The sequence below is a fragment of the [Bacillus] enclensis genome (genome assembly GCF_001456935.1).
GTDB lineage: Bacteria > Bacillota > Bacilli > Bacillales > Bacillaceae_B > Rossellomorea > Rossellomorea enclensis.
Genome location: NZ_KQ758483.1, coordinates 807401 through 865071 on the forward strand (window position 1 = coordinate 807401; position 57671 = coordinate 865071).

The following is a 57671-nucleotide window of genomic DNA, read 5'->3' on the forward strand; positions in this document are numbered from 1 at the left end:
TGGCTGGTGGATCAGTTCCCTTGGAGGAGCTTATTCTATGTCATTCTTCCAATCGTCATCATTGACCTGATTGTCGCCTATTTCATTCTCGTCAATGTTACGAAGCAGACGTTCCCTAAAGTAGATATCCTATCTATCATTTTATCTTCGTTCGGTTTCGGAGGGCTGTTGTATGGTTTCAGTACTGCAGGAACAGAGGGATGGAGCAGTGTGCACGTGATTGTGTCGATGATTATAGGTTCAATTACACTGACCCTGTTCATATTGAGGCAATTTAAATTAAAACAGCCTATTCTTGAGTTCAGGGTATTCAAGATAAAATTATTCACGATTACCACAATACTTGGAATGCTCGTATTTATCGCCATGATCGGGGGTGCGACAATCCTGCCGATATTGATGCAGAACATGCTTGGCTATTCAGCCTTTGAATCAGGTCTGATGCTGCTTCCCGGAGCCCTCATAATGGGCTTCATGAACCCGATTACGGGAAGGATATTTGATAAATTCGGGGCAAAGTGGCTTGCGGTTACGGGATTGATCCTGATTTCAATTACAACATTCATGTTCTCGAATCTTACACCTCAGACTTCCTTCATGTATCTGACTGTCGTAAATGCTTTCAGGATGCTGGGGGTGGCAATGGTGATGATGCCCGTCACCACCGCAGGTTTAAATCAGCTGCCTAACCATTTAATCCCCCACGGTACGGCTATGAACAATACGATGAGGCAAGTTTCCGGTGCTGTCGGTACTGCTTTACTCGTGACGGTCATGACTACCGCGGCACAGCCCGCCAGAGGAGTGGAAGGTCTTGTACATGGGGTCAATGTTTCATTTATTGTTGCAGGAATATCTGCTATCATTGGTCTTTTCTTTGCATTTTTTGTGAAGGATAAGAGTCCTAAAAGAGTAAAAACTACAACTTAATTTGAAATCCTATTCCCATTTTTAAGGAAACAGGCTATTTTTTATAGAGTAAAAAAACCTCGTCATAACCAGACGAGGTTTTTCTACTTTATTCACTCATAGTTTCATTAAAATCAGGGGCAGCTGCTTTTCGAATGAATAAGGAGATGATGACCGCTGATAAAGCCAGAGCAAGGGCGAACCAGTATGCATGGTGGACACCATATGTCATCGCATCATTCATTACATCCTGTGTTACTTTTCCGTTATAGCTGTTCATGAAGTTTTCCCTGCTTTGGGTCATGATGCTCACGAATATTGAAACACCCAAAGCACCGGAAACAGGCTGTAATGTGTTTGCAATAGCTGTACCATGTGGATACAAGTACTTAGGCAGCTCATTCAATGCATTCGTTTGTGCAGGCATCATGATCGCCGAGATCGACAGCATCAATAATACGTATACGACGATGAAAAGCCAAATAGGGGTGGCTTCGTTAATATTGCTGAAGAAAAAGATGACTCCTGACAGCACAATAGTACCGGGAATGATCAATTTTCTAGGCCCGAATTTATCGAATAATGACCCCATGACCGGTGACATCAATCCATTCAACAATGCTCCGGGCAGCAAAAGCAGTCCGGCTATCTTGGCAGAATATCCAAGAGGACCCTGCAGATACATTGGCATGACAATTTCAGAGGCGAACATGGCCATGATTACAATGATGAATAGAATGACACCCCGGGCGTAACTTTTGTATTTGAATACGCGAACATCAAGCAGGGGCTCATCCAATTTCAACTGTCTTAAAACAAACCAGACGAGACTGACTGCACTGATCAGGATGATTAAAATGATTTTGGAAGAGGTGAATCCTTCCCCATTTTCTCCGGCAGAGCTGAAACCATACACGATCCCGGCAATCCCAATAGAAGAAAGGATGATTGACCACACATCCACTCCGGGACGTGTCACTTCACCTACGTTTTGCAAGTATTTCCATGCAAAAAGGATAGAAAAAATTGAAAATGGGATGACCGTGATAAACAACCATCTCCATCCGAGCATATCAACGATTACACCGGATAATGTCGGGCCGATCGCCGGCGCAAACATGATCACGAGTCCAAAGGTCCCCATTATTTTCCCGCGGACTTCCGGCTTATAGATAAGTAACAATGCGTTCATGATGACCGGTATCAACAACCCGGTACCCACTGCCTGAATCATCCGTCCTGCTAAGAGCATCGGAAAATTCATTGCACCTGCAGCGATTGTCGTTCCAATCAAGAATATCGTCATGACACCGATAAACATTTGTCTGGTCGTGAACCATTGAATCAATAAAGCTGATATCGGCATCAATACTCCCATTACAAGCATAAAGCCTGTAGCGAGCCATTGGACTGTGGGGGCATTGACCCCGAATACTTCCATTAATTCAGTCAAAGCTATATTAAGTAAGGTTTCATTGAGAATAGCGAAAAAAGCCCCGATCATGAAAGTAATCAGTATAGCTTTTGAGTTTATTTTTGTTTCCATTAGTTCCCCCTGTTAAAGTTGAATGAAGCATTTCCCTGTTGAGATGCTTATTGTTATGGATTCTTTTTTTCCAAAAGCTCAATAATCCGGTCAAGTTTCTTGTTCAAATCAACCGCAGAATGAGATTGGACCTTTGAATTGATGATCAGCCTGCGAATGAAAAGGGTGAATGAAACCACACCAATAATGATTAAGCTGAATACAATCAGCTGGAATAGAATATCCCCAAGATTATACCCCATATTTTCCTCCCTGAATAAAGTTAATAATGACCATTCTAGTTTATAGGAAGAAATGGTAAACTACAATTATGAAAAATTGAAGAACGTGAAAGGAAGGGCCGTCAAATGTCTGACTCCATTCAACATACATATAATCGATTAGCTGAGACATACCAACATGATATCGATAAAGCAAGTCCATACAATGCTTATTATGAGCGGCCTGCCATGATTGCTGAGCTGCCCGGGAAGTTAGAAGGATATTCCATTTTGGATGCAGGTTGTGCAGCAGGCTGGTACACACAGTATTTTGCCTCCCAAGGAGCAAAGGTCACAGGAATTGATATAAGTCCTGAGATGGTTAAAGCGGCCAAAGTGAGGGTGGGGGACTCGGCACAGGTATTATGCCAAGACCTTCAAAAGCCGCTTCCATTTGAAGCCGACTCATTTGATATCATCGTCAGTTCTCTAACGCTTCACTATTTTGAGAACTGGGATGACACTTTTAAGGAATTTAACCGTGTATTGAAACCGGGCGGTACCTTCCTCTTTTCCATTCATCATCCATTTATGGACTTTACCCGAAATAACTGCGAAGACTATTTTACTTCAGAAACCATCACGGAAACATGGAAAAAGCCGCATATTACAATCGATGTCACTTTTTTCAGAAAGCCATTGGGCAGAGTCCTTAATGACACCACCCATTATTTTCATCTTGAACGGTTTGTCGAACCCCAACCAACAGAAAAAATGAAATCAATTAAAGAAAAATCCTATCGATATCTCATGACACATCCGCATTTTCTCATCGTAAAAGCTAAGTCGAAAAAGGCTAGTACAAAAGAAGTGTTTTAATCTAAGTGAAACCCGAACTGATTTGCACAAGATAAGGCAAATTAGTTCGGGTTTAAATTTGTTCGAATCACATTTAGATTCCAGCCCCTTTCTAGTGGTTTATTGAGTGTACCCCGCAGGGAGGCACGACCGTGGAGGCTCAGGAGTTATCTTTTTAGTCCAACGAGTAATCTCACGAGCATATTTCTTGATAAAAAATTTTGCATGTCTTACAATAATCTCGAATTAATAATATATCTTATTGAGATATGTTGTAATCATTATATATTACTTAAACAAAAAGAAAGGAAGATTTAAGAAATGACCAAGGTATTATACATCACGGCTCATCCGCACGATGACTCACAATCATTCAGCATGGCTGCTGGAAAGGCATTTATTGACAAATACAAGGACGTAAATCCGGCACACGAGGTTGTCGCGATTGATTTATACAAAGAAGATATCCCGCAAATTGATGCTGATGTGTTCAGCGGATGGGGTAAACTCCAGACAGGTAAAGGATTTGAAGAGCTATCAGACAGCGAGAAAGCAAAAGTCGGCCGCTTGACTGAACTCGTCGATCAATTTGTAGAAGCTGATAAATATGTATTTGTCACTCCGTTCTGGAATTTCTCATTCCCGCCAGTAATGAAAGCATATATCGATGCCGTATCAGTTGCAGGAAAAACATTCAAATATACAGAACATGGTCCGATCGGTCTTCTTACCGATAAAAAAGCCCTTCATATCCAAGCACGTGGAGGCGTTTATTCAGAGGGACCTGCAGCACAAATGGAAATGGGGCACCGCTACCTTGACATCATGATGCAATTCTACGGAGTTCCATCCTTCGAAGGACTGTTCATAGAAGGTCATGCCGCCATGCCGGAAAAAGCTCTAGAAATCAAAGAAAACGGCATTGAACGTGCAAAAGATCTTGCACATACATTTTAAGTAATAAAGACCGGCGAGATGCCGGTCTTTTTCAATGACTCCTTTAACAAATTATGGTAGTATTATTCAGAAAAGTTAAACTTCCATTTAAAGGAGCCAGAATTGATGAATGAAAAAACTTGGAAAGAAGTAGACCAATATTTCACTGCTAAATTACATAAAAAAGACCAATTGATGAATGAAGTCATGAAAGCGAACGAAGAAGCTGAAATGCCTTCGATTGATGTGTCTCCCTCTCAAGGAAAGATGCTGCATATGCTGGTTAAGATGAAAGGTGCAAAACGAATCCTTGAAATCGGCACGCTTGGAGGATACAGCAGTATATGGATGGCGAGGGCACTCCCTGAGAATGGTTCTTTAATTACATTAGAGTACAGTGAAAAACATGCTGAAGTGGCACGGGGAAATATTAGAAAAGCAGGCCTTGAAAATAAAGTGAAAATCCTGACAGGTGCCGCTTTGGACACTCTGCCTTCCTTAAAAGGGCAAAAATTCGATTTTATCTTTATTGATGCAGACAAAAAAAATAACCCTCACTATATTAAATGGGCAATTGAGCTTTCGGAGCCGGGAACGGTTATTATTACGGATAATGTGGTCCACGGGGGAAGGGTAATTGACGCCAAGAGTCCTGATGAAAATATTAAAGGGGTGCGGACATTTATAGACATTTTATCAGACAGTGAATTAATCGATTCTACAGCAATTCAAACAGTAGGCACGAAAGGCTACGATGGATTTGTGATCGGTATAGTAAAAGAAGGATAATAAATTAAATCACAAGGATGATAAGAAAGAAGGATCTTGTCCCCGGACATTTATTCAAATTTCCTTGACTCATGCAGATTATTTGTAAAGGATGCGCAAACATGTAATCATTAATTCATACCAATTCAATCGGAAAAGGAGATGGAAATATGAAAGTAGCAGTAGTAGGCGCTAATGGTCAGATAGGCAGACATCTGATTAAATTGCTGGATGACAGTGAGCAATTTAATCCAAACGCCATTGTCAGAAAAGAAGATCAGGCTCGATCTTTTAAGGCAGAAGGCATAGCGGCATCTCTCGTGGATTTAGAAGCGAGCGTTGAGGAAATCTCCGAAGGACTGAGGGGCGCGGATGCGGTAGTGTTCACAGCAGGTTCAGGCGGTGCTACAGATTCAGATAAGACACTGCTTGTCGATTTGGATGGCGCCGTAAAGACGATGGAAGCTGCAAAGCAGGTTGACATTAAACGTTTTATCATCGTAAGTGCACTTCAGGCACATCACCGTGAAAATTGGAATGAATCTTTACTGCCTTATTATGCAGCAAAACATTATGCCGATAAGGAACTGGAAAGAAGTGGACTGACTTACACCATTATCCGTCCGGGAGGGTTATTGAATGAAAACGGGACTGGTAAAGTATCGGCAGCCGAAAATTTATCAAGGGGATCCATCCCGCGGGAGGATGTAGCAAAAGCCATCTATGCTTCTCTTACCGAAGAACATACTTATAATCGAGGATTTGACCTTATTTCCGGAAACAAACCAATTGAAGAGGCTATAAAAGAAATTTAGTATACAGGCGTGATGATTGAATCATCACGCCTATTCATTTTAGTACTTATTCATTAATGGTCCTTATTATCAAATTATAAAGGGATTTTTTTGTGAAATAGTTGTATTTAGCAATTTTTATAATTAATCTATGCTAAAATTAAATATAAGAGATGAATGATTTTGAAATACAGGCATTACGCTGGATCATACATACTAGTTATTCACTAATACAATGAGATACATTTTACAGAGTTATTTATTATTTAGGAGGGGCTGTCGTGCAAACTCAGACCAATATGAATGTAGAAGGAATCAGTTTCGATTGGAATATGGACACGGGGCAATTTTCGTACGAAGGGCAGGATGCAGTACTATTCTGGATTTCCAGTGCAATGAAAATGTTTTTTGATACGATAGAAGAAGTCTCAGGGGTAGAGGCAGCTAACCTGGTGCTTGAGACGACAGGCTACCGCCAGGGTCTTGTAGTTGGAGAATATTTCGAGAACCTGAAGCATGTCGGACCGGAAGAAGCATCAGAATTGATCGGGCATACATATGCTTCAGCCGGCTGGGGACGAATATCCACTGAAAAGCTTGATATTAAGGAAAAGACAGCAACAATCTATTTGAAAGACAGCTGGGAGCATAAAATCAATGTCGCCCAGGAAAAAAATGAGGGAGGTAAATTTCTGCCTGCCCATTTTGCAGGTATTTTTACCGGTTTGTTTAAAACGAATATCTGGTACAATGTCATCCAATACCAGCTTAATGGATATGATTGCTCGAAGGTTGAATATTATCCATCTGACATTACAATAAACAATAACATCCATGAACTCGCACGGAAAAAAGAGACAGAACATATCAGACAATTAGAAGCCGTGGTGGAAGATAAAACAAGAGACCTGAAGGAGCTTGTAAAGGCCCTTTCCTCACCAATCATTCCCGTTCTAGAAGGGGTGGTCGTAGTGCCGCTTCTTGGAAAATATGATGGCGAACGTGCGGAAGAACTGGTTTCCAAGACCTTACATAATCTTCCATCATACAAAGCAAATTATTTAATCCTTGACCTCACGGCACTGGACGAAGACATTGATGACCTTTCAGCCAGCTTGATTGAAAAAATCGGTGCCGCTGCATCATTAATTGGAACAAATACAATACTGGTAGGTATTTCCGCTAAACTTGGTGCTCATATTGCACATACAGGGGTAGATTTTTCAAGATTCGAGTGTTTCAAAACACTGCAGCATGGGATACATTTTGCCTTGGCACAGGCAGGCAGGAAAATCGTATAGACTTCCCACTGTCACTGATAGTAAAAAGGGACAAATCACATATTCTGTGATTTGTCCCTTTTTGATTAACCTCCTGAATTTTATTTTGGTTTTACTTTTTGATGAACATTTGGGTCCAGTAATGCCCGTAAGAACCGCCTTTTACATATCCTACACCTATTTCGGTATAAGACGGAGAAAGAATGTTTTTTCTGTGACCTTCGCTGTTCATCCATGCTTGTACTACTTCAGCCGGCGTTCTTTGACCTGCTGCAATGTTTTCACCTGCAGCTTGGTAAGAGATACCGAAGTCCTTCATCATTTGGAAAGGAGAGCCGTAAGTCGGGGAGGTATGACTGAAGTAATTCTTGTCAATCATATCCTGGGACTTGTAACGAGCGACTCTTGATAGTTCCCAATTCTCTTTAAGTGGCTGCAGTCCTGCTTTTGCCCGTTCTGCATTCACTAATTTAACCACTTCGTATGTATAACTTTGGGCTGTTTGATCTTCGCCCGGTATAGAGATACTTTGCCCGGGATAAATGACATCCGGGTTTTTTAATTGGGGGTTGGCTTCAATCAGTTCGGATATGCCTACCTGATTTTTCACTGCTATCTTCCACATTGTATCTCCATATTTCACAGTGTATGTACCTGCAGCAGATACTTCAGAATCTTTCCCAAATCCAGCGACCAGAGTGACGGACAACATAAGAATAAAGAATAGTTTAATTGTTTTCATAGTTCTATTGAAGTATAATTCTGCAAACGTTTAAACAGGTAGTTGTTACCATGACCTGAGAACTGCTTATTTATCAGCATATAGTAAAATTTACTAGAATTTCATCAATTAAATTAAAGGAATATCCATCCAATATCTGGCTGTTATTGGTATAATAATATTATAGAAGAAATTGGGAGGTTTTCCGGTATGAATGAATTATTTGAACATCATCTACACGATATAGAAGAACATTTCTCAGGTTGGGATTTTTCATATATTACGGAATCAGGAAGGATGGATAACGGGATGCTGAGCTGGTCTTATGGGAGCATCGTCATTCCATACATACGTAAGGTTACATCTATGTTAGATATGGGAACAGGGGGAGGGGAATTGCTCACAAAATTTCAGCCGCTGCCTTCTGTAACTTATGCAACTGAAGGGTATGCTCCGAATTTACCTATAGCGAAACAGCGTCTTCAACCATTAGGGGTCGCAGTAAAAGAGGTTAAAGAAGATAATTTGCTTCCATTTGGAGATGGTGCATTTGACCTTATCATTAATAAACATGAAGAATATTCACCAGCTGAAGTAAGACGGGTACTTACTTCTGACGGGATTTTCGTCACTCAGCAGGTGGGAGGCAACGACTGCGCTCGAATCAATCAAGCACTGGGTGCCCCGGTAAATAAGGAGTACCTTCAATGGAATCTTCAAAATGCAAGTGAGGAATTGAGACGGGAAGGGTTCGATGTATTTGAATGTAAGGAAGAAGAACCATATCAGCGATTTTATGATATCGGTGCGCTCGTTTACTACTTAAAAGCAATTCCTTGGCAAGTCCCGGATTTTTCAATTGAACGTTATAAGGATGCACTTTATTCTATACATGAAACGATTCAGTCAGTTGGCTTTTTCGAAGTGAAAACCCACAGGTTCGTGATGAAGGCGAAATTACAGAAGGATTGTTAATAAATATAAAATCTTCAAGGAGTTCGTTCATTTGCTGAAAGAAAAATACGATGCCTTGTTATTTGATCTTGATGATACATTATTTAATCACTCATACTGTTACAAGCAAGCTATCAGAGATATTGTGAAATGTCATAATGGTCTGGGACATGTTGATGAAGAATCATTTATAAGTACTTTCTTGAAAATTAATCAGGAGCTTTGGAAAGACTTCCAGTCTAACAAAATAAGTTTTAGAGAATTAAGTTTAAAAAGATTAAGAATGACTTTCAATCAATTTTCTGTTAATGCCGGAAAGGAAGAAATTGAAACCATCAATGAAATCTATCATGGGAATTATCTTAAGAATATTGTTCCCGATCTTCAGATTAAGCAGCTTATAGAACAGATTAAAGGTTCATTCAAAGTAGGAATTGTGACGAATGGTACAAGCTATAATGCTTATAAAAAAGTACAGCGGCTTGAATTAAATAACATTTTTAATGACGAGCAAATCATTGTATCTGAAGAAATAGGATACAGCAAACCACAGCCTCAAATATTCCGCCATGCTCTTGAACGGTTCAGGATTTCGCCTGAGAGAACTCTTTTTATAGGTGATAATTATTATACTGATATGTGCGGGGCTAATCGTGCAGGCATGGATACGTTATGGATAAACCCTGATGAATTGAATCCTCCTTTGGATTTTAATCCTGCTTACATAGTGAAAAGTGTTCTTGATATTGAGCGTTTAAAATAAAAAAACGCAGCAAGATTATCTTATTCCTTGCTGCGGCCTGATTAATTACTGATTTTTAACTTTTTCCAGAAACTCATTCATTTTATTCATTGTATCTTCTGTCAAGTTCTTTAGATTTTCGGCATCAGGTGTATCTTTTTTTGCTTCTTCAATTAAAGGGTATAGGCTTTTCTCAATGTTCTCATAATCGTCAGGATAGTTATCTTCTACCTGTTTTTCAATTTGGTCCCACTTTTCTTCTACTTTAGAAACTTGTTCATTTAATTTCTTTGCCTCTTCAGGAGTATTCGTCAGTGTCATCGATAATTCTTCCAGGGAGCCCTTGGTATCCTCCACACCTGCAGTCAGGTTTTTAGTATTGTCATCATTCGTTTTTTCATCACCGGTACCAGGGGTGGCTTCTTCTTTGTCAGGGGCAATCTCTTTCACTTCTTCAGCATTATCGTTTCCGCCGCATCCTCCAAGTAACAGACCAACAATTAACAGACTGCTGAACAGCTTAATGATTTTCATCGCGGGACCTCCTTTGTTGTTTACATCCATATTTCCCATTAAAAGAAAAAACAAACGAGGGAGTTAGGCTCAATATTGAGAGTGAGAGAAAATGACTATTTGTTAACTCGAATAAACCGAGAGGGGATGTTTAAATGAATAAAAATCGAATGGATCCGTGTAAAGCTGCAAAATTGTTCTGCGATAAAAACTTTTTTACTAGTGAAATCGTCTTATTAGGAGGAAGTGTAATCAGAGGGGAAGCGACAGACACTTCAGATCTGGATATTGTAATCATTGATGAAAGTATACATTCTGCTTATCGTGAGTCACTTTTTGCATACGACTGGCCGATAGAAGTTTTCGTCCATAATAAGAAAACGCTGATTGATTTTTTCAAGAGCGATTGCGAAAGGGCTAGGCCATCCCTGCCCAGAATGGTGGCTGAAGCAGTTGTCATAAAAGATAATGGTTACAGCAGCCGTCTGAAAGAACAAGCTGAGGGATTGTTAAATGAGGGGCCCCCTGAATGGGATTCATCTATGATTAGGATGAAAAGATATTTCCTTACCGATCTGCTTGATGACTTTATAGGCAGCACCAATCATGGTGAAACAATTTTCATTGCCGGAACGCTGGCTGAATCCCTGCACGAGTTTGTGTTAAGAACGAACAGGCATTGGATCGGTTCCTCAAAATGGATTATACGGGCATTGACTGCTTATAATCCTGTATTCGCAGAAAAATTCATAGAGAGCTTCTCCGCATTTTATCAAACAGGGGAAAAGGGACAGGTGATATCGCTGGTAGATTCAGTATTGAAGCCATATGGAGGCAGATTGTTCGAAGGATTTTCATTAGGTAAGCATTCCGTAGAAGTTGAATGTGGCGAGAATGAGAGGTGAATACTGTGACCACACTATTAGTTCTTATAGGCTGTATTTTCAGTGTGCTTGCTGTCAGTTTATTTGAGTAGCGACCTTTGTAATATTAATGAAATATTTGTAATATTTAAGGTGTTTTGCTTCCAAAATGATGACTTTAAAAGTCTCTGAAAAGGCGTTGAAGAAGTTTGACGGTAATGACGGGGGTTACTATTCATTTATCCTTTGCCCCAGCCCCAGCCTATGAGAAAGCCCTTCTAACTATCGATTTTATTAAGAATGATCGAAACAATGATGTTTCTAATTAATCCAAATGTAAAGTCGCGGTAACCATAATCTGTAACAATAGAGATAAAATGGGATTATACCAGTGAGGGGAGTGTCATGATGGAAGAAACGGTTTATAATCAAGAGGATTTATTTAAAATGCTTGATTCATTATTAAGAGAACCTGAAGGTTTTTGGACTGATTTTTACAAGGACAGGGATAGAGATATCCCTTTCTTCAAGAATGTTCCGGATGAGAATCTAGTGTCTTATCACATTAATGGAATTCTTAAACCAGGTAAAGCCCTTGAATTGGGATGCGGTCCGGGAAGAAATGCTCTTTACCTTGCAAAGAATGGGTGGGAAGTGGATGCGGTCGATCTCTCAACCACATCGCTGCAGTGGGCAGAGGAACGTGCAGTTGAAAACGGTTTACACATCAACTTTATACATAACAATATCTTTAACCTGGAGATTGCAGAAGGAGCCTATGACTTTGTTTATGATTCAGGGTGTTTTCATCATATTGCACCCCATAGAAGATTGAGTTATACCAATGTAATCAACAAGGCATTGAAGACGGGCGGACACATTGGGCTTACCACTTTTTGCCCGGGCGGCAAATTTGGAGGGGCTGTCATTTCCGATTGGGAGGTTTACAGATTGGGATCCCTCCAAGGAGGGCTTGGGTATGACAAGGCTAGATTAGAACGTATATTTTCATGTTATGAACCTGTGGAAATAAGGAATATGATCGATCAGGATAACACTTCGGAAGTGTTTGGATTATCAGATTTAATGGCAGCTTTATTCAAGAAACTGTAAACAAAAAACCGTTCAGCATGCTGAACGGTTTTTCTGCAGGATTTAAACTGCTAAGCTATTATTCTGAAATCATCGTGGTCTACTTTATTTATGCCATCATCAAAAACGAAGCGGGTGACCAGCTTGTAAGAGATTGCTTCGCTGCTGGGCGGGTATGAATCCGCTAATCTGCATGAAAAACTGATTCTTTTTAGTTCGTTCGCTTTCATGGTGGAAGAACTTAAAATGGTGTTGTAGTGAAGGACTGATGAGCTTTCACTGTTGTGGTCAAACTGCAATAGCTCAGTTTCGATACGCTTCAGCTTCTGTTGGATCCTGCCCCCGATAATTTCATATTCTCCTTGGATCACTTCACCGGGGCGGTAATCTCTTTTAGTCAAAACCAAATCAAATTTTGTTGATCCGATACCGAATCTGCACATCAGTTTATTAAACATCGTTGCAATTCAACCTCTCAATCATCTAGTTACCAAGTCTGCTTGGAGAGTTTTGGCCTCATTATTCTCTGTATCAATTCAAATTCAAATCCTATTGTAAGAGAAAGAAAACGCGCTGTCTACACCCCTTTGTCGACAAATTTTGCGGACGATCAAAATATAATTTTTATGAAAGTTTTTTATAATCACAAAAATGAATAATGTACTTACTTATAATTACAGATATCCACTATTTCAACCATTAATGGAAAAACAAGGTAGATAATAAGCCGGTTTTTCGGTACAATGAAGGCAGGGATTTATAGATTACATACACAGAGGAGTTTGCATATTGAAGGGGAAAAAACAAAAAGATAAAAAAAGAAATCCACTGCCATTCAGAATGAACATTTTGTTCTTTGCTGTGTTTGTGTTATTTACATTATTGATCTTAAGGCTTGGAATCGTACAGATTGTAAACGGTAATGACTATCTGAAAGAAGTTGAGCGCACTGAAAATGTAAAAGCGAATAACGGCAGTCCGCCCCGGGGGAAAATATATGACCGCTATAGAAATGTCATTGTCGACAATGTCCCTATGAATGCGATCACCTATACACGGACTCAGTCGACGAAACCGGATGAAATGCTGAAAGTTGCAAGGAAGCTGGCACAGCTGATAAAGATGAATACAGAAAAAATCACCGATCGTGACAGACAGGATTACTGGCTTCTTACCCACCCTGAAGAAGCTGAAAAACTGGTATCAAAAGAAGAAATTAAGAGATTGGAAGATAACAAAGATTTAACCAAGGATGAAGTGAATAAAAATATCTATCAAATGCAGCTGGATCGAATCACCGAGGAAAATATCCAATCCTTTAACAAAGCCGAACTTGAAGTTCTGGCGATTTTCAGGGAGTTCAACACGGGCTATGCCCTTTCCCCTCAAATAATAAAAAATGAAGGGGTTACCACCGAGGAAATGGCAAGGGTAAGTGAGAATCTCGCTAAAATGCCAGGTGTCAATGTCACAACTGACTGGAAACGCACCTATGCAGTTGGAGATACCCTCCGGTCGATTCTTGGAAAAGTATCTTCTTCCAAAGAAGGCCTTCCAAGCGAATTAGTAAACTCCTACACTGCAAAAGGGTACGCACTGAATGACCGGGTGGGCACAAGCTATGTTGAGTCACAGTATGAAGATGTCTTAAAAGGACAAAAAGAAGAAATTGAATACATCACGAAAAAGGGAAGCGTCCTCGAAGAACAACTTGTCAAAGAAGGCCACAGCGGCAAAGATGTCGTCCTGACGGTCGATATGAAGCTGCAGAAGGAAGTTGAGAAGATCGTTGAGGAGGAGTTGGGGAAGCAGGTAGCTAAATATTGGGAATCCCCTTTTCTGGATCGGGCATTTGTCGTGATGATGGATCCTCATACTGGTGAAATCATGTCAATGGTAGGGAAGAGATATACTGAGAATACAGATGGTCAAAAGGAGATGCAGGATTACGCTCTCGGCACCTTCACTTCAGCGTATGAAGCTGGATCTGCAGTTAAAGGAGCAACGGTTTTGACCGGTTATATGACCGGGAAATTGAGTATCGGGGAAACTCAGTTTGATGCTCCCATGAACATCGGCGGTGAGAAGAAAAGTTCATGGTTTAATGCTTCACAAGGAAGTAAATATTTAAATGACATTCAAGCTTTGGAGATATCATCAAATGTTTACATGTTTAAAACCGCATTAAAAATAGCAAATGCATCTACATCTCATAACCAACCAACTGTAAGATATGATGAGAAAGCTTTTGAGATTATGCGAAACCATTACAGCCAATTTGGGCTAGGTGTCAACACCGGGATTGACTTGCCTGGTGAAACCTATGGTCTCAAGGGACCGGAAAGAAAACCTGGTTTACTTCTGGATTTAGCAATCGGCCAATATGATTTATATACTCCTATGCAGCTGGCACAATATGTTTCTGCTATTGCAAATGGGGGATATCGAATAGAACCACATATCATGAAAGAAATACGCGACCCCAATCGTTCCGAAAACAGAATTGGACCAATCGTTTATGAGAACAAACCAAAGGTCTTAAACAGAATAAACGTTTCTCAAAGGGAGCTTCAACAGGTTCAAAATGGTTTCTACCAAGTTGCTCATGGATCTAGGGGAACTGCAAGAGATCAATTTAGGAATGCTTCATACAATGCGGCAGCCAAATCAGGAACTGCAGAAAAATATATTGGTGAAGTACTGACATATAACACTACACTAATTGGATATGCACCATTTGATAATCCGGAAATAGCCTACTCGGTAGTGGTGCCATGGTCCCATTTGAACAAAGATCCCATTGTCAATAAAACGATAGCAAAACGAATTATGGACAAATACTTCGAACTAAAAAAAGAAGCCGAAGAAAAGGGCCTGCTGGATACATCCATAGAAGGAGAAGTCCGTACAATGGATAATGAGGATGTAGAAACTAATGAAGCAACAGAGTAACATAAGAACCGAGACACAAGTTGTTAGTCTAATTAAAGAGGCTGGAATGAAAATTTTTTAGAATAAATAAGACTTGAACTAATTTGCTTTCTAAGTTAGTTCAGGTTTTTTTATTTATTATGATTGGCTATATCCAGCGATTAAATGGAGTGCAAAAAGAAGACTTCTGCGGGAGAAGCGTGTTAGGTGAGATGTGTCCAGCTCCAGGGCTTAGAGGTACATGTCATAACCGCCAGCGGAAAGCGACGTTTAGCACGGAAATCATTAACCTTTGCACCTTTAGGAGGGTGTCATTGTTTAATCCGAAGTTGTGTTTGAGGGAGCGTATATAATCTGAAATCTCGAAGTTCAAATCATCTTAATTGAAACTTTTCCACCCTCCATCCGTATATAAATAATAAGAAAGCTAAAAATGTACCAAGGGAGGTATTCACATGCTTTGGTTCATCATCGGAATCGCCATATTGTTTGGCGTCTTAAGCTCATTAATAAAACGCAGGACCTCAACCTTCCAAGACGATCCAACTGCCAATGAGCGGCAGATTCAAGAAGAGGAGCGAATAAAGGCAAGCAGCTGGTTCGGGGGCGGCCTATAAGGATAGGGAAGATGCATGTTCTTACTGACATGTATCTTTTTTTAAACTTAAATACATACATAAGAAATCACCTGCAGAAATGAGATACAATTACAAGATTACTTAAGACTTAAGGAGACCACAAATGATCCAATATGAAACGAAGGAATATCTACTACAAGAACTTGAAACAGTGGCTAAATGGGAGAAAGACCAGAAAGGACTATGGTTCTGGGAAAAGATCGGAAGGGTGCCTTTCATGATTCTGGACCGGATAACGCCGAAGATGGTGCATAAAAAACTGGGACAGGCCCTGGATGAAATCGGGAGTTACATTCAAAAAGGAGGAAGTTATCTTACAAGTGAAAAAGAAGTGTTGAATAGAATAAAGAAACAAACCGGAAATGAAGAAATGGGAATTCATGCGGTGAAAGAGATGCCGCTCCAGGTGATGGATGATGTCAGTCAAGCGATTGTCGAAACCCGCAAGAAAGTTGCCATGACGCAAGGCGCTACTACAGGAATCGGAGGGTTTCTTACATTAAGCATTGATATCCCATTTATTTTGGGAATCTCGTTGAAAACTCTGCAGGAAATCGCTCTCAGTTATGGATACGATCCAAATGAGCCGAGTGAGAGGGTATTTATCATTAAATGCCTTCAATTCGTGTCATCCGACGTCGTTGGTAAACAGGCCATTCTACAGGAGCTGTCGGAATTCAACCAGGCTTCACCAAATAAGAGAGACCAGGCCATTTCTCAGCTGCAGGGCTGGAGGGAGGTAATGGTCAGCTTCAGAGATAATTTTGGATGGAAAAAGCTCTTTCAAATGATTCCGATAGCAGGAATCCTATTTGGATCTTTTATTAATAAATCGATGATGCATGATATAGGGGAAGCCGGGCGGATGCTCTATAGAAAACGGCGTATTCTCGAAAAACTTGAAATACAAGTATAACTCAAAGAGGGGGAAGGGCTTTTCAAAGCCCTTCCCCCTTAAAAGGAATCAATCTTCAGACTGATCCTCTTTATCAAACCAAAGCGGAGTATCATTTTCAACTTCCCCGTTATAATTGATAAGAAGTTCTTCACCTGCTTTGATGTCTTTATATGCGTAAAAATCAAATGTATGCTGATCAAAATTTATTTCATAGATTGTGTTTGGTGTGTACGAATGGTTAAACAGCATACCGTAGCCCAGCAAGAGAGCCGTATGATTAATGCCATATTCAAAAACATAATCTGCCAAGAACGTTTTTTCAATATGTTCATGTTCTTCGTTTGGGTACGGGAGCACAGGAGCCTCATGTACGAGCTCACCTTTTGATATATCCCTCTTGGCGAAAACCCCTCTATTCAAGTCCCCGTCACTAATCGAGGATAATTTAACTTCAATCATTATTTCACCTTCTTTATAGAATACTGACCTAGTAAGCTTGTCATGATTCATAGGAGAAAGCAACTGTTTTCTCTTAGACGCTTGATAGATTCAGCTTATTAGAATATATCTTTGAGAAATTCACCAATATTTCTGGCACTTCTTACCAACCAATTTGCTTTTTCAACAGCGGAAGAAGCGTACACATTCACTTTCTGATCTTGTTGGAGCTCATCTAAAATATATTCAGCCTTTTTATCGTTCTTTAGCACCAGCTCTCCAATTTTTTCTCCTTTTTTAACAGGCGCCAGGAGTTTGCCATCTTCACCCATTTTGTCCTCATCCAATTTCAACTCAACGTCTGCCTGCTCAATTTCTTTTTTCATCATGCGGACCTTTATTGGCTTGTCCACACTGATCTTAACCTCAGCATCTTTACCATCTTGAACGGGAAGTGCATCCTTGGTTTCTGTATCCTCAAGGGTGAATTGGGCTGTTTCATATTGAGTGAAACCGTAATCGAGCATCTTTGAAGCTTGTATGAATCGTTCAGCGCTGCTAGGCTGACCATATTGATCCTTGGCATCGAGAATGACGGTGATGTATCTCACTCCATCCCGTTCGGCGGTACCGGTAAATGTCGATCCCGCAAAAGGTGTCGTTCCAGTCTTAAGGCCATCTGCCCCTTTAAAAGAATACGCACGGTCTTTCAGAAGTGCATTTGTATTCTTCATCAAGTACTCTTCATCAGTTCCTTTCCTGAAGTACTTATAATTCGTACCCGATGTTTTCAAAACTTCAGGATAGTCTTTAATCAAACGATACGCAAGTGTCGCCATATCTTCTGCAGATACCATATTTTCATCATCTACATCTGTCCCTTCAGGGTGCATGCCGAGCATGTCATAATTGCTCAATCCACTTGAATTGACAAATTTATAGTGCTCCATTCCAAGCTGAGCCGCTTTGGCATTCATCCTTTTGACAAATTCTCCTTCGCTGCCGGCAACCGCTTCTGACAGTGCAATGGCCGCACCATTTCCGGATTTGATGACCATCGCTTCATATAGTTCTTTTATTGTATAAGCTTCTCCTGCACGTAAAGGCACATTGCTCAAGCCGGGAGCATTGGCAAGCTGATATACTTTATCACTTATCTTATACGTATCCGTCCACTTTATCTTTCCCTTATCGATTGCTTCAAGGACAAGATACTCTGTCATCATCTTTGTCATCGAGGCAATTCCGAGCGGCTGATCTTCATTATATTTATCAACGATTTTTCCGGTTTCTGCATTTACTAAGATTGCCGCATCTGCATTGATCCCTGTTTTGGACTCCCCATGAACGGTTCCCCCAAAAGAGGACAACGCCAAGAGTGAGATCATTGCTGCAGATAAATTCTTTTTCAATGTGACTTTTTTCAAACCAGTACCTCCAAGTGGATTTTTCACAACTAAATTAGTTTACCATAGAATCATGAAATTTAGATGAGATTCAAGAAGTCACAAAATTGTAAAAAAGTATTGCTATATAAAAGTAAAATGTTACCATTATTTAGTGTGGGTAAAAGTCAGGAAGGGGGAGAAAGCTAATGCCCAAAAAAATCATATCTATGGCAGGAGAGGTTTTACTTATCATAACCGGTATCATCTGTGTGAGTGCCTCTTCAGTACTTTTTGAAAACCAATCACTTTCAGTTTTCTCTTATATGAGGCAAATTGGGGAAGTATTCAAAGATTTACTGTCACCAGAAGACCTTGTTTACGTTAACCCGATTTCTGATATCGAGAGAGAGTTATTCCCTATTCTTTTCCTGGCATACTGGAGCAGTGCACGCATTTTCTTTCTATCATTAATACTGGCATTATTTTTTTCTGTCATTCTGTTAACCTTTTATTTCTCTATGAACAGGTTATTTAAAAAGGGTGTAAAAGCATTTTCATTCTTAATTGGATCTTTACCCGATATTTTCATTATCATCTTGACCCAATTGTCAATCATATGGTTTTTCAAGAAGACCGGTCTTCTCCTGATTGATACTGCGGCTGTCGGGGAAAATCAGGTGATATTGCTTCCCGCCGTCACATTGAGTGTACTTCCATCATTCTTCTTCTTCAGCAATATGGTCGGATTTCTCCGCGAAGAAGAGGGAAAGCCATATGTTGAACTGGCAAAGAGCAAAGGGCTTACTCAATTCAGGATCCTGTTTATCCATATGATGAGAAATGTCCTGGTCAGCCTTACATATCACGGCAAGCAGATTGCCTGGATGATGATCTCCAATCTATTGATCCTGGAGTATTTATTCAACGTTTTTGGCATAACGTCTTTCCTGTTCACTTATAATACCCCTTCAATCTTTGCAGTGGCCTCGATCCTGCTTTTTCTTCCGCTTTACCTGTGTTTAAAACTATTACAAGTGTTAATCCTTAATAAGACTGGAAAGGAGATGAGCCTTTGAAAACAGCTGCATTTTACCGGATCGGTTTTATTGTATGTACAAGTTCCATTCTCCTGCTCCTGATCTCCAGTCTTATATACAACCTGCTTCCTGATAACGACATTCCACAAATGCTGCTTCTTCGGAATGATGATGGCAGGATTATAGGGGATGCACCTTTTGCCCCTTCATGGCAATTTCCTTTTGGGACTGACCGCGAAGGGTACGACATCGGATATAAGTTGCTGGAAGGTGCAATTTATACAATCGGGGCTGCAATTATCATTTCTCTCCTAAGTTTCATTGTTGCATTCGGAATTGGTATATTCGGGGGCTTTTCTAAGTTCAGGGTAAAATCTTTTGCCCATAAATTCTTTACAGCATTTTATTTCATCCCTCAGTCCATTATCGCCTATAACATTTTGTACCCGGTCATATGGGAGCCGATGGAAGGATTCACAACTACCCTTTCTGAAAGAATCGTTATAGAAGTACTTGTACTCGCTCTCATTACTGTTCCGACTACATCCATTCTTATATCGAACGAAACGGAACAGATTCTCAGCGAAGAATTTATTGCATCTGCCAGGGTATTGGGGGGGAGCCCATTATTCATTTTTTATAAACATGTGTTCCCTCATTTGAAGATGCGTCTGTTTATCATTTATCCAAAAATCGTCATCCAGATGCTTCTGATCATTGCACACTTAGGTTTTTTCACCCTTTATTTCGGGGGGACTGATGTATGTTACACCCCGTTTTGTCATCCCCCAAAGCCTTTCATTCAAGAATGGTCCGGTATGATGGGAACAAGCTATAAGGAGCTTGGTCTCTCGTGGTGGATATTCATGGGGCCGCTGCTGTGTTTCACCGTGACGATCTTACTGCTCAACGGCATCACGAAATGCATAGCGGGGCTTGTTGAACATGACCGTTATCAAAGGAAGCAGAAATCCTGTGAAGATGAGACTCATAGCTTTGAATCAGATTCGGATCAAGAAAGGTTTATCTTACTTAAAAACTAATATTAATGGAAAATAATTCTTGTTACCAATCAATTAATCTGCTAAAATTCTAAAAACGCATTGGGAGGTAAACAAATGATAACGTATCCAGTTTTAAATACACATTCAAAAATAGGCGTCACCGCACCTTCATCGGGGGTGTCTTCTGCCTATCACCCTTTATTGAGACAGTCAGAACAGAGATTAGAAGAAAAGGGATATACCGTATCATTTGGAGAAACTGTGTGGACACAGGAAAAAGTGAGGGCTGCAAGTGCAGAAAAGCGGGCATCAGAATTCATGGGGATGATGGGGGATGACGAGATTGAAGCCATTATTCCACCATGGGGAGGGGAGCTTCTTACTGAAATTCTTGAGTTCCTTGATTTTGAAAAAATGAAGGCTAAATGGGTACTGGGATATTCGGATATCAGCCCTTTGCTTCTCGCGATTACACTCAAAAAAGGAATCGCCACCGCTCATGGCACGAATTTCATTGATTTAAGGGGAGAATATTGGGACGAGACGACTGCGATGTGGGAGAAAGTACTGACCACAAAGCGTGGAGAATCCATTTCTCAGACATCTTCTATTAAATATCAAGATCAATGGGAGCACGAAAATCCATCTCCATGTGTCTTTCACCTTACCCATGAAACAGAATGGAAAACCGTCAGCAATAAAGATGAAAACCTTAAAGGAAGACTGCTTGGCGGCTGCATTGATATTATTCATCACCTGGCAGGCACACCTTATGGGGACGTTAAAGCATTTCATGAGACATTTGCGGACGGGGAACCATTGTTATGGTATTTTGAAAATTGTGAATTGAATACGACCGGGCTGCGCTGCGCTCTGGTCCATATGAAAATGGCAGGATGGTTTGATCACTGCTCCGGAATCATCTTTGGTAGAAGTGCCGCGAATACTCCTGTAAATGGCTATCTTGCAGAAGACGTTTACAGGGAATTGTCGGAAGAGCTTGGGATCCCTGTAATCTATGATATTGACTGTGGACACCAGCCTCCTCAAGTGACGCTTGTCAACGGTGCTTGTGCAGAGGTTAATGTTTCTGGGGGCAAAGGAGTTATAAGGCAATTTTTTAAATAGAACACAGTTAACTTGAGGCGTATATGTTTACAAAGTGGTAATCCAGGAAGATACGGAGATTGGAAAGGAACACTATATTCATGTTTAGAAAGAAAGAAAGTATCAATTCTAAACGGATCCACATCATTGGCTCTGTTGCCAGCGGTAAATCTACTTTAGCGAGAAAATTATCTGATGATATGAATATAGCATACTATGAACTGGATAATATCATGTGGGAGCGAAGGGAAAAGGGAGACCGGCGCAGGTCGGAAGAAGAGCGGACGGCCATCCTTCATTCTATCGTGTACCAGGAATCCTGGATCGTCGAAGGCGTGCATCACCAGGAATGGATGAGGGAAAGTCTCGAACAATCAGACCTCATCATTTTACTGGATACACCTAAACAAAAACGCACCTTCCGTATTATCAAAAGATTTATAGAAGAAAAAGCTGGAATCAAGAAAGGAAACTACAAACAAACACTTCGCATGCTAATGAAGATGTTCGAATGGAGTCGACGATTTGAGAATGAAGAAAAAGAAACAATACTCAGGCTGCTGAAACCTTACCACTCCAAAGTGAAAATTATGAAAAGCTAAGCCATGTCATTTAATGGAAGGAATTAATCAAATGAAAAGAACTGGAAACAACATTTATATAAGACCTTATTATCTTGATGACGCAGATGCCATGCTCTCATTTGAGCTTGAAAACAGGGACTTTTTCAAGGATTTCTCGCCCTTGATGAATGACGATTTCTATTCGCTTCAGTCTCAGAGAGAGCGGGTGGAGCGGACTGCAGGAAGAATGGAGAGGGATGAATACTATGCTTTCGGCATCTTCCTTATCGGAACAGATGAACTAATCGGCAATATTTCGCTTTCTGATGTCATAAGAGGTCCGTTGCAGTGCTGTTATATAGGCTATTCTCTTTCAAAAAAGCATAATGGAAAGGGATATACAACCGAGGCGGTGAGGCTTGCAGTGGATTATGCCTTTAAAGAATTGAAGCTTCACAGGGTGGAAGCCGGGGTGATGATTCAAAATATCGCATCGATGAGAGTACTGGAGAAAGCAGGTTTTCACAAAGAGGGGATATTTGTGAAAAATGTGAAGATCAATGGAAAGTGGGAAGACCATCAGCATTACGCAATCATCAATCCCGAAGATTGACCAATAGGAAAGAACGAAGATATCTGGTTCTTCGTTCTTTTCTGTATTAAAGAAATAAAACCATATATTCTTCGTCAAAATATTCTCCCTTATATTTGATCGCCCTTTTTTCAGTTCCATAACTATGAAACCCGATTGAGCTATACAACCTTTTTGCAGAATCGTTAGTGGTAACGACCGTCAGGTTTACCTGTTCAATACTTTTCAGATTCCCTGCTTGTAAGAGTGCTTTCTCAAGCAATGTTCTGGCAATCCCATTCCCTCGATGCTCAGGCGACACATACATACCGAATATAGATGCCTTATGCTTCATTTTTTCAGCGGTTTAAGGAATCAGTACAACCATGCCGGATAATGAATCGCCGATGTATGCACCAAATGTATAATTTTCTCTCTGATCAAGCCTCGCAGCGATGTGCTTAAGCGGATTTTCTCTGGATGCAGTTTCCTCATAGCTTGCCCCGAAAGCCTCTGGATTTGTCTTAAGAGCTTCCAGTCTAAGCTTAAGGTAGTCCTCCGCATGGGAGCTATCCAATCGCAAAACTTCCATTATTTACAACCCTTCTTTCTATAAAGTGTTATGATAGTAGAAACGTAAAGTTTCCGAATAGTATTTTATTCGATCAAAACTTTTAATTCCCTTTAATTTTGAAGGAGGCCGGAAATTGTATAAACAGGATTGCCTTGGCTGCAGGCTGGCCAACAAAGAAGAAAAGGTTTTCACGGTGTATGAAGATTCTTTTTTAAGCTGCATACTTGATCACGATCCCTTCAATCCAGGACATGTATTGATCCTTCCTAAGGAGCACTTTGATGAAGGCGTGGATTTTGACATGAAAATGAATATAGCCGTTATGAAAGCCGTACAGCTGATTTCGAAAACGATAGAAGAAATTTATCTTCCTGATGGCATCACCATCTGTCAGAATGGAGGGATCTTCAGTGAATTGAAACACTATCATATGCATGTTGTTCCGAGATATAAAGGACAAAACTTTGCAGAGTTTTATCAAGATAGCCCTGATATCGCTGATCCGCATGAACCATTACCCTCTACAATGGTAAAGATGAAATCAATGATTGAAAGTTTAGTAGAAAGGGAGAAAGAAAATGTTACATAAAGAGTTTCAACAGAAATTGGATCAATATGCAGAACTTGCAGTCAAAGTTGGTGTAAATGTGCAGGAGGGTCAGGATTTATGGGTGGCCGCACCGCTTGGAACCGAAGAACTGGTAAGAAAAGTAGTACGGCATGCTTATAAGGCGGGTGCAAGAAGTGTGCATGTTCAGTGGGAGGATGAAGACATCATCCGTACACATTATGAGCTTGCACCTGAGGAAACTTTTCAGGAGTACCCTATCTGGCTGGCCGAAGCGCATGAATGGGTCGTTGATCGGAAGGGTGCCTTCCTGCAAGTGGAGGCGCCTGATCCTGATTTACTGAAAGGAATTGATCCTAATCGGATCCAGGATTTTGAAAAGGCAAAGGGCCTAGCACTCGACCATTTTTTTGAGGCGATTGACAATGATTCCGTTAGCTGGTCGATCATCGCAATGCCTTCCCATAAATGGGCGTCAAAGGTGTTTCCGCAGCTGGAAGTAGAAAAAAGGGTAGAAGCTCTTTGGGAACGCATCTTCACCGCGGTCAGAATAGATGCTGAAGACCCTGTGTCAGAGTGGAAGAACCACATTGAAACACTGAAAGCGAAAGCTGAAGAACTTAATAACATGAACATAAGAACGCTTCACTACAATGCTGAGGGCACCGATCTGACGATTGAGCTGCATGAAGATCACTTGTGGCTTACCGGGGCAAGCAAGACCCCGGAAGGCACCGACTTCATCGCCAACATGCCCACTGAAGAAGTCTATACGGTACCAGTCAGAACAGGGGTGAACGGGATAGTAAAAAGCACCAAACCGCTCGCATACAACGGCAATGTGATAGAAGATCTCACACTGAGGTTCGAAAATGGAAAGATTGTTGAGATGGAGGCACGGGAAGGTAAAGATATTTTAAAAAAGATGATTGAAACGGATGAAGGAGCTTCCTATTTAGGAGAAGTCGCACTTGTCCCTCACAGATCTCCAATTTCTGATACTGGAGTTCTCTTCTTTAATACATTATTCGACGAAAATGCGTCCAATCATCTGGCGATTGGTTCATCTTACCCTACATGTATCAAAAACGGCAATAACCTCACTGATGAAAAAAAACAGGAAAAAGGGCTGAACGAAAGCATTGTTCATGAGGATTTCATGATAGGTTCTTCCCAGATGGATATTGACGGAATATTAAGTGACGGCAGCAGGATTGCAATATTCAGGGATGGGAATTGGGCGTTTTAAATTATTAAGCAGGGAACAGTGCGGTGAGCACTGTTCTCCTTCACGTTCAGGAAAGGGGTAATGTTGATGATTTATGAAATGACCATACAAGTCCGTGTTCCAAACATGAGAGAAGGACAAAATTGGTATGAAAAACTTTTAAATAGAGGGCCTGACTTTGTTCCTCATGAAGGATTTGCTGAATGGGAACTCATTCCGGGGTGCTGGCTTCAGGTTGCAGAAGGTGAACCGTCTCTAAAAAGCGGACCGCTCCGACTTGGTGTGGCTGACATTGAAACAGAAAAAGCACGATTGATCCACTTATTGAATGTGGAAGATTTCATTATCCATTCAAGGAAAGAAGTACCCGTGAAATGGGCGACATTCGAAGACCCGTGGGGGAATGGAATCGGGCTGTTCCAATATCACGATCAGCAGGAAATCCAAAAGAGGATCATACCTATTTTAGGGAGGCACATCCAATGAATAAACAAGAGATATCAAAGCGCTTTAAAACATTTGCAGAAATGGAATGCAGGGATTCGAGCCCCCTTTATGAATACCTTTCAATTAAAATAGCAGATGATGATGAACTATTGGAGTTATGCACTTACTGCAGGGATGGCCAGCCTGTTCCTAATCTGTTTTTAGGCGGGGTTCATTTCCTGTTGATGAATGGCTCCTCCCATCACTTGCGAAACTATTATCCGAGCATCGTACAGGACCCACTGCCAGTCAAGAAATCATTTAACCACTTTAAACAATTCTGCCTTTTGAATAAGCATCAATTGATACCCATCCTTCAAACAAAGCTTGTCCAAACTAACGAAGTAAGAAGGTGCGCCTACCTATACCCTGCTTTCTGTTATATGCATGAATTGACGAATAAACCGCTTGCCTTGATGGAAATTGGAACGAGTGCAGGGTTGCAGCTTGGCTGGGATCAATACCGCTATCAATATGACATTGATGATGGGGAATACGGAAATAATTCATCCAGCATTCTGATCAGTTCTGAAGTAAAGGGAAATCATCATCCTGTCCTTTATCCAGAACCGCCCCCGGTTGCCTCCCGGACGGGATATGACTTACATATCAATCATAAAGAAGATCATCCGTGGCTGCTTTCCCTTATCTGGCCGGAACATGAAGAAAGGAGGAGTTTATTTACAGCTGCAGCCGAGAGTATCAAAGAGCTGGATATTGATTTCATAGAAGGTGACGGCATCGAACATTTCCCTGAAAAAATCAAAGAAATTCCAGACAACGAAGTCATTTGTATTTTTCATACCCATGTCGCCAATCAAATTCCTGAATCTGCAAAAAGAGTTCTTCATGACAAAATCAAAGAAATTGGCCGTCACCGTAATATCTTTCATCTATACAATAATATGTGGGACAGGCAGCTTCATTTGGATTGTTATATCAACGGCAAAGAGGACTGTCATCTTATTGGGGATACAGATGGGCATGGGCGCTGGTTTGAGTGGAATTTACTTCAAGAAAAATCTACCACATAAACGCATAACGTGGTAAACTATTTTAAATTTACTACTAAAGGAGAACAATAGATGTGGGAAAACGTTAGGCTGGTTAAACCGAATGCTGAATTGAGGGATGAATACCTTGATTTTTACCGGGAATGGAAAAATTCAGGGGAAGATATGGTTCCTTGGGTCATAAAGAAAGACCCGACAGACTTTGATAAAATGATTCAATCATTGCTTGATGCAGAGAAAGGGGAGAATCTTCCGGAAGGCTGGGTACCTGATTCCACTTATTGGCTGGTTGGCGAAGATGATCGGGTGATAGGGGTTGTCAATATACGTCACGCATTAACTGAATCTCTGTTGAATGCAGGCGGGCATGTGGGATATGGCATCAGGCCGACGGAAAGAAGAAAAGGCTATGCGACGAAGCTTCTCTCACTTTCATTGAAAAAAACAAAAGAACTTGGAATCCATAAGACTTTAGTTGTCTGTGACAGATGGAATGAAGCATCAAGAAGGACGATCCTGAACAATGGTGGAACACCCGCCGATGACTTTGTCGAAGAGGACGGCAATGTAATCCTTCGTTTCTGGATAGAGATGGATTAAACATAATGAAGCATACTGCCCAGAGCCAGAGCCTGGGATAGATTATTTTTTGTTTCATTTAGGAAGGAGATATTGACTGTCGATCATGATTTCGACGGTTTTTTCCTGTATGTACCTTTACTTCCCTTACAAATAGAGAAATAATATGAATATGTATGCACGGAAATCATGAATAAACATGCATAAAGGAGGTGAGAAGAGGTGTTTTCTGAAGAAAGAAGAGAAAAAATCCTCGTGAAAGTTGAAAAAATAGGCAGGGTTCTGGCAAAAGATCTCGCAGACGAATTCCAAGTATCGATTGATTCCATACGTCGGGACCTATCCATCATGGAAGAAGAAGGCCTGCTGAAGAGGACACACGGGGGAGCACTCCCAAATCCGAAAGCAAGGAATAAACCTCAGATGCCTGACGAACGGTATGGAGAAGCAAGCCAAGCCCAGAAAGCGATTGCCAGGGCAGCTGCAGGGTTAATTAATGAAGGTGAGACTGTATTCATAGGCGGAGCTTCCATACATAACGCCATGATTACATACCTGCCAAGAAATATCCCATATACTGTTGTCACTAATTCATTGGAAGTCGCATACCGCCTCAAGGAATACACCAATATTGAGACTCTTTTGATAGGGGGCATGGTGAAGCGATCCGGTAATATCACGGACAGTCTCGCCAATGAATACACAAAACAGTTCACGGTAGACGTAAATTTTGCTGCGGCAGGCGGAATCTCCGTGCGGGGCTTAAGTACTTCAACACCGGAAGTGGCTGTTTTTCTCAAAACGGTCATGACACGTTCAAAGAAAAATATTGCATTGATGGAGCACCAGAAGTTAGGTGTAGATTTGTTTGCCGGATTGGATCTGCCTTTGTCAAAGGTCGACCTCTTAATAACGGATGACGAATCTGACAGAGAAAAAGTAGAAGTGTTTGAATCAGCGGGGGTAAAAGTCTGTATGGTGAGTGAGTAAAAAGTTTTTCACTTTTTAGAGGATGATCTGATTTTTGAAGGTTATTGGCTTTATTAAGACAGGTTATGTATAGATTTTTACCATCCTATTTTCCGGTTGTCCATGCGGAATAATGACTACTTCAAAACATAGAAACAGGAGGTGATATTCATGAGTTTCGAAGGGCAAAAAATTCTTCCTGCAGTCAGGTCAATGAAGGACTTTGATAAGATGCTTGAGACATCATTTGAATATGGTGTGTTCCTGGACCTTCATGTGGGTATGCTGAAAAGTGTTTTTCAATATGCAAGACAACAAAATCGAAAGATGTTCCTGCATATCGATCTTATTCACGGACTCTCTAATGATGAGTATGGGACAGAGTATATCTGCCAGGAAGTGAAACCATATGGAATCATTTCCACTAAGGGGAATGTGATAAAAAAAGCCCGGCAAAAAGGTGTATATGCCACGCAGAGAATGTTCGTGATCGACTCCAGCGCAATGAAGCGCAGCATAGACCTGATTCATAAAACGGAGCCGGATTACATTGAGATCCTGCCGGGAGTCATACCGAAGATCATAACAGAAATCCGTGAAAAAACCGGCAAGCCTATCTTTGCCGGGGGACTCATTGACACAATCGAGGAAGTGGAAGCAGCCATCGAGGCCGGCGCCACTGCCATTACTACATCAGATCGGACGTTATGGAAGCACTTTGATAAAAAGTAACTTCTCATTTTTAAACTAATATCGGAATTATTTCCTGTTGACAACGTTTTCAAAGCGTATTAACATAGAAGCCAAGTTAATACACTGTGCAGAGAGAAAAAGAGACTTACGCAATTCATGCCTTTAAAGGGGGCCATGTTTCGTATGTCTCTTTTTTATTTTTTAATAAAACTGTTTTCCATTGAAGAAAATGGGATATATAAAGTTAGAATACTGACTGTACCCATTTATGAAAACGGTCTCTTCACAGACATCCCAATATGAAATGAGGTTAAAGATATGACAGCATTCTTAGGAGAAGTGGTAGGAACAGCATTACTCATTATCTTTGGTGCAGGTGTATGTGCTAATGTTAATTTGAAGAAATCCTTTGCCTATAATTCGGGCTGGATCGTCATTACTTTTGGATGGGGGCTCGGAGTGGCCATGAGTGTTTATGCAGTCGGTCAATTCAGCGGAGCTCATCTAAACCCGGCGGTAACACTTGGACTCGCCTTCAACGGTGATTTTCCATGGAGTCAGGTTCCGCAGTATATACTTGCACAGATGATCGGAGCGATAATCGGGGCATCGATTACGTACTTGCATTTCCTGCCGCACTGGCATGCAACGAAGGATCCCGGCGTCAAACTGGGTGTATTCGCAACCGGTCCGGCCATTCCACATGTATTCTCTAATTTATTGAGCGAATTCATCGGTACATTTGTTTTGGTGGTAGGATTATTGTCAATCGGCGCGAATACTTTTACTGATGGATTAAATCCATTCATTGTAGGATTTTTGATCATCGCAATCGGGATTTCCCTGGGGGGGACAACCGGTTATGCCATCAATCCGGCGAGGGACCTCGGACCGAGGATTGCGCATTTCCTTCTTCCGATTCCGGGGAAAGGAACTTCGAATTGGGGATATTCCTGGATCCCGGTTTTAGGGCCTGCATTAGGGGGCTCATTCGGAGGGTTGTTTTACAAAGCGATCTTCACCGGTAAAGTGACTACCGGCTTTTGGGTTGTTTTAATCCTTACTTTAGCCATTCTGGGTGCAGCTTACTTAAGCGACAGGAAATTAACGCTATCTCAGAAAGTAGAAAAATTATCAACTGAAAACTAAGTTCACGGGAGGAATCATCATGGAAACATATATTTTATCATTGGATCAGGGGACGACGAGTTCAAGGGCGATTCTTTTTAACAAAAAGGGAGAGATCGTCCATACGAGCCAGAAAGAATTCACTCAGCATTTTCCTAAACCGGGCTGGGTGGAACATAATGCAAATGAAATTTGGGGATCGATCCTCTCTGTCATCGCAACCGTTTTATCAGAAGCAAATGTGAAGCCTGAGCAGATCGAAGGTATCGGAATTACAAATCAGCGTGAAACAACGGTTGTGTGGGATAAAGAGACGGGGACTCCGATTTATCATGCCATTGTATGGCAGTCCCGACAGACAGCAGGGATTTGCGATGAGTTGAAGACACAGGGCCTCAATGATACATTCCGGGAAAAGACAGGTTTATTGATTGATGCTTATTTCTCGGGAACAAAAGTGAAATGGATCCTGGATAATGTAGAAGGGGCTAGGGAAAAAGCAGAAAAGGGACAACTCCTATTCGGTACGATCGATACTTGGCTTATCTGGAAGATGTCAGGCGGCAAGGCTCACGTGACAGATTATTCAAATGCCTCACGGACACTTATGTACAATATCCATGAGTTAAAGTGGGACAGCGAACTTCTTGAAATCCTTGGAGTACCTGAATCCATGCTGCCTGAGGTACGTCCTTCTTCAGAAGTATACGCCAAGACGATCCCTCATCACTTCTTCGGACAGGAAATTCCGATTGCAGGTGCAGCGGGAGACCAGCAGGCTGCTCTTTTCGGTCAAGCGTGCTATGAAAAGGGAATGGGTAAAAACACGTATGGTACAGGCTGCTTCATGCTTATGAACACCGGAGATAAAGCCGTGAAATCAGATAATGGCCTTCTGACAACCCTTGCGTGGGGAATTGATGGCAAAGTGGAATACGCATTGGAAGGAAGCATCTTTGTAGCCGGTTCTGCCATCCAATGGCTGCGTGATGGCCTCCGCATGCTAAAAGAGTCCAAAGATAGTGAGATATACGCAGAAAAAGTAGAATCGACTGATGGCGTTTATGTAGTCCCTGCATTCGTAGGACTTGGTACTCCATATTGGGACAGTGATGTCCGCGGGGCGGTATTTGGGCTGACGCGCGGGACTTCGAAAGAGCATTTCGTGCGTGCAACGCTGGAATCGCTCGCATATCAGACAAGGGATGTACTTTCGGCAATGGAAGCAGATTCGGGAATCGCACTGAAAAAACTCCGTGTAGATGGCGGAGCTGTGAAAAATGACTTCCTTATGCAATTCCAGAGCGACATTTTAAATGTTCCGGTTGAAAGGCCAGTGGTCAATGAAACGACAGCTCTTGGTGCTGCATACCTTGCAGGACTTGCTGTAGGATATTGGAAAGATCGTGAAGAAATTTCGAAACAATGGAAGAAAGACAGTGAATTCGAGCCGGGGATGACGAAAGAAAACCGTGAAGAATTGTATGCAGGCTGGAAAAAAGCAGTTAAGGCAGCAATGGCTTTTAAATAAGATTCGTTTGTGTTATAATCAATTTAAGTTAATAAATCGGTAAGAGATCCAGAGAGACCAAACTTCATTATGGCTGAAAATCCATAATGTTAGTTTTGGTCTCTTTTTTTATGGATATACACTTACTATAATGTGCATTTATAAACAGAGTCGAAATTATTAATCCCTATACAAATTGTTATTTAGGAGGATATACATTATGACGTTTTCAAGTACAGCAAGACAGGAAATGAAAAACCAATTAGCTTCCGACCATTATGACATCATCGTTATTGGAGGAGGTATCACAGGTGCCGGAATCGCACTTGATGCTTCAAAGCGCGGCATGAAGGTGGCACTGGTCGAAATGCAGGACTTTGCTGCAGGAACATCAAGCCGGTCAACCAAACTTGTTCATGGAGGACTGCGTTATTTAAAGCAATTCGAAGTGAAAATGGTAGCCGAAGTAGGGAAAGAACGTGAAATCGTCTATGAAAACGGTCCGCATGTGACAACTCCGGAATGGATGCTTCTGCCTCTTCATAAAGGCGGTACATTCGGTAAGTTCAGTACGTCAATCGGATTGAAGGTATATGATTTTCTTGCAGGTGTTAAAAGAAATGAAAGAAGATCCATGCTTTCTTCTGCAGAGACCCTTTCTAAAGAGCCGCTTGTGAAAAAGGAAGGTTTGAAAGGCGGAGGATATTATGTTGAATACCGTACGGATGATGCCCGCCTGACAATCGAAGTAATGAAGGAAGCGATTGCGCATGGTGCAACAGCCATCAACTACACAAAATCCCAGCGTTTCCTTTACGAAAATAAAAAAGTGGTCGGCATAGAAGCCGAGGATCTTCTAAATGGTGACACGATTGAAATAAGAGGGGCGAAAATCGTCAATGCTGCAGGTCCATGGGTTGATGAAGTCAGAGGAAAAGACTACAGCACCAATAATAAACAGCTCCGTCTGACTAAGGGAGTGCATATTGTCATCGATCAAAGTAAATTCCCTCTGCGCCAGGCTGTTTACTTTGATACACCTGACGGCCGCATGGTATTTGCGATTCCAAGAGACGGAAAAGCATACGTAGGTACAACCGATACTTTTTATGACAAAAACAAAGCGACCCCACAAATGACAACGGAAGACAGGGATTATATCCTTAACGCGATTCACTATATGTTCCCGGATGTAAATGTTTCGGAAGAAGATGTAGAATCCAGCTGGGCAGGTATCCGACCGCTCATATTTGAAAAGGGCAAAGATCCTTCTGAAATCTCGCGTAAAGATGAAATCTGGGAAGGAGAGAGCGGCCTCATCACGATTGCCGGCGGAAAGCTGACAGGTTACCGCAAGATGGCAGAAACGGTGGTAGATCTTGTATCGCAACGTCTAAAGGAAGAAATTAAAAAGAAATTTCCTGCTTCTGCAACCAAGCACATGCCGATATCTGGCGGTCATGTAGGAGGATCTAAGAACCTACCGGCATTTATCGACCAAAAATCAAAGGAAGCCGTCCAATATGGATTAACTGTGGAAGAAGGGCGAAAGCTTGCCGGCATGTACGGGTCAAACGTCGATCAGGTGTTCAAGCTTGCTCATGCATATAGCGGCTCCACCGAAGTGAGTGAGGTGCCCGTCACCCTATATGCACAGCTCCTATATGCAATACAGGAAGAGATGGCTGCGACGCCTGTAGATTTCTTTATCCGCAGAACAGGCGCCATGTTCTTTGACCGGGAGTGGGTTGAGAAATGGCATGAACCAGCAATCGAAATCATGGCTAAATTATTGAACTGGAGTGAAAGTCAAAAAGCTAAATACACTTCAGACTTAAAGAAAGAAATTAAAAACGCTGTAGTACCAGTCGATCAGCAGTAATATTTTTTCAGCAGGGTAATAAACCCTGCTGATTTTTTTGTTTTATAAAATCAGAAATAAAGACCTCTGAAATTCCGAGTATTTGGTATAATGGGAAAACAAGGGAAATTGGAGGTCTTCACGTGAAGTTATATCATAAAAAAGAACATGAAAGGATAGCGGTCAAGAATGCGGCTGTTCCTAAGACGATACTGGCAGTCATCCTGACGGCGGTCATTAGTTCATTCCTTGTCAATCTTCTTGAAAAAAGAGATGTTCTTACTGCTGAATCAAATCTGGAGACCCATTTGAAAGATCTGATAAGGGAGAATCAAAAGGAAGTCAGTGTTGTTTTAAGAAAAAAAATCCGAGATCAATACTTCCTTGTATATTCAATAAAGGGAGATGAGCCTAAACTTGGATTAGCTCAGTATAAAGAGGCAGATCTGCTGCCACTTTATGAACTTGTAAGTGTGGAAGAAGGAGAAGATGGTTTACTTGGATCGAGTTATTTAAATACCAGTCAATTCCTGGTTTACGGTAACCGAAAAGAAACAGGGGCAGCTTACTTTCAATATCGGGATAATATTGAATTTAAGAAGGTTGAGACAGGTAATGATCCCTATTTTTTACAGGTAGAATCATACGGAGGACAACTGGCTTTACCTCTTGTAATATTTTACAACAATGAAGGGGAGGAAGTGGCTTCCGTTCCTGCAGAATAGAGAATATCATGATATGCTTAAAATTATATAAATATATGAATTCGTGTGGAAATCAAAACACTCTTCTGTGCATCGAAGCAGAGAAGCATTCTTAGCCTTATGATGCATTTGAAAGTTAAGAAATAAACTAGTAGTATAAATATGAAATTGACACCATATCCTCGATTTTGGCGGCTTCAATGGGATGAAGCCGCCTTTTTTCTATGATAATTAATATCGGTATTATATTATCTGTTATAAAGGGAGTGATTTACTGTGGATAGAAAAATCGCCATCGTGACTGGTGCAAATAGCGGATTTGGCTTACTGTCATCGATAGAACTCGCAAAGTGTGGCTTTAAGGTAGTGGCGACAATTCGTGATCTTTCGAAATCGGGAAAATTAATGGAATGTGCAAAATCTAATGGGGTGGAGTCACACATCACAACCCGTCCTCTTGATGTCACTTCAGCCGTTTCCATTCAGAACTTCAAAGATGAACTTACTCAAGAATATGATTCGATTGATCTTTTATTGAACAACGCAGGTTTTGCAATTGGAGGTTTTGCAGAAGAGGTTAATCTTAATGAATATCGGGAGCAATTTGAGACGAATGTATTCGGTGTGATGGCTGTCACACAAGTCATATTACCGTTCATGAGGGAGCAGCGGAAAGGAAAGATCATCAATATGGGAAGTATCAGCGGACGTTTCGGGTTCCCCGGATTAAGCCCATATGTGTCTTCAAAGCATGCTCTTGAAGGGTACAGCGAAAGTCTGAGGCTGGAACTAAAGCCGTTTGGCATTGATGTTTTTTTAGTTGAACCTGGTTCATACAAGACGAATATCTGGACTACAGGGATGAAGGTGGCATCTGGATCACTCGTTAAAGAATCGCCATATCATACATATATGAAAAGAATCCAATCTGAGCTGGAGGCGGGTCAGTCCAGCTTAGGGGACCCCGCAGAAATAGCAGCCATCATTAGAGCTATAGGAACAGGTAAAATAACCAGATTCAGAGTACCTGCAGGAAAAGGGACCAGGGCTGCCATCCTGCTGAAAAGCATTCTTCCCTGGAGCGTTATAGAAAAAATCGTATTGAAGAAGTTGAATATTTAGCTATTGAGGCAGAAATTGTCTGAATTATGGGACTTCCGATTCGTTGAAGGAGAATATTGTCAAAAGATAGAATTACATAGGAAAGCATGGTCACATTCGTGATATGTTTAGAACTCAAAATATAATCTAAAGAGTGATACGTAAAGGAGATGTTATGAATGGTAAAAAGGACCGGAGAAGTTGTGATGGGAATCATCGGTATTGTTTTGTCAGCTTTATTTTCAATCATCGGAATCGTGACCAATATGAGTATTGACGATCCTATGGTCATGCAAGAAATGGAAAAGATGATCGAAAGCGATCCTGCAATAACGACCCAGGATTCGACATTTATTATAGGGATTGCGGAATCAATGGGGTGGTACCTTATCCTGATTGGAGTCATCGCTTCCATTCTTGGGCTCATTGCGGTGCTAACCATTGTGAAAAATAGAAAACCGATCCTTTCAGGAATCATGTTCATTCTCGCTGCCCTGGTGATTGGACTCGGCACCATCGGATTCGGCTTTATCCCCGGCCTGCTTTTCTTGATTGCAGGAATCATGGCATTCGTCCGTAAACCGAAACCGAGTGAAACGGTATATTAAACAAGAACCAAAGAAGCTTAGAGTCTATCCCTTTAAGCTTCTTTTTTTTCCATAAAGAGAAAAACGGTATCTTCCCTTGGAAGCTTTTCTTTTTTATAGCCCGCATACCCGAGGTTTTTATAGAAGTTAATATTTTTGAGACTGTTGCTGCCTGTAAATAATTCAAATCGAGATCCCTTAAAAACATTTTCAATTGCAGCCATTAATTCTTTTCCGAACCCTTTTCCTTGAAAATCCGGATGCACCATTAGTTTGGTGATGTGGCAAGTTCCATTGATTTCCCTCGCCCGAACTGAACCAATTATCTTACCATCCCATACTAATTTCAGTATGTGGCTTTCAAGAAAATCATCTTCTACGTCTGCTACTGTTTGAAGAAGAGGCTCGATTTCGTAATTGCCTTCAAGTTCAGCTTCGCTTACATAAGCAAGCTTCTGAATTTTAAGTATTTCAGCGGAATCTTGGATTGATGCCTTTAATATCGTTTTATTTATCATATTTACCTCCAATATAAATATATTATCATTAATATATTCTTCATTTGGAGAATAACCCCTTTTCTTTCTAACTTCTTGATTTTCTTTAAATTCTATACTATCTTGAAAGTAGAGCATAACTAATAACAAAGAGACACCGGTTGCCGCCGATGTCTCTTGCCACACAGCAACTGCAAGGAAAGCAGTGGCCCAATAAAGAAAGGAAATAACTCTGCCCTTCCAAGTTCAGGCGCTTAACGAGGGTGGGGTTATTTCTTATTGTCATTCGAAATAACAATGGCAATGATGGAGACGATCAAAGAGCCGAATGTAATCATTAGCGTCAAAGCCTCATACGTTGTCACTATAGGCACCACCTCCTTTAACCAGGAAGTGGCCACTCCCACCCTACATATGCTGTGTACTCAAATTATATCACATTACACCTTATCCACTTATAGGAAAGAGGTAGGAAAAGCATTACCTTTGCAAAAAAACAGATGGGTATCCTGTGGTTATCACTGGGTTGTTTGATTGCGAACATTTCACGGAAAGAAAAAAATATGTTAGCATGAATATGCTCATAATAAGCGATTACATATAACTAAGAATTTTTAGGAGGAACAACATATGCAACAAAGATTAGAGACGTTTCAGCAGTGGCTGAAAGATGAAAACATTGAAGCTGCTTTTATCAATTCAACGGAGAATGTGTTTTATCTGACTAATTTTCATACAGATCCGCATGAGAGGCTGATGGGTTTATTCATTTTTCCTGATGCTGAACCATTTTTCGTGGTACCTGGAATGGAAGCCAGACAAGTAAAGGACGCCGGCTGGTCAGGCGAGGTCATCGGATACTCTGATCATGAGGATCCTTGGGACTTCATTAAACAAGCAATCAGTAAGCGTGGATTGAATGGAAATAAGGCAGCCATCGAAAAGGACGTATTGACTTTTGGGCGCAGTGAAGCATTTTTATCCATCTTTAACGAACCAGAGGTTGTTAATCTGGAAGATAAATTAAACGACATGCGCGTGGTGAAAGATGAAAAAGAAATCGAGATCATGAGACGCGCAGCCCGAATGGCGGATTTCGGTGTAGAAGTAGGGGCAGCCGCCCTCAAGGAAGGCATAACCGAAATGGAAGTTCTTGCGAAGATCGAATATGAACTGAAGAAAAAAGGCATCAGGGAAATGTCTTTCTCAACAATGGTATTATTCGGTGAAAAGGCAGGCGATCCACACGGCAATCCCGGAGACAGAAAGCTCAAAGCGGGAGACTTTGTCCTTTTCGATCTTGGAGTGGTCCTTGAAGGGTACACATCTGATATCACCCGGACATTTGCTTATAAATCCGTTTCGGACAAACAAAGGGAAATTTATGAAACGGTTCTTAAAGCAGAGCTTGCTTCCCTTGAAGCCAGTAAGCCGGGCAGCCGGATTGGAGACCTGGATCAAATTGCCCGTGATATCATCACGGAAGCCGGATATGGAGATCACTTCCCTCACCGCATCGGTCACGGCCTTGGGATCAACGTCCATGAATTTCCGTCGATGAGCCACTTGAATGACGGCATTCTCAAAAAAGGCATGACTTACACGATTGAACCGGGTATCTATGTACCTGAAATCGGCGGAGTAAGAATTGAAGATGATGTGCTCATTACAGAAGACGGCCATGAAACCTTAACAAAATTCCCAAAGGAACTTCAGATAATCGAATAAATGGAGGAGAGCTGGTGCAATATCAGCTCTTTTTTCATTATTTATCTTAGGCTCAATTGATAAGTCAGCGTCAGACAATTTAAGTTGAAACTTATTTGCAGGTCAGACGTATAAACTAATATCAAGCATTTAAAAGGAGAGAGTCATGAAAAAGTTCATATTGCTCATATTATCGTTATCCCTTCTCACCGGCTGCGGTTTATTAGAAGAAGCAAATAACAGCTTGACGTACGCAGACGAAATGACTGATTACTTGAACGAAGCTGAACAGTTTGCCAATGATTTTCCTGCCCTGGTGGAGAACGCTTCTGCAGACAATTCGGCTTTACCTGAATTAGAAAGACGACTGAACGACATGAAATCGGAAATAGAAGATATAAACAATCTGACTCCTCCATCCATTGCAGAAGATCTTCATGAGAGAGTCATTGATTATAATAATAAAGCTCTTCAGGGCATCGACGAGGCGCAGTCCCAAATCGATAGAGGGGAAGTAAGCTTGAGCGAGCTGCAAAATCTTGAGATCGTAAAAACGTTTGATCAGCTTCAAGATATAAAAGGAAACTTAGAAAACCTGGGTCAATAGTGTAACTTGAGGTATAGTAATGAACATAATCATTGCTGTACCTTTTTATTTAAAATGAAAAGGATATATGTTAATTGAGGCGGGAAGGATTTATTTGTTCTTTAGAACAAAGGTTCGGGAAAACATGTTATAATGAAGAAATAATAAACATGAACAGGAGACATTCTATGAAAGTTGTGATTGCCGAAAAACCCGATCAGGGAGCAACTTTAGCCAAGCCGTTTCCTCATAGGAAGAAACAAGGATACATAGAAATTCATCCGAATGAAATATTTCCAACGGGTGCATATGTTACATGGGCTGTCGGACATTTATTTGGACTGCAGTCCCCTGAAAAATATGACAGCAAGTGGAAGAAGTGGACGCTGGAAGACTTGCCGATCATTCCCGGACGTTTTCAATATGAACTGTCCAGGGCAAAAGCAAAACAGTTTGGAGTCATCAAGCAGCTGCTTCACAATAAGGATGTAAATGAAATCATCCATGCTGGGGATGCAGGGCGTGAAGGGGAATTAATCATCCGTAACATTATCTCAATGGCACGGGTGCAGAAACCGATGAAAAGATTGTGGATATCATCACTGACGGAAAAAGCAATCATTAATGGCTTTAGGGGACTGAAAGAAGAACATGAGCTTCGTAACCTTTATTACGAAGCATATTCACGTGCCTGCGCTGATTGGCTCGTTGGAATGAACGCTTCGAGAGTGTACAGCATTTTACTGAAACAACAAGGCATGGCGGACGTGTTTTCAGCAGGGAGGGTACAGACCCCTACGCTTGCCCTTATCGTCAAACGTGATGAGGAAATCGAACGATTCAACAGTGAACCATTCTGGGAAGTGAAGGCTGATTTTCAATTTGGGGAACACATTTATGAAGGCACATGGCAAAGAGAAGGAGAAAGCCGAATTCAAAGTGAGGAACTTGCCAGGAAGATAGCTTTATTCTGTAAGGATAAACCGGCTGTGATTACAGAAGTGAAAACGGAAAGAAAAGAATTTTCACCTCCTATGCTGTTCAATCTTTCAACATTACAAGCAACTATCAATAAGATGTTCAAATTTTCTCCAAAGAAAACGCTGGATATACTTCAGAAACTTTATCAAAAAGGCATCGTATCTTATCCCCGGTCAGATTCTCAATATGTAACCAAAGGGGAAGCTGAGACGTTTCCTGAGATACTCAATAAATTAAAGCAGTTCGAACCTTATCAACAATGGATCCCGGCTCCTCAAATGAGCTTGATCAACAACAAGAGATTTGTAAACGACGCCAAGGTATCCGATCACTATGCCATCATTCCAACTGAACAGGTTACTGACCCTTCTTCTTTGTCACAGGATGAGAAAAAGATCTATGATATCATCATTAAACGTTTCATCGCTGCACATCATGATAAGGCCGTCATAAATTACACGTCCATCATAACAGTTGTCGATGGACGTGCTGAATTTGTTTCCAAAGGAAAACAGATTCTTCAAGAAGGCTGGAGAAAGATCATCATTGAGAATGATAAAGAAAAAGAACCTCTGCTGCCTCCTGTAAATGAGGAGGATCAGGGAATAGTGAAAAAAGTGAATATGAAGGAAGGCAAGACTCAGCCTCCTAAAAGATACACTGAAGGTCAGTTGATTACTTTAATGAAAACAGCCGGGAAATATATAGAAAATGATGAACTTGAGAGGGTTCTCAAGAAAACGGAAGGTCTGGGGACGGAAGCGACACGGGCCGGGATCATCACAATGCTGAAAGATCGTCAGTATATCACGATACAAAAAAACATCGTATATCCAACCGATAAAGCAAAAGTGCTCATCCGTGCAATAGGAGAAAACGTACTTGCCTCTGCTGAGATGACTGCAAAATGGGAGCAGCGCCTGCAGCAGATAGGCGTCGGAAAAGCTTCAGCTCCTGAGTTTATGGAACAAGTGAAGAAATTGAGTCACTCACTTGTTCAAAACGCATTAAAGGAAGCGAAAGCCTGGAATTTTGAGGGCCTTGATACAGAATCCATACAACGTAAAAATGGGAAATATGGAAAGCGGGGAAGTAAAGCAAGTCTGGGTGCTTGCTTAAAGTGTGGTGGCAAAGTCATCGACAAAGGAAAATTTTACGGCTGCAGCAATTACCAAAAAACAAAATGCAGCTTTACGATTTCAAAAACAATCCTTTCCAAAAAGATTACGGGTGCCGTTATCAAAAAAGTGTTAAAAGAAGGAAAGTCAGATCGAATCGACGGATTTAAAAAAGGGGACAAGCAATTTTCTGCTTACCTTGGATGGGATCATCAACAAAAAAAGATACAATTTTTATTCGATATAAAGTAAGTGACAAAAAGAAATAAGGCGGTGACATCATGCTGGCAGCCAGTCTGTTTAAAGAAGTTTTCTATCAGTCAAGGATTCCTCAGCTCGTGATGACCTTAGATGAGACGAAGGTGATGGTCAATCCCGCTTTCAAACAATTTATCGGTTATATTGATGAAACATGGCCATGGAGTTCACTTAAAGATTTTTCCCACCCTGAAGATTATGAGACCGATATGCAATACCTCGGGGAAGTCATTGAAGGAACCCGACATGAATACCAAATGGAAAAACGCTTTATCACAAGGACGGGCGGGATCAAAACTGGAGATCTGCATGTATCACTCATACAGGATCAAGGAGTGTCCTATGTATTGGGGCAGGTAATCGATATAACAGAGAAGAAAGAGATAGAGGCAAAGAAACAAAAAAGTGACGAAAAATATCGGCTGCTTGCTGAAAACTCTTCTGATATCATCAACCTCCATGAGCCGGATGGATCCTATATTTATTTATCTCCATCCATCTCTTCCCTGGGTTTCTCTCCGGATGAATTGGTAGGCAGACATCCTTATGATATCATTCATCCTGAAGATCAACAGAAAATTGAAGAATTATTATCATCTCTTAACGAAGAGGACCATGTCATCCAGGTCACATATAGGGTTAAGGGAAGTGAAGGGGAGTACAGCTGGTTTGAAAGTGTCCTGAAAGCCATCTTTGATCCCGAATCAGGAGAAATCCTGAATATTGTTTCTGTTTCACGAAATATTGAAGAACGGCGTAAAATCGAGGAACAAATCAAGAAATCGGAGAAGCTTGCTGTGATTGGACAAATGGCTGCAGCAGTTGCTCACGAAATAAGAAATCCTCTTACTCCGATTAAAGGATTCCTCCAATTGTGTGATGATAAGAAACAGTACAACGAAGAATATTTGAATATTGTAGTGAAAGAGATCAATAGAATGGAAGAAATCATTTCGGACTTCTTATTTCTTGCCAAACCCCAAGGGATTTTACGTAATCCTTTAAATATAGATGAATTGCTGAAAGAAGTTATCACGATTGTTGAAACCGGGATAAAAAGTAAAAACGTTGTCATAACCATGAATGCGATTGAGCGGAATGTAGCTCTATATGGCTGTCCTAATGGAATGAAGCAAGTACTATTCAATATCATTCAGAACGCCATCGACGCCATTTCAGTCAATGGAAGTATTGAAATTGATACAGCCATTTCAGGAAATGAGTTCGAGATATCCATTAAAGACGATGGAGAGGGCATCCCACAAGAAGTATTTAAGCATTTGGGAGAGCCGTTTTATTCAACCAAAGAAAAAGGAACCGGATTGGGCTTGTTGATTTCCCACAAAATCATAGAAAACCACAGCGGAAGAATAGCTTATGTTTCAAACCATGGTGAAGGAACAACAGTGAAAATCAGCTTACCGCTTCAAAACAGTGATGCTTCGTAAAGGCGTCGCTGTTTTTTATGTATTGAAAGTAGAAAGAATTCTCCCTTCCACGTTTAATTCCTGCTAAAAAGGATAAAACAACTATGTACACAAAGAAAAGTTGTTTATGGAGGGTTTATAGATGAAAAAAATATTAATGGTATTGACAAATGCAAGCAAAATCGACGATGAACATGAAACAGGCTTATGGCTTTCAGAGTTTGCAGAACCATACGAGGAGTTTACAAATCAAGGGTTTGAAGTTGATGTAGCCAGCCTGAAGGGAGGCAGGATTCCTCTTGACCCAAACAGTCTGGATGATGAAAATGTAGAAACTTGGAAAGGAATCACCAAAGAACTCGATCAAACATTGGTCCTTTCACAGCTGAATGTGAATGAGTATCATGGAATCTTCCTGCCTGGTGGTCATGGAACGATGTTTGACCTACCCGACAGCCCGGAATTGAAGGAAGCTTTGGCTCATTTTGCAGAAAATAATAAAGCGATCGGAGCTGTTTGTCACGGTCCGGCCGGCTTCACAGGTACAAAGTTATCAAACGGCAAATTCCTTGTTGACGGAATCAGCATGACAGGTTTCACAAACGAAGAAGAACAGCAGACGGGTCTGGATTCTTTAATGCCGTTCCTGCTGGAAACAAAGCTTCGCGAGCAAGGAGCGCAATTTGAAAAGTCGGAAGCATGGAGTGAACATGTTATAACAGACGGTAAATTTGTTACGGGTCAGAATCCGCAATCAAGCCAGGTGACGGCAGAAGCATTCGTTAAAGTACTATCTTGACTTTAAAAATTACACTGCTGAAAGAGTCACTCCAAGGAGCTCAATATAGCTTTTAATTTCCAAAGATGGTCCCCGCACTTTCAAGGGGCCGTCTTTTTTTCATTTCAAATGGTAAGAAGCATCCATATTAATTCTGTCACTCCCATATGGTAAAATCTAATTGGGACATTTATCGAAAGGAGTACGGTAATGATCAGAGTATTTATACAGATCATGATTTTATGTTTATTTAATGAAGCAGGAAAATGGTTCGCGGCCTTCTTTCATATACCAATACCGGGAAGCATTATTGGAATGCTGATATTATTTATACTTTTAGTCACAGGAGTCTTTAAAGAAAAGTTATTGATAGAGGGAGCAAACTTTTTTCTGAAGTACTTCTCATTTTTTTTCTTGCCATTATCCGTGAGTGCCATTGCCCTTGGTCCATATCTATCTTCGTATGGATGGAATCTTATCTTGATTCTTATTATAAGTGTCTTTGCAGGATTTGCAGCCACTTCTTCATGGGTTCAGGGATATATTCACATGAGGGAGAAAAATTTATATGATAGCAATCATTAAAATAATTGGAACAATAGGGGTTACTGTCTTGTACTTTATCCTTTCAATAAAAGTACACCGTTTGTGGAGCAGACCGATTACCATTCCTATTTTCTTGAGCTCTTCGGCACTCATTCTTACATTGCTCACTCTCAACATACCATACAAAACTTACGCAGAAGGCACTGAGATTATTACTTACCTGCTTGGGCCTGCCACTGTGGCGCTTGCCTATCCTTTGTATCAATACCGCAAGCTTATCCTGCGACACTGGCAGCCTATTTTATCAGGAATCGCGACAGGCAGCGGGGTATCCATGCTGCTCACTCTTCTTCTCGCAACTTTAATGGACATACCTGCAGAGTTCATCCGTTCCTTCCTTGTAAAAACAATTACTACCCCTGTAGCCGTGGACATTGGAAGACTGATACATGCAAAGATTGAAGTGATTCCCGCTGTAGTTATCGTGACAGGAATATTGGGGGCCATGTTTATGCCATCCATTAACAAACTATTAAAGATCACGCACCCGATTGCGAAGGGTCTGCCATTCGGAGTCATTTCGCATGGTATTGGTACGGCTCAAGCTCTCAAAGAAGGGGAACTTGAAGGTGCCGTAAGCGGAGCTGCTATGGCATTAACTGCCGTTATCATGTCCTTTATCATACCCATTGTGTTCTTGTTTGTTTGAGGAAGAACGTTTTTTTCAACGACACACTGAGGTTTTATAGAGCTTTTCCTTTTAAAAAATAGCTGGTTTAGGTATAGTAAGGGAAGATGAAATCAAATAGAGAAGGAAGATTGTATGATAGTAAAAACAGAAGAAGATTTGCAAGCATTAAAAGAAATCGGCCGAATCGTGGCAATGATACGGGAAGAACTAAAATCTCAAACAAAACCAGGTGTCACTACAAAAGAGCTTGATGAAATCGCAGGAAAGATGTTCACAGAGAATGGAGCGATTTCCGGGCCAAAAGGGGAATATGATTTTCCCGGCTATACATGTATCAGTGTAAATGAAGAAGTGGCGCACGGAATTCCCGGTGACAAAGTGATTCAAGAAGGCGATCTTGTTAATATCGATGTATCCGGTTCGAAGAATGGTTATTATGCAGATACCGGGATTTCATTTCTCGTCGGGGAAGGCGACCCGAAATTGGCAGCTTTATGTGAAGCGGCGGTTAAGTCTTTTGAAGCCGGCCTTCATAAAGCTAAAGCGGGGTCAAAACAGAATGGCATTGGCAAAGCAGTCCAAAATGAGGCAAAACGAAATGGCTTTACGGTCATCAAAAATCTGACTGGACATGGCGTTGGTAAATCACTGCACGAGAAGCCGGATCATATCCTGAATTACTTCGATCCATGGGATAATGGGCTTTTAAAAGATGGGATGGTTATCGCATTTGAGCCATTTATATCAATGAAAGCACAGAATGTAATAGAAAAAGGCGACGGCTGGACATATATCACGCCTGATAAGAGCCTCGTGGCCCAAATCGAACATACCATCATCATTACTAAAAATGAACCGATCATCATAACTCAGTAAATAAAGAAGGGACGTACCTAAAACACAGGCACGTCCCTTTTTTGAATTACACGATTTTCGTTTTGCCGCATTCCTGGCATTTCCGATAAAATTTGCCGTCCAGAACGGTTGATTTAAATACGTTATTGCCGCATTCACAACGTCCTGCATGTTCGTCCGGTTCATCTCTATAGAGTACGATATTTTCTTCTTTATTTTCCACAGGTTTTACCTCCAAAGCTTTACAGGTTTCTCAACAAGTATAAATTGAAAAAAATAACTTGTTAAGTGTTTTCTCAATCTTCATTATTAATTTCCGGAAGAAGACAATTATCCATTATCAACCATGCAAACCATAATTAACTATTATTTTTGGTTTTTTATTCCTTTGGAAGATAATTTATACAAGAAAACGCTTAATATTACAGGTTTGAAATACTTCTGACGCATCTTTATAATTTCCTTGTTATTGTATTGAGATTTTACTATGTTAGTATTTTCCCTGTTAGCAAAAATAAATAGTGCTAGCTACATAAGGAGGAATTTTTCTATGAAACTAAAAAAATCGATTATTTCTGTAGCTGCTTTCACTACACTTGCAGTTTCAGGTGGTGCGAGTGCTTCAGCACAAGAAATCGAAGTCAAAAAAGGCGATACGCTGTGGGGATTGGCGAAGGAATATGGAACAACTGTTGATCAACTAAAAACTTGGAACAATTTAGGGTCGGATCTTATTTTTCCCGATCAAGAACTAAAAGTATCATCAAAAGAATATTATACAGTAAAAAAAGGTGATTCGCTGTGGGCCATTGCATCTAATTACGGGGTTTCAGTTGACAGCCTGCAAGGTTGGAATGCTTTAGAGAGCGACCTTATCGTGCCAGGTCAGGAATTGTTAATCAACTTGGATGATAAAACACCTTCAACTCCTGTAAATACTTCTGAGCAAGAAGAGGCTGCACCGGCACCTCAACCGGAAGAAAAACCAGAAGTAGCTCCAGAAGTTGAAGAAGCTTCAGCTGAACCGCAACAGGAGCAGGAAGCCGTTGCAAATGAACTATCTGTGGAGGCTACAGCTTATACTGCTGACTGTGAAGGATGCTCTGGTATCACTGCAACGGGTGTAAACCTGAAAGAAAACCCAGATGCAAAAGTCATCGCTGTTGATCCCGACGTGATTCCACTCGGATCTAAAGTATATGTAGAAGGTTATGGATATGCAACTGCTGAAGATACTGGAGGAGCAATTAAAGGCAATCGAATCGATGTATTCATCCCATCTCAAGACCAAGCGACTGATTGGGGAAGAAAAACGGTAAACGTTAAAGTACTTGAAACTAAATAATTCATATAGATCAACCCATTGGGATTTGAGCCCAATGGGTTTTTTGTGCAATTTCTTTCTCATTCTATCCAAGTGTTACAAAAGTAGGAACTACTGGAAGTTCAATGATTGAAAAACTCTCAATATTGCCAACTGTTACAGATGTGTCATCTAATTGTTATTTGATTATAAATAAATTGATATATGACTGAAGCATGTCTATGTTACCATTTCTTTTGTTGGTTTACTTATGAACCACAAAAGGAGGAATTTGACAATATGAAAAAAGTATTATTTTCCATTATTTCCTTCTCATTCATTCTTTCAATCGGTTTGATTTCTGCATCTGCAGAAGAAGACGATAACACTGAAAAAGCACTTAATGAGTATCATAATATAGAAAAAGGCGATATCCTGTGGGAAATTGCCAATCGTTATCATATTTCCATTGAAGAAGCAGTCACCCGCCAGGAGTTGCTTGAAAAAGGGATTACTGTGAATGAAGAAGAAGCTAAGAATGATGCTGTAAAAGCTGTAACTGAAGAAAAGAACAGCACGAATGAAAATAAATCAGGGGTCATTAAAGAGGTCGATGTTACAGCGACAGCCTATACTGCTCACTGTGAAGGCTGCATCGGAATCACCAAAACAGGTGTGAATCTTCTTGAGAATCCTGAAGCCAGGGTTATTGCTGTCGATCCTAATGTCATTCCGCTAGGCTCAAAAGTATATATCGAAGGATATGGATATGCCCGTGCAGAAGACACAGGCGGAGCGATTAAAGGGAACCGCATTGATATCTATATGGAACATGAAGATGATGCCCTTCAATATGGTGTTCGCGACGTAAAAGTAAAAATAATTGAAGAATAGGTAAAAGAGACGGTCTTTCAAAATGAAAGGTCGTCTTTTTTTTACCTTATCAGTCACCTGTCCAATCATAATCATTGAAAATTATTGGAATGAAAACGTTCTATTCGCAAATAATAGGTAAATCAAAGGTTATTGCTTGCATTCTTATGTTTATTTTTGATAGGGTAACAAATGTTGGTTTCGAAAGCGGAAAAGAGGGAATAAGGAAATGGGCCTATTTCTGTTTTTACTCTCCGCACACTTATTTAAAATACTTAAAACAATCAAAGAAAGGAGATTTTTATGAAAAGAATTTCAAATGTTTTTTGGATCACAGTTGTACTCGTTGCTGCAGCTGTAGCATATGGAGTGATCGCTCCAAAGTCTTTTGAGGACGTAACATCAAATATGCAGGAATTCATTACCTCTACATTTGGATGGTATTATCTAATATTAGTAACTGTCATCGTCATTTTTTGTGTATTCCTTATTTTCAGTCCTATGGGAACGATCCGCCTTGGTAAGCCCGATGAAAAGCCTGAATACACAAAAGGTACATGGTTTGCCATGTTATTCAGTGCTGGTATGGGAATCGGACTTGTATTCTGGGGGGCTGCCGAACCGCTTTCCCACTTTATGGCTCCGCCTCTTGCTGAAGGAGGAACCAATCAGGCAAATAAAGAAGCGCTTCGTTATACCTTTTTCCACTGGGGCATACATGCGTGGGGGATATATGCGATAGTTGCTTTGGCACTAGCATACTATAAGTTCCGTAAAGATGAGCCTGGGTTGATCTCAGCTACCCTGAGACCTATCTTTGGTAACAAGGTAGACGGGATCCTCGGTACGATTATCGATGTACTTGCAGTATTCGCAACAGTGGTCGGTGTTGCCACTACCCTTGGGTTCGGAGCGGCCCAGATAAATGGAGGGCTGTCATACTTATTCGACATACCGAATAACTTTACCGTTCAGTTCATCATCATTGCGATCGTTACTGTATTGTTCATGATTTCTGCGTGGTCTGGATTGAGTAAGGGAATCAAATATTTATCCAATACAAATATGGTTTTGGCAATTGGATTATTCATCCTTGTCTTTTTCATCGGTCCGACATTATTAATCCTGAATATGTTTACGGACACCATCGGGGCATATATTCAGAATATCGCTGCTATGAGTTTCAGGATTGCTCCATTGAATGAAGAGCACCGTTCATGGATCAACGGCTGGACAATCTTCTATTGGGCATGGTGGATCTCATGGTCTCCATTTGTCGGTATCTTTATTGCACGTGTTTCAAGGGGAAGAACGATTCGGGAATTCCTTATCGGAGTATTGCTTCTGCCGGCACTTGTCAGCTTCCTGTGGTTCGCTGCTTTCGGTACGTCAGCGATCGAGGTACAGCGGGCAGGAACAGATTTGACTCAATTTGCTACAGAAGAAGTCCTCTTCGCTGTCTTTAACAGTTTTGAATGGTCTACCATCTTGTCGGTTGTAGCCATTACACTGATCGGTACATTCTTCATTACATCTGCCGATTCAGCAACATTCGTACTTGGAATGCAGACGACATATGGTTCATTGACACCGCCTAACTATGTAAAATTAACTTGGGGAATTGCACAATCTACAGTGGCATTGATCCTTTTATATAGTGGTGGATTACAGGCCCTCCAAAATGCTCTGATTGTAGCGGCCCTGCCGTTCTCAATTATCATGGCACTGATGATGGTATCACTGTACAAGTCATTGAATCATGAGAAAAAGGAACTTGGCCTTTACATTAAACCTAAACCAAGGAAGAGAACAGAAGCCCACGAAAAAGTATAAGCTAAAAAAGCGTCCAGACCGGGTCTGGGCGCTTTTTAATATCTGGACGTTTTAATCAATTTTTCCGCTTCATCGAAGAGAGAAAGCTTATCATACCGCAAATTGGAATTAAAAACATTTCAAAACTCAACTGTAATGATTAACCTACAATTTGTCCTATACATACAGTAATATCGTAGTTAGATAACTGGAGGTGACTGATTATGTATGGATACGGATACGGCGGATACGGATGCGGATACGGCGGATACGGCGGAGCAGGATACGCGGGAGGCTTCGCACTAATCGTTGTTCTATTCATCTTGTTAATTATCGTTGGAGCAGCGTTTTGTTACTAATACCAATCAAATTGGATGATCCGAAGAGTTCAGAAATGACTCAATCGGGTCATTTTTTTATTTTTATGGTAAAAGGATATATTCTCTGATTGTATTAGAAAGATTCCCGTATTAAAATACATAATGGAATCACTTAGAGAGGAGGCGTACCAGCGTGACGAAAAAATATAAAAAGAAAAAGACTCATCATAAAAAGAAACGAGCCTCCCCCGTCAAAATACTAATGATTCCTTTCTTCATTTTGATGTTATATTTTTACCTTAATAACATAGCTCAACCAGACAAGCTTTCATTACTCGGAAAAGAAGAGGTGCCTTCTGAGTATTTGCCGATTTATAAAGCCGCTGAAAAAGAATATGGCGTCCCTTGGAATTTACTGGCTGCCCACCATCGTGTTGAAACTAAATTCTCCACAATGAATTCCCTTGTTTCACCTGTCGGCGCTGAAGGTCATATGCAGTTCATGCCATGCACTTTTGTCGGCTGGTCACATCCATCTTGCAGCGGTTTGGGAAAAGGAGATATCCCCGAGAAACAGAAAACCGATCCTGCCATCATTGAAAAATATGGAGGATATGGTGTCGATGCCAACGGTGACGGTGTTGCTGATCCATTTCAAATTGAAGATGCAGTATTCAGTGCCGCAAATTATCTTGCCCGAAACGGGGCGGCTGACGGTGAAATCGAACAAGCAGTCTTTGCCTATAATCACAGTGATGAGTATGTGGACGATGTTCTGTATTATGCTGAAAAATATATCGAGGAACCGAAGGGTAACTGACATCACCATCATACAAAAGTCCCTTTTTAGTCATAATCTTTTCAAAAAACACCCTCCTTACATGGGTGTTTTTTGATATAGTAAGTAGATAAGTTTTTTCCTTTAAAGGATATATTATACAGACAAAAGAGGGGTTTCCGTGCTATTAAAAAAGAGAAAGAGTGTTAAGGCAATTAGACTGCAAGAATCAGCTTGGAATAGTGATGTATCGATCAATGTTTCAAAGGAAATGGAAAAGCAGCTTGAAATGATTCAGCTGACCGAGGAGGACTTGACTGTTCTGAAAGCCTGCCATGACGTTGTAGAGGAAAATATAAGGGAAGTTGTAGACGGTTTTTATTTTCCAATTGAACAAAATCCCACCCTTACATCAATCGTGAATAAGTACAGTTCAATAGATCGATTAAAAGGTACACTCGCAATTCATATCACAGAGATGATGAATGGAAAAATCGATCAATCATTCATTGACAAAAGAAGAAAAATAGCAAAGATGCATATTCACATCGGGTTACCGACCAAGTGGTATATAGCTTCCTTTCAGAACCTGCAGATGACACTTTTTCAAGTACTGTTTCGTGCTTATTCAGATGTAGAGGATTACCATAAAGTGATCAAGTCAGTAACTAAGATCTTAAATCTTGAACAACAGCTGGTATTGGAGGCGTATGAATCCCAAAACGAACAAATGAGGGAAGATGCACGCCTGCTTAAGGAAAATGTCACCACTAGTGTACAGGAGGCTACGAATGGACTTGCAGCAATCTCGGAAGAATCAATGGCCTCACTTGAAACCATAACTGCGCGCATGGATCAGGTTAGTACGTTAAGTTCAGAAGGAACCGCAGCTATCGAAAAGATCGGGGAATTCTCAGTTGAAGGTCAAGAGAAAATGGGCCTTCAGAGAGACCATATGAGAAAGATCCTTTCTGATTTGGGAGAAATGTTGAAGGAAATCCATCAGCTTCAGCAAATATCCAACCAAATTTTTGACATCGTATCCATTGTACAGACCATTGCTGAACAAACAAATCTTTTATCCCTTAACGCCAGTATAGAGGCTGCCCGTGCAGGGGAACACGGAAAAGGTTTTGCTGTCGTGGCAGAAGAGGTGCGTAAATTGTCTGATCAGACGAAAAGTTCGGTAACGAATGTTTCAGGTCTGATATCTGGGACAAAGGAGCAGGTAGACAAGATCTCAAGATATATTACATCCGTGGAAGGTCTTGCAAAAACCGGTATGGTTTCTACTAATGAGGCTCATGTATTTTTTGAAGGGATAGTAGATTCGATCGACCAAAGTAAAGTTAAAAGCGAAAAGGTTGAAGGAGAAATGAAAGAAATCTCCTGGGCTGTCGAAGAAATCTCACAGGCGATCTCCCAATTGGCCCAGTCTGCTGACAAACTAAGCAATTTGACAACGGAATTATAACGAAACTCATAAGGAAATCGGAGGAAGAGCCGGTTTCCTTTTTTTATACAGCATTTTAACTTCACACCTTTAAGTGAAATTGTTATGATTAAACTTTGTGTGAATTTTTGTAACTGCAGGTGGTAGAACAATGAACATTACATCTTTAATAGAAGAGTGGAGGACCGCTCTTGAGATAGAAATAGCGCATTTAAGAAAACGTGATACTTCCGGGGTATTTATAGAAGAAGGAAAATGCCTCAGAAAGGGTGATGCAGCTTTCATCTACTGGTTTACCCTTGTGTATCCTGTGTCTATTCCAGAAGGAGGGACGGTTACGTTTGAAACCCGGGGAAAAAAACTATCCGGAACAGTGATCAGCTCGGAAGAAAGGGAGTGTGTGATTGAGTTTGAACAGTTTATCGGAGACCCCATTACATCGGGGACGCTCTTTCACGATCAAGGAGAACTGCTTGAAAAGCTGATTGAAAGGCTTGAAGAAGCAAAAGAAAGACATGAAAAAGCACTAAGAATCAGGGATATAATGCTCCCGCCCAAAAGCACTTCACATAACAAAACACCAATCAAAAGCACCCTGCATGAAGCATACTTAAGGAGCAAATACAATCCGGTAACTTATCTGTGGGGGCCTCCAGGAACAGGTAAAACCTACACACTCGCCCGTGTTGCTTCTTATCATTATTCGGAGGGCAGGCGCATTTTACTATTATCACACAGCAATGCAGCTGTTGATGTATTAATAGAAGAAATGTATCATTTCCTGTCAGCTCACGACCGCTGGAAATCTGGAGAAGTCATCCGATACGGCATCAACAGGAAATCATATCAGGATGACATAACTGATCTGAATGTGATACAGCTGTTGGAAAAGCAGTACCCAAAGCTTGCAGAAGAAAAGGGGAAAGTTGAAACGTATAGAAGGAGATTGAGAAAGAAGTTGTCATTAAAATTCTCAAGCTACGATTCAGAACGATTATCCCAATTAGAAGTACACTACCAAAAACTGAAGGAACAACTGAAAAGAAAGGAAGGAACGCTTCTTGATGATGCAATGGTGATTGGTACAACCCTGAGTAAAGCGGCCATCGACCCGCTCATTAATGGTGAGGAATTCGACCTCGTCATTGTGGATGAATCAAGTATGGCCTATGTGCCGCAAGTGGCATTTGCATCGACGATGGCAAAACATATCATCATATGCGGCGATTTCAAACAGCTGCCTCCCATTGCAGGAAGCTTTCATCCATTAGCTGAAAAGTGGTTGAAGAATGATATTTTTCACCTCTCGAAAGTAGCGGATTCGGTTGAAAAAGGAAACGTAAATCCTCAATTACTGCTGCTTCCTGAACAAAGGCGGATGCATCCAAGCATATCTGCATTTACCAACCGCCACATTTATCACTCCCGGGTTGGCGATCATCCAGATGCTGCACAGATGAGAGACGGCATCCTGAGAAGTGAACCTTTCTCCGGGGAAGGTAGTATTTTATTTTCTTTACAGGAAGGATCTGAATGGGGAGAAACCGACCGGGGATCAAGATGGAACATCTTTTCAAGTTTCATCACTTTGATTCTCGTCATCAGGGCGCTGAATGACCCAGGCATTTCAATAGGGATCGTCACCCCCTATCGCGCGCAGGCAAGATGGTATAATCTGCTGATTCAAGAACTGATTGAACCCTTCTTCCCGAAAATGAAAACCAATCTTTATGCTGCTACAGTTCACGGTTTTCAAGGATCGGAAAATGATATGATCGTCTTCGATGCTGTAGATGGGACTGCGCATGAAAAGGTTGGTACACTCTTTACTAAGAAAGGAAGCGACAGGCTTATCAATGTGGCCGTTACACGTGCCAGAGGGAAGTTCATCCTGGTTGCTAATGATACATTTTTCAGAGAAAAAACAAATGTCAGACAGCCCATCCATCAATTAATTGACTTCCTTGTCACGAAAGGTACTGTTAAAAGAGGCATTGAAGTAGTTGACTCCAACAAAAGTCAATTAAAGAAATTCACATGGTATCCTATAACTGATACTAGAAGGATTCATAATGATCTCTTGGCATGCAAAAAGGAGATCATCATCAATGTGAATCAATTTAGCGACATACCAATCAAAATGTTAAATATTCTATCGGATGACAGAATTAAGGCAACGATAAAAATACTATGTAAACATGATGATCTAGGTAATCATGGTTTCACAGTAGAAGAGCCTGCGTCCATTATCCCGTTTATCAGTCTCGATAAGAAAGTCATATGGTTTAATTGCTTTCCGACTGCAGGACGGAAAAGGCACCCTTTACAGATAAGGATATTTTCAAAATTGGTTCATCAGAATTTTTTCAAGCTAATAAATAAAAACGCCCGGGAAGTCTAATCCCAGGCGTTTTTATGTGGCTTATTTAATTCTTCGTCTTCAGGGTTCGGATAGTACCTATTTGGTAACATAAAGGCGTTTATCTGCCTTCTCTGTGACTTCACCGATAATCCACGCATGGAGTGAACGCCTTTTCATTTCCTCCTGATACCTCTTAGCCTGTTCTTTCGGCATGCTGATCAATAATCCGCCTGACGTTATTGAGTCACAGAGAATTAATTGATCTTCCGAGGTCAGAACAGGGTCGAAAAGCACATCATCTTTCAACCATTGATGGTTGGCTTTCGATCCGCCAGGTATAATGCCTTTCAAAGCCAGTTCTTTCGTACCCGGCAGCTGCGGAATGGAATCATAGTTAATATGGAAAGTTACATCACTTCCGCCTGCCATTTCGAAGGCGTGTCCCATTAGCCCGAATCCGGTTACATCTGTCACGGCATTCGCAGGATATTCCCTTAGCACTTCAGATGCTTCCTTATTTAGCGTCCGCATTGCCTCCACCACTTCATTTTCCTGTACTTTGGTGACAGCCTGCCGTTTAATCCCTGTCGTCAAGATCCCGACTCCGATAGGCTTGGTCAATACAATGGCATCACCTGGCGCTGCACCTATATTGGTCCAGTACTTCCTTGGATGAACGACGCCAGTGACACTCAGTCCGAATTTCGGTTCCTGGTCATCAATTGAGTGGCCGCCAACTGTGACTGCTCCTGCTTCCGTTACTTTACTTTGTGCACCCGCAAGGATACTGGCAAGCACATCGCCACCCAGCTTTTTAATGGGAAATCCGACAATATTCATAACGGTCTTAGGCGTTCCGCCCATTGCATACACATCGCTCAGAGCATTTGCTGCAGCAATTTGACCGAATAGATATGGATCATCGACAACAGGAGTAAAGTAATCAACAGTTTGAACAAGGGCGATTTCATCCGTTAATTGATAAATCCCGGCGTCATCGGCGGATTCATTTCCGACCAGTAATTCTTCATGTTTTGTTTGAGGGGGCAGCTGACGCAAAACTTGCGCCAAGTCACTTGGACTTAATTTGCATCCTCAGCCAGCTTTTGAAGAAAGTGAAGTCAGACGGATGATTTCTTCTTTACTCATAGCATTCACTCCTTTATGTATAGGTACTCATATTGTACAGGAAAGATAATGGTAGAGGCAAAATATAAACAGGCCTCTCATTGTGATTTGCAACAATGAGAGGCCTACTTTAAAATGAAAGAAAATAGAAAAGAAAGGTGGTTTTCTTTATGGATAACCTGAAAATCAGGATTGAGTTCTGCCTGAGGTGAAACTACTCACCAAAAGCCGCGAGTTTCGCGGAACAGTTGTTTACCCATTTCAGATATGATATTCCAGAATTATTGCTAATCCCATCTTCTGGCGGAGCCTTTGAAATCACAGTAGGCGAAAACAAGATCTATTCCAAACTTGATACTGGTGTCTTTCCTGACGTAAATGACATCATTTCTAAAATTGAAGAGATGCGATAAACCTGAAAAGCCTGGCTGCTCCAGGCTTTTTCTTAATACATGGAAGGGCTGTCTTCATTGCAGATTCCCTGAACACGGATGACCAATGAGGTGTTTTCTTTACATTCCTGCTTAGGTACATTGATTTCAATTGTGTGGTGCTCCAAAGAATAGGTTAAATCCCGCTGCTTTAGACAAAAAGGAAATTCAACAAATCTGCTTCTCGCTTTTAATTCATTTTTCAATCTGATTGATATAATGAGCCGGTGATCTCTTTTCATCAAGATCAATTCATCCGGACAAATATTTTCTGTTTCCACTTCCACGATGAACGCATCTGTCGTGTCCAGGAAGTCAATTCGGAATTCTTTTTCATCTAGCCGAACTGTATCGGGATCCAACAGCCAATCTTTCATTCGCTCTTCCCAGTTCTCTAAATAAAAATCTTCCCTTTCCTTACTCATTTACATCTGACCCCTAACTTTCTCTTTTACACATTCTATTCTTTCTGCATTAATTGGTGAGGGTGTTATAATGGGGGAAAAGCAGTAAAGGAAGGTAATCATGAAAGAACTGCTGAGGAAGATACCCCCGATCCATGAAGCCCTTGAAACTGGCGGATTCAATCGATTTATCGAAATCAATGACCTTTCCTTCAATCAAGGAAAAGAACTGGTGAAAGAAAGCGTAACATCAATCAGGAAGTACATTCTTGAAGGAACTTGGGAGGGACCGCCTCCAGACACCCAAGGTTTTCTTGACGCAGTATTTATGCATGCGGAAAAAATAAAAAAGCAAAAATATTCAATATCTTTACATAGAGTCATCAACGCAAGCGGGACCGTCTTACATACGAATCTTGGCAGGGCCAGGATTGGGGCTGAAACGATTGAACATATAAGCAGTGTTGCAGGTTCATATAATAACCTTGAGTATGATATTGATGAGGGAAAAAGAGGAACGCGCCACACACATGCTGAAAAATTCATTTGTGAATTGACTGGGGCAGAGGCTGCTATGATCGTCAATAATAATGCGGCAGCTGTATTCCTCATACTGTCTGCTCTGGCGAAAAATAAAGAAGTGATTGTGTCCAGGGGAGAACTCGTTGAAATTGGCGGGTCATTCAGAATTTCTTCGATCATGGAAGAAAGCGGGGCAAAGCTTGTAGAAGTGGGCACGACCAATAAAACTCACTTGAAGGATTATCAAGGACATATTGTAGAAGATACTGCGATGATCATGAAAGTGCACCAGAGCAACTTTGTCATGAAAGGTTTTACATCCGCTGTTGAATCGGAAGAGCTTGCAGGGCTGTCAAAAGAGTATGATCATGTCCTGTATTATGAAGATTTAGGCAGCGGGGCACTTTTTGATTTTTCCCAATATGGCATTGGAGAAGAACCACTCATAAGCGATGTGATCGAGAAAGGGGCCGACCTCGTTTCCTTCAGCGGGGATAAACTGCTGGGCGGTCCCCAAGCGGGGATCATAGCAGGCAAGAAAGAAGCTGTTGATCTGCTAAAAAAACATCAGCTTGCACGTGTACTGCGTGTTGACAAAATGACCATTGCAGCACTGGAAATGACCCTTCTTCACTATTTAAAAAAAGAGGAAGATAAGATTCCTGCCGTATTCAGCATCACCCGGCCGAAAGAAGATATCCATCAGCAATCGATAAAACTGGTTGATCAGCTTAAACACCGGAACGTTTCATTCATTCTTGAATTGAGTGAAGGCATAAGCAAGGTAGGAGGCGGGACCATGCCGGAAGTTGAACTCGATACATATCTTGTTTCTGTTCAACATAATCGTGTTCCTGCCAATGAAATTCATAAAAGATTAAGAAAGCAAGATCCAGGAGTCATTACCAGGATACACCAAGATCGCATCTTTATCGATCTCAGGACCGTTACACCTGAGGAGCATGACGAAATCCTGGAAGCTCTCGTGGAACTAAATGGTCAAATTGAAAATGACTTACCTTTCAGCTAAACAAAAAAGGCACTTTCCAATAATGAAAGTGCCCTTTTTTACTTTATTGCTGTCCGTTT

At 41.0% G+C, this 57671-nt stretch carries 61 protein-coding genes and 2 pseudogenes (2 of these 63 running past the window's edge); 48 read left to right on the forward strand and 15 right to left on the reverse strand.

What is annotated here, in order from left to right:
- On the forward strand, positions 1 to 930 hold the 3' portion of the coding sequence (locus tag AS034_RS11665; protein WP_058298567.1) for an MDR family MFS transporter. The gene continues 492 nt to the left of window position 1, outside the view; 930 of the gene's 1422 nt are visible here — the last part of the coding sequence; its start codon lies off the left edge, out of view; it ends in the stop codon at positions 928 to 930.
- 88 nt (positions 931 to 1018) lie between these two features.
- On the opposite strand, the gene AS034_RS11670 is transcribed toward AS034_RS11665, so the two are convergent.
- Complete coding sequence (locus AS034_RS11670) at positions 1019 to 2455, reverse strand: MDR family MFS transporter (protein WP_058298568.1); 1437 nt, start codon at positions 2453 to 2455, stop codon at positions 1019 to 1021.
- A 53-nt stretch (positions 2456 to 2508) separates the two neighbouring features.
- Positions 2509 to 2697 carry a DUF4083 domain-containing protein gene (locus tag AS034_RS11675; protein ID WP_032088562.1) on the reverse strand — a complete coding sequence of 63 codons (189 nt, stop codon included), beginning with the start codon at positions 2695 to 2697 and terminating at the stop codon, positions 2509 to 2511.
- 105 nt (positions 2698 to 2802) lie between these two features.
- On the opposite strand from AS034_RS11675, the gene AS034_RS11680 reads away from it, so the two are divergent.
- The 5 genes from AS034_RS11680 to AS034_RS11700 all read left to right on the forward strand — a co-directional run bounded on the left by AS034_RS11680 (position 2803) and on the right by AS034_RS11700 (position 7312).
- Positions 2803 to 3534 (forward strand): class I SAM-dependent methyltransferase, encoded by a 732-nt coding sequence (locus AS034_RS11680; RefSeq protein WP_058298569.1) that lies wholly within the window; start codon positions 2803 to 2805, stop codon positions 3532 to 3534.
- A gap of 300 nt (positions 3535 to 3834) precedes the next feature.
- On the forward strand, positions 3835 to 4470 hold the full coding sequence (locus tag AS034_RS11685; protein ID WP_058298570.1) for an FMN-dependent NADH-azoreductase: 636 nt from the start codon (positions 3835 to 3837) through the stop codon (positions 4468 to 4470).
- 105 nt (positions 4471 to 4575) lie between these two features.
- Positions 4576 to 5238: an O-methyltransferase gene (locus AS034_RS11690; RefSeq protein WP_058298571.1), complete on the forward strand. Its 663-nt coding sequence runs from the start codon at positions 4576 to 4578 to the stop codon at positions 5236 to 5238.
- A gap of 149 nt (positions 5239 to 5387) precedes the next feature.
- Complete coding sequence (locus AS034_RS11695) at positions 5388 to 6032, forward strand: SDR family oxidoreductase (protein WP_032088558.1); 645 nt, start codon at positions 5388 to 5390, stop codon at positions 6030 to 6032.
- Between the two features lie 260 nt (positions 6033 to 6292).
- Complete coding sequence (locus AS034_RS11700; protein ID WP_141687707.1) at positions 6293 to 7312, forward strand: STAS domain-containing protein; 1020 nt, start codon at positions 6293 to 6295, stop codon at positions 7310 to 7312.
- Positions 7313 to 7403: 91 nt separating this feature from the next.
- Here AS034_RS11700 and safA read toward each other — a convergent pair whose 3' ends face one another.
- The gene (safA, locus tag AS034_RS11705; RefSeq protein WP_082641673.1) at positions 7404 to 8033 is read right to left on the reverse strand and encodes a SafA/ExsA family spore coat assembly protein; all 630 of its coding nucleotides are present in this window, start codon (positions 8031 to 8033) and stop codon (positions 7404 to 7406) included.
- Positions 8034 to 8222: 189 nt separating this feature from the next.
- On the opposite strand from safA, the gene AS034_RS11710 reads away from it, so the two are divergent.
- Both AS034_RS11710 and AS034_RS11715 read left to right on the forward strand, forming a co-directional pair.
- On the forward strand, positions 8223 to 8987 hold the full coding sequence (locus AS034_RS11710) for a class I SAM-dependent methyltransferase (protein ID WP_058298573.1): 765 nt from the start codon (positions 8223 to 8225) through the stop codon (positions 8985 to 8987).
- A 31-nt stretch (positions 8988 to 9018) separates the two neighbouring features.
- Complete coding sequence (locus AS034_RS11715; RefSeq protein WP_032088555.1) at positions 9019 to 9729, forward strand: HAD family hydrolase; 711 nt, start codon at positions 9019 to 9021, stop codon at positions 9727 to 9729.
- 45 nt (positions 9730 to 9774) lie between these two features.
- Here the strand turns inward: AS034_RS11715 and AS034_RS11720 are convergent, their stop codons facing one another.
- Complete coding sequence (locus tag AS034_RS11720; protein ID WP_058298574.1) at positions 9775 to 10242, reverse strand: hypothetical protein; 468 nt, start codon at positions 10240 to 10242, stop codon at positions 9775 to 9777.
- A 134-nt stretch (positions 10243 to 10376) separates the two neighbouring features.
- Between AS034_RS11720 and AS034_RS11725 the strand changes: the two genes are divergently transcribed.
- Both AS034_RS11725 and AS034_RS11730 read left to right on the forward strand, forming a co-directional pair.
- A complete protein-coding gene (locus AS034_RS11725; protein ID WP_244888146.1) occupies positions 10377 to 11126 on the forward strand; it encodes a nucleotidyltransferase domain-containing protein in 750 nt (249 codons plus the stop codon).
- A 366-nt stretch (positions 11127 to 11492) separates the two neighbouring features.
- On the forward strand, positions 11493 to 12197 hold the full coding sequence (locus AS034_RS11730; protein WP_074440001.1) for a class I SAM-dependent methyltransferase: 705 nt from the start codon (positions 11493 to 11495) through the stop codon (positions 12195 to 12197).
- A gap of 50 nt (positions 12198 to 12247) precedes the next feature.
- On the opposite strand, the gene AS034_RS11735 is transcribed toward AS034_RS11730, so the two are convergent.
- Positions 12248 to 12634 (reverse strand): sporulation protein, encoded by a 387-nt coding sequence (locus tag AS034_RS11735; protein ID WP_032088552.1) that lies wholly within the window; start codon positions 12632 to 12634, stop codon positions 12248 to 12250.
- Positions 12635 to 13016: 382 nt separating this feature from the next.
- Here AS034_RS11735 and AS034_RS11740 point away from each other — a divergent pair, with 382 nt between their 5' ends.
- The 3 genes from AS034_RS11740 (at position 13017) to AS034_RS11745 (ending at position 16661) form a co-directional block, all read left to right on the forward strand.
- Positions 13017 to 15128, forward strand: coding sequence for a peptidoglycan D,D-transpeptidase FtsI family protein (locus AS034_RS11740; RefSeq protein ID WP_082641686.1), 2112 nt, complete (start codon positions 13017 to 13019; stop codon positions 15126 to 15128).
- A 434-nt stretch (positions 15129 to 15562) separates the two neighbouring features.
- Positions 15563 to 15724, forward strand: a complete 162-nt coding sequence (locus tag AS034_RS22745) for a hypothetical protein (protein ID WP_156416142.1) — start codon at positions 15563 to 15565, stop codon at positions 15722 to 15724.
- A gap of 124 nt (positions 15725 to 15848) precedes the next feature.
- Positions 15849 to 16661 carry an EcsC family protein gene (locus AS034_RS11745; RefSeq protein ID WP_058298577.1) on the forward strand — a complete coding sequence of 271 codons (813 nt, stop codon included), beginning with the start codon at positions 15849 to 15851 and terminating at the stop codon, positions 16659 to 16661.
- A 48-nt stretch (positions 16662 to 16709) separates the two neighbouring features.
- On the opposite strand, the gene AS034_RS11750 is transcribed toward AS034_RS11745, so the two are convergent.
- Together AS034_RS11750 and AS034_RS11755 are read right to left on the reverse strand one after the other, a co-directional pair.
- Positions 16710 to 17102 carry an SET domain-containing protein gene (locus AS034_RS11750; protein ID WP_032088549.1) on the reverse strand — a complete coding sequence of 131 codons (393 nt, stop codon included), beginning with the start codon at positions 17100 to 17102 and terminating at the stop codon, positions 16710 to 16712.
- Between the two features lie 98 nt (positions 17103 to 17200).
- Entirely contained in the window at positions 17201 to 18508 is a 1308-nt protein-coding gene (locus AS034_RS11755; RefSeq protein WP_074440003.1) for a D-alanyl-D-alanine carboxypeptidase family protein, read from the reverse strand.
- A 167-nt stretch (positions 18509 to 18675) separates the two neighbouring features.
- On the opposite strand from AS034_RS11755, the gene AS034_RS11760 reads away from it, so the two are divergent.
- The 5 genes from AS034_RS11760 to AS034_RS11780 all read left to right on the forward strand — a co-directional run bounded on the left by AS034_RS11760 (position 18676) and on the right by AS034_RS11780 (position 22793).
- Entirely contained in the window at positions 18676 to 19545 is an 870-nt protein-coding gene (locus tag AS034_RS11760) for an ABC transporter permease subunit (protein ID WP_058298578.1), read from the forward strand.
- Positions 19542 to 20549: an ABC transporter permease gene (locus tag AS034_RS11765; RefSeq protein ID WP_058298579.1), complete on the forward strand. Its 1008-nt coding sequence runs from the start codon at positions 19542 to 19544 to the stop codon at positions 20547 to 20549. Before AS034_RS11760 ends, AS034_RS11765 begins: the two co-directional genes overlap by 4 nt.
- Before the next feature lie 75 nt (positions 20550 to 20624).
- Complete coding sequence (locus AS034_RS11770; protein ID WP_058298580.1) at positions 20625 to 21638, forward strand: S66 family peptidase; 1014 nt, start codon at positions 20625 to 20627, stop codon at positions 21636 to 21638.
- A gap of 80 nt (positions 21639 to 21718) precedes the next feature.
- Complete coding sequence (locus AS034_RS11775) at positions 21719 to 22219, forward strand: P-loop NTPase family protein (protein WP_058298751.1); 501 nt, start codon at positions 21719 to 21721, stop codon at positions 22217 to 22219.
- A gap of 31 nt (positions 22220 to 22250) precedes the next feature.
- On the forward strand, positions 22251 to 22793 hold the full coding sequence (locus tag AS034_RS11780; protein ID WP_058298581.1) for a GNAT family N-acetyltransferase: 543 nt from the start codon (positions 22251 to 22253) through the stop codon (positions 22791 to 22793).
- A gap of 46 nt (positions 22794 to 22839) precedes the next feature.
- Here the strand turns inward: AS034_RS11780 and AS034_RS23150 are convergent, their stop codons facing one another.
- Positions 22840 to 23106: a GNAT family N-acetyltransferase gene (locus AS034_RS23150; protein ID WP_272867403.1), complete on the reverse strand. Its 267-nt coding sequence runs from the start codon at positions 23104 to 23106 to the stop codon at positions 22840 to 22842.
- 12 nt (positions 23107 to 23118) lie between these two features.
- Complete coding sequence (locus tag AS034_RS23155; protein WP_244888147.1) at positions 23119 to 23343, reverse strand: hypothetical protein; 225 nt, start codon at positions 23341 to 23343, stop codon at positions 23119 to 23121.
- Positions 23344 to 23458: 115 nt separating this feature from the next.
- Here AS034_RS23155 and AS034_RS11790 point away from each other — a divergent pair, with 115 nt between their 5' ends.
- The 13 genes from AS034_RS11790 (at position 23459) to AS034_RS11850 (ending at position 35773) form a co-directional block, all read left to right on the forward strand.
- A complete protein-coding gene (locus AS034_RS11790) occupies positions 23459 to 23914 on the forward strand; it encodes an HIT family protein (RefSeq protein ID WP_082641674.1) in 456 nt (151 codons plus the stop codon).
- Positions 23904 to 25142 (forward strand): aminopeptidase, encoded by a 1239-nt coding sequence (locus tag AS034_RS11795; RefSeq protein WP_058298583.1) that lies wholly within the window; start codon positions 23904 to 23906, stop codon positions 25140 to 25142. Before AS034_RS11790 ends, AS034_RS11795 begins: the two co-directional genes overlap by 11 nt.
- 66 nt (positions 25143 to 25208) lie before the next feature.
- A complete protein-coding gene (locus AS034_RS11800; protein ID WP_058298584.1) occupies positions 25209 to 25607 on the forward strand; it encodes a VOC family protein in 399 nt (132 codons plus the stop codon).
- Entirely contained in the window at positions 25604 to 26641 is a 1038-nt protein-coding gene (locus tag AS034_RS11805) for a DUF2332 domain-containing protein (RefSeq protein WP_058298585.1), read from the forward strand. The genes AS034_RS11800 and AS034_RS11805 overlap by 4 nt, the downstream gene beginning before the upstream one ends.
- A 51-nt stretch (positions 26642 to 26692) precedes the next feature.
- Positions 26693 to 27220 carry a GNAT family N-acetyltransferase gene (locus tag AS034_RS11810; RefSeq protein WP_058298586.1) on the forward strand — a complete coding sequence of 176 codons (528 nt, stop codon included), beginning with the start codon at positions 26693 to 26695 and terminating at the stop codon, positions 27218 to 27220.
- Positions 27221 to 27421: 201 nt separating this feature from the next.
- Positions 27422 to 28189: a DeoR/GlpR family DNA-binding transcription regulator gene (locus AS034_RS11815; protein WP_058298587.1), complete on the forward strand. Its 768-nt coding sequence runs from the start codon at positions 27422 to 27424 to the stop codon at positions 28187 to 28189.
- A gap of 150 nt (positions 28190 to 28339) precedes the next feature.
- Positions 28340 to 28900: a glycerol-3-phosphate responsive antiterminator gene (locus tag AS034_RS11820; RefSeq protein WP_032088537.1), complete on the forward strand. Its 561-nt coding sequence runs from the start codon at positions 28340 to 28342 to the stop codon at positions 28898 to 28900.
- Positions 28901 to 29179: 279 nt separating this feature from the next.
- Positions 29180 to 30010, forward strand: coding sequence for an MIP/aquaporin family protein (locus AS034_RS11825; protein ID WP_032088536.1), 831 nt, complete (start codon positions 29180 to 29182; stop codon positions 30008 to 30010).
- Between the two features lie 19 nt (positions 30011 to 30029).
- Positions 30030 to 31520: a glycerol kinase GlpK gene (gene glpK, locus AS034_RS11830; protein ID WP_058298588.1), complete on the forward strand. Its 1491-nt coding sequence runs from the start codon at positions 30030 to 30032 to the stop codon at positions 31518 to 31520.
- Between the two features lie 199 nt (positions 31521 to 31719).
- Positions 31720 to 33381: a glycerol-3-phosphate dehydrogenase/oxidase gene (locus tag AS034_RS11835; RefSeq protein ID WP_058298589.1), complete on the forward strand. Its 1662-nt coding sequence runs from the start codon at positions 31720 to 31722 to the stop codon at positions 33379 to 33381.
- Between the two features lie 122 nt (positions 33382 to 33503).
- On the forward strand, positions 33504 to 34085 hold the full coding sequence (locus AS034_RS11840; RefSeq protein WP_058298590.1) for a hypothetical protein: 582 nt from the start codon (positions 33504 to 33506) through the stop codon (positions 34083 to 34085).
- Between the two features lie 255 nt (positions 34086 to 34340).
- Positions 34341 to 35186, forward strand: a complete 846-nt coding sequence (locus AS034_RS11845; RefSeq protein WP_058298591.1) for an SDR family oxidoreductase — start codon at positions 34341 to 34343, stop codon at positions 35184 to 35186.
- A gap of 158 nt (positions 35187 to 35344) precedes the next feature.
- Entirely contained in the window at positions 35345 to 35773 is a 429-nt protein-coding gene (locus tag AS034_RS11850) for a DUF4064 domain-containing protein (RefSeq protein ID WP_074440004.1), read from the forward strand.
- A 32-nt stretch (positions 35774 to 35805) separates the two neighbouring features.
- Here AS034_RS11850 and AS034_RS11855 read toward each other — a convergent pair whose 3' ends face one another.
- Positions 35806 to 36399, reverse strand: a complete 594-nt coding sequence (locus tag AS034_RS11855; protein ID WP_232353643.1) for a GNAT family N-acetyltransferase — start codon at positions 36397 to 36399, stop codon at positions 35806 to 35808.
- Positions 36400 to 36518: 119 nt separating this feature from the next.
- Positions 36519 to 36614 (reverse strand): putative holin-like toxin, encoded by a 96-nt coding sequence (locus AS034_RS23160; protein WP_231938044.1) that lies wholly within the window; start codon positions 36612 to 36614, stop codon positions 36519 to 36521.
- Between the two features lie 265 nt (positions 36615 to 36879).
- Here AS034_RS23160 and AS034_RS11860 point away from each other — a divergent pair, with 265 nt between their 5' ends.
- The 8 genes from AS034_RS11860 (at position 36880) to map (ending at position 45217) form a co-directional block, all read left to right on the forward strand.
- Positions 36880 to 37977, forward strand: a complete 1098-nt coding sequence (locus tag AS034_RS11860; protein ID WP_058298593.1) for a M24 family metallopeptidase — start codon at positions 36880 to 36882, stop codon at positions 37975 to 37977.
- 145 nt (positions 37978 to 38122) lie between these two features.
- Positions 38123 to 38563: a DUF6376 family protein gene (locus tag AS034_RS11865; RefSeq protein WP_058298594.1), complete on the forward strand. Its 441-nt coding sequence runs from the start codon at positions 38123 to 38125 to the stop codon at positions 38561 to 38563.
- A 167-nt stretch (positions 38564 to 38730) separates the two neighbouring features.
- Positions 38731 to 40893 carry a DNA topoisomerase III gene (locus tag AS034_RS11870; protein WP_058298595.1) on the forward strand — a complete coding sequence of 721 codons (2163 nt, stop codon included), beginning with the start codon at positions 38731 to 38733 and terminating at the stop codon, positions 40891 to 40893.
- Between the two features lie 29 nt (positions 40894 to 40922).
- Complete coding sequence (locus AS034_RS11875) at positions 40923 to 42347, forward strand: PAS domain-containing sensor histidine kinase (protein ID WP_032088528.1); 1425 nt, start codon at positions 40923 to 40925, stop codon at positions 42345 to 42347.
- Between the two features lie 121 nt (positions 42348 to 42468).
- Complete coding sequence (locus AS034_RS11880; RefSeq protein WP_058298596.1) at positions 42469 to 43125, forward strand: type 1 glutamine amidotransferase domain-containing protein; 657 nt, start codon at positions 42469 to 42471, stop codon at positions 43123 to 43125.
- A 189-nt stretch (positions 43126 to 43314) separates the two neighbouring features.
- Positions 43315 to 43689, forward strand: a complete 375-nt coding sequence (locus tag AS034_RS11885; protein WP_058298597.1) for a CidA/LrgA family protein — start codon at positions 43315 to 43317, stop codon at positions 43687 to 43689.
- The gene (locus AS034_RS11890; RefSeq protein ID WP_052011603.1) at positions 43673 to 44359 is read left to right on the forward strand and encodes an LrgB family protein; all 687 of its coding nucleotides are present in this window, start codon (positions 43673 to 43675) and stop codon (positions 44357 to 44359) included. Before AS034_RS11885 ends, AS034_RS11890 begins: the two co-directional genes overlap by 17 nt.
- A 114-nt stretch (positions 44360 to 44473) precedes the next feature.
- A complete protein-coding gene (gene map / locus AS034_RS11895; protein ID WP_058298598.1) occupies positions 44474 to 45217 on the forward strand; it encodes a type I methionyl aminopeptidase in 744 nt (247 codons plus the stop codon).
- 46 nt (positions 45218 to 45263) lie between these two features.
- Here the strand turns inward: map and AS034_RS22865 are convergent, their stop codons facing one another.
- On the reverse strand, positions 45264 to 45419 hold the full coding sequence (locus AS034_RS22865; protein WP_098151210.1) for a DUF8096 family protein: 156 nt from the start codon (positions 45417 to 45419) through the stop codon (positions 45264 to 45266).
- A gap of 327 nt (positions 45420 to 45746) precedes the next feature.
- On the opposite strand from AS034_RS22865, the gene AS034_RS11900 reads away from it, so the two are divergent.
- The 7 genes and pseudogenes from AS034_RS11900 to AS034_RS11925 all read left to right on the forward strand — a co-directional run bounded on the left by AS034_RS11900 (position 45747) and on the right by AS034_RS11925 (position 54136).
- Positions 45747 to 46541: a 3D domain-containing protein gene (locus tag AS034_RS11900; RefSeq protein ID WP_032088525.1), complete on the forward strand. Its 795-nt coding sequence runs from the start codon at positions 45747 to 45749 to the stop codon at positions 46539 to 46541.
- A 258-nt stretch (positions 46542 to 46799) separates the two neighbouring features.
- Positions 46800 to 47393, forward strand: a complete 594-nt coding sequence (locus tag AS034_RS11905) for a 3D domain-containing protein (protein ID WP_058298599.1) — start codon at positions 46800 to 46802, stop codon at positions 47391 to 47393.
- A gap of 282 nt (positions 47394 to 47675) precedes the next feature.
- Positions 47676 to 49205: a glycine betaine uptake BCCT transporter gene (locus AS034_RS11910; RefSeq protein WP_058298600.1), complete on the forward strand. Its 1530-nt coding sequence runs from the start codon at positions 47676 to 47678 to the stop codon at positions 49203 to 49205.
- Positions 49206 to 49465: 260 nt separating this feature from the next.
- Positions 49466 to 49543: pseudogene (locus AS034_RS23325) on the forward strand (YjcZ family sporulation protein); the annotation flags it as partial.
- A 154-nt stretch (positions 49544 to 49697) separates the two neighbouring features.
- Positions 49698 to 50324 (forward strand): lytic transglycosylase domain-containing protein, encoded by a 627-nt coding sequence (locus tag AS034_RS11915; protein ID WP_058298601.1) that lies wholly within the window; start codon positions 49698 to 49700, stop codon positions 50322 to 50324.
- A 139-nt stretch (positions 50325 to 50463) separates the two neighbouring features.
- Entirely contained in the window at positions 50464 to 51756 is a 1293-nt protein-coding gene (locus AS034_RS11920; RefSeq protein WP_058298602.1) for a globin-coupled sensor protein, read from the forward strand.
- Positions 51757 to 51886: 130 nt separating this feature from the next.
- Positions 51887 to 54136 (forward strand): AAA domain-containing protein, encoded by a 2250-nt coding sequence (locus tag AS034_RS11925; protein ID WP_058298603.1) that lies wholly within the window; start codon positions 51887 to 51889, stop codon positions 54134 to 54136.
- Between the two features lie 57 nt (positions 54137 to 54193).
- Here AS034_RS11925 and selD read toward each other — a convergent pair whose 3' ends face one another.
- Complete coding sequence (gene selD, locus AS034_RS11930) at positions 54194 to 55246, reverse strand: selenide, water dikinase SelD (RefSeq protein ID WP_082641676.1); 1053 nt, start codon at positions 55244 to 55246, stop codon at positions 54194 to 54196.
- 203 nt (positions 55247 to 55449) lie between these two features.
- Between selD and AS034_RS23410 the strand changes: the two are divergent.
- Positions 55450 to 55638 (forward strand): annotated as a pseudogene (locus tag AS034_RS23410) (Rdx family protein); the annotation flags it as partial.
- A 32-nt stretch (positions 55639 to 55670) separates the two neighbouring features.
- Here AS034_RS23410 and AS034_RS11935 read toward each other — a convergent pair.
- Positions 55671 to 56081 carry a hypothetical protein gene (locus AS034_RS11935; protein WP_032088520.1) on the reverse strand — a complete coding sequence of 137 codons (411 nt, stop codon included), beginning with the start codon at positions 56079 to 56081 and terminating at the stop codon, positions 55671 to 55673.
- 100 nt (positions 56082 to 56181) lie between these two features.
- Here AS034_RS11935 and selA point away from each other — a divergent pair, with 100 nt between their 5' ends.
- Positions 56182 to 57612: an L-seryl-tRNA(Sec) selenium transferase gene (gene selA / locus AS034_RS11940; protein ID WP_058298605.1), complete on the forward strand. Its 1431-nt coding sequence runs from the start codon at positions 56182 to 56184 to the stop codon at positions 57610 to 57612.
- A 43-nt stretch (positions 57613 to 57655) separates the two neighbouring features.
- On the opposite strand, the gene AS034_RS11945 is transcribed toward selA, so the two are convergent.
- Positions 57656 to 57671, reverse strand: the 3' end of a protein-coding gene (locus tag AS034_RS11945) for a hypothetical protein (RefSeq protein WP_032088518.1). It continues 245 nt past the right edge of the window; the window shows 16 of its 261 coding nt (coding positions 246–261); the start codon falls outside the window, past its right edge; its stop codon occupies positions 57656 to 57658.

What these genes read in the sequence shown, in the direction of transcription:
- AS034_RS11795 (WP_058298583.1), top strand. Translation starts at nt 23,904, where the DNA reads ATGTTACATAAAGAGTTTCAACAGAAATTGGATCAATATGCAGAACTT.
- AS034_RS22745 (WP_156416142.1), top strand. Translation starts at nt 15,563, where the DNA reads ATGCTTTGGTTCATCATCGGAATCGCCATATTGTTTGGCGTCTTAAGC.
- AS034_RS11820 (WP_032088537.1), top strand. Translation starts at nt 28,340, where the DNA reads ATGAGTTTCGAAGGGCAAAAAATTCTTCCTGCAGTCAGGTCAATGAAG.
- AS034_RS11710 (WP_058298573.1), top strand. Translation starts at nt 8,223, where the DNA reads ATGAATGAATTATTTGAACATCATCTACACGATATAGAAGAACATTTC.
- AS034_RS11810 (WP_058298586.1), top strand. Translation starts at nt 26,693, where the DNA reads ATGTGGGAAAACGTTAGGCTGGTTAAACCGAATGCTGAATTGAGGGAT.
- AS034_RS11750 (WP_032088549.1), bottom strand. Translation starts at nt 17,102, where the DNA reads ATGATTGAAGTTAAATTATCCTCGATTAGTGACGGGGACTTGAATAGA.
- AS034_RS11675 (WP_032088562.1), bottom strand. Translation starts at nt 2,697, where the DNA reads ATGGGGTATAATCTTGGGGATATTCTATTCCAGCTGATTGTATTCAGC.
- AS034_RS11760 (WP_058298578.1), top strand. Translation starts at nt 18,676, where the DNA reads ATGCCCAAAAAAATCATATCTATGGCAGGAGAGGTTTTACTTATCATA.
- AS034_RS11870 (WP_058298595.1), top strand. Translation starts at nt 38,731, where the DNA reads ATGAAAGTTGTGATTGCCGAAAAACCCGATCAGGGAGCAACTTTAGCC.
- AS034_RS11695 (WP_032088558.1), top strand. Translation starts at nt 5,388, where the DNA reads ATGAAAGTAGCAGTAGTAGGCGCTAATGGTCAGATAGGCAGACATCTG.
- AS034_RS11730 (WP_074440001.1), top strand. Translation starts at nt 11,493, where the DNA reads ATGGAAGAAACGGTTTATAATCAAGAGGATTTATTTAAAATGCTTGAT.
- AS034_RS23150 (WP_272867403.1), bottom strand. Translation starts at nt 23,106, where the DNA reads ATGAAGCATAAGGCATCTATATTCGGTATGTATGTGTCGCCTGAGCAT.
- AS034_RS11770 (WP_058298580.1), top strand. Translation starts at nt 20,625, where the DNA reads ATGATAACGTATCCAGTTTTAAATACACATTCAAAAATAGGCGTCACC.
- AS034_RS11800 (WP_058298584.1), top strand. Translation starts at nt 25,209, where the DNA reads ATGATTTATGAAATGACCATACAAGTCCGTGTTCCAAACATGAGAGAA.
- AS034_RS11740 (WP_082641686.1), top strand. Translation starts at nt 13,017, where the DNA reads ATGAACATTTTGTTCTTTGCTGTGTTTGTGTTATTTACATTATTGATC.
- AS034_RS11880 (WP_058298596.1), top strand. Translation starts at nt 42,469, where the DNA reads ATGAAAAAAATATTAATGGTATTGACAAATGCAAGCAAAATCGACGAT.
- selA (WP_058298605.1), top strand. Translation starts at nt 56,182, where the DNA reads ATGAAAGAACTGCTGAGGAAGATACCCCCGATCCATGAAGCCCTTGAA.
- AS034_RS11685 (WP_058298570.1), top strand. Translation starts at nt 3,835, where the DNA reads ATGACCAAGGTATTATACATCACGGCTCATCCGCACGATGACTCACAA.
- AS034_RS11900 (WP_032088525.1), top strand. Translation starts at nt 45,747, where the DNA reads ATGAAACTAAAAAAATCGATTATTTCTGTAGCTGCTTTCACTACACTT.
- AS034_RS11780 (WP_058298581.1), top strand. Translation starts at nt 22,251, where the DNA reads ATGAAAAGAACTGGAAACAACATTTATATAAGACCTTATTATCTTGAT.
- AS034_RS11905 (WP_058298599.1), top strand. Translation starts at nt 46,800, where the DNA reads ATGAAAAAAGTATTATTTTCCATTATTTCCTTCTCATTCATTCTTTCA.
- AS034_RS11825 (WP_032088536.1), top strand. Translation starts at nt 29,180, where the DNA reads ATGACAGCATTCTTAGGAGAAGTGGTAGGAACAGCATTACTCATTATC.
- AS034_RS11775 (WP_058298751.1), top strand. Translation starts at nt 21,719, where the DNA reads ATGTTTAGAAAGAAAGAAAGTATCAATTCTAAACGGATCCACATCATT.
- AS034_RS11725 (WP_244888146.1), top strand. Translation starts at nt 10,377, where the DNA reads ATGAATAAAAATCGAATGGATCCGTGTAAAGCTGCAAAATTGTTCTGC.
- AS034_RS23155 (WP_244888147.1), bottom strand. Translation starts at nt 23,343, where the DNA reads ATGGAAGTTTTGCGATTGGATAGCTCCCATGCGGAGGACTACCTTAAG.
- map (WP_058298598.1), top strand. Translation starts at nt 44,474, where the DNA reads ATGATAGTAAAAACAGAAGAAGATTTGCAAGCATTAAAAGAAATCGGC.
- AS034_RS11680 (WP_058298569.1), top strand. Translation starts at nt 2,803, where the DNA reads ATGTCTGACTCCATTCAACATACATATAATCGATTAGCTGAGACATAC.
- AS034_RS11720 (WP_058298574.1), bottom strand. Translation starts at nt 10,242, where the DNA reads ATGAAAATCATTAAGCTGTTCAGCAGTCTGTTAATTGTTGGTCTGTTA.
- AS034_RS11935 (WP_032088520.1), bottom strand. Translation starts at nt 56,081, where the DNA reads ATGAGTAAGGAAAGGGAAGATTTTTATTTAGAGAACTGGGAAGAGCGA.
- AS034_RS11835 (WP_058298589.1), top strand. Translation starts at nt 31,720, where the DNA reads ATGACGTTTTCAAGTACAGCAAGACAGGAAATGAAAAACCAATTAGCT.
- AS034_RS11860 (WP_058298593.1), top strand. Translation starts at nt 36,880, where the DNA reads ATGCAACAAAGATTAGAGACGTTTCAGCAGTGGCTGAAAGATGAAAAC.
- AS034_RS11670 (WP_058298568.1), bottom strand. Translation starts at nt 2,455, where the DNA reads ATGGAAACAAAAATAAACTCAAAAGCTATACTGATTACTTTCATGATC.
- AS034_RS11735 (WP_032088552.1), bottom strand. Translation starts at nt 12,634, where the DNA reads ATGTTTAATAAACTGATGTGCAGATTCGGTATCGGATCAACAAAATTT.
- AS034_RS11865 (WP_058298594.1), top strand. Translation starts at nt 38,123, where the DNA reads ATGAAAAAGTTCATATTGCTCATATTATCGTTATCCCTTCTCACCGGC.
- AS034_RS11745 (WP_058298577.1), top strand. Translation starts at nt 15,849, where the DNA reads ATGATCCAATATGAAACGAAGGAATATCTACTACAAGAACTTGAAACA.
- safA (WP_082641673.1), bottom strand. Translation starts at nt 8,033, where the DNA reads ATGAAAACAATTAAACTATTCTTTATTCTTATGTTGTCCGTCACTCTG.
- glpK (WP_058298588.1), top strand. Translation starts at nt 30,030, where the DNA reads ATGGAAACATATATTTTATCATTGGATCAGGGGACGACGAGTTCAAGG.
- AS034_RS11875 (WP_032088528.1), top strand. Translation starts at nt 40,923, where the DNA reads ATGCTGGCAGCCAGTCTGTTTAAAGAAGTTTTCTATCAGTCAAGGATT.
- AS034_RS11910 (WP_058298600.1), top strand. Translation starts at nt 47,676, where the DNA reads ATGAAAAGAATTTCAAATGTTTTTTGGATCACAGTTGTACTCGTTGCT.
- AS034_RS11850 (WP_074440004.1), top strand. Translation starts at nt 35,345, where the DNA reads ATGGTAAAAAGGACCGGAGAAGTTGTGATGGGAATCATCGGTATTGTT.
- AS034_RS11805 (WP_058298585.1), top strand. Translation starts at nt 25,604, where the DNA reads ATGAATAAACAAGAGATATCAAAGCGCTTTAAAACATTTGCAGAAATG.
- AS034_RS11690 (WP_058298571.1), top strand. Translation starts at nt 4,576, where the DNA reads ATGAATGAAAAAACTTGGAAAGAAGTAGACCAATATTTCACTGCTAAA.
- AS034_RS11890 (WP_052011603.1), top strand. Translation starts at nt 43,673, where the DNA reads ATGATAGCAATCATTAAAATAATTGGAACAATAGGGGTTACTGTCTTG.
- AS034_RS11925 (WP_058298603.1), top strand. Translation starts at nt 51,887, where the DNA reads ATGAACATTACATCTTTAATAGAAGAGTGGAGGACCGCTCTTGAGATA.
- AS034_RS11885 (WP_058298597.1), top strand. Translation starts at nt 43,315, where the DNA reads ATGATCAGAGTATTTATACAGATCATGATTTTATGTTTATTTAATGAA.